The 57,469-nt window shown below is 47.0% G+C and carries 59 protein-coding genes, 1 tRNA gene and 1 riboswitch (2 of these 61 running past the window's edge); of the genes, 49 read left to right on the forward strand and 11 right to left on the reverse strand.

What is annotated here, in order from left to right; all coding sequences use genetic code 11:
• Positions 1-396: the 3' portion of a sugar phosphate isomerase/epimerase family protein gene (locus tag B5F53_RS01695; protein WP_087218803.1), read on the forward strand. Its footprint begins 369 nt before the window's first position; the window shows 396 of its 765 coding nt (coding positions 370-765); the start codon falls outside the window, past its left edge; the stop codon is at positions 394-396.
• A 23-nt stretch (positions 397-419) separates the two neighbouring features.
• Positions 420-1,721: a 4Fe-4S dicluster domain-containing protein gene (locus tag B5F53_RS01700; protein ID WP_087218805.1), complete on the forward strand. Its 1,302-nt coding sequence runs from the start codon at positions 420-422 to the stop codon at positions 1,719-1,721.
• Here B5F53_RS01700 and B5F53_RS01705 read toward each other — a convergent pair.
• Positions 1,711-2,598, reverse strand: coding sequence for an RluA family pseudouridine synthase (locus B5F53_RS01705; protein ID WP_087218808.1), 888 nt, complete (start codon positions 2,596-2,598; stop codon positions 1,711-1,713). The genes B5F53_RS01700 and B5F53_RS01705 overlap by 11 nt on opposite strands.
• A 246-nt stretch (positions 2,599-2,844) precedes the next feature.
• Between B5F53_RS01705 and cbiD the strand changes: the two genes are divergently transcribed.
• The 19 genes from cbiD to B5F53_RS01800 all read left to right on the forward strand — a co-directional run bounded on the left by cbiD (position 2,845) and on the right by B5F53_RS01800 (position 23,143).
• Entirely contained in the window at positions 2,845-4,038 is a 1,194-nt protein-coding gene (cbiD, locus tag B5F53_RS01710; protein ID WP_087219073.1) for a cobalt-precorrin-5B (C(1))-methyltransferase CbiD, read from the forward strand.
• Positions 4,014-4,703, forward strand: a complete 690-nt coding sequence (gene cobI, locus B5F53_RS01715; RefSeq protein ID WP_087218811.1) for a precorrin-2 C(20)-methyltransferase — start codon at positions 4,014-4,016, stop codon at positions 4,701-4,703. Before cbiD ends, cobI begins: the two co-directional genes overlap by 25 nt.
• A 1-nt stretch (position 4,704) precedes the next feature.
• Positions 4,705-5,463 (forward strand): precorrin-4 C(11)-methyltransferase, encoded by a 759-nt coding sequence (cobM, locus tag B5F53_RS01720; protein ID WP_087218814.1) that lies wholly within the window; start codon positions 4,705-4,707, stop codon positions 5,461-5,463.
• Between the two features lies 1 nt (position 5,464).
• On the forward strand, positions 5,465-6,532 hold the full coding sequence (locus B5F53_RS01725) for a cobalt-precorrin 5A hydrolase (protein WP_087218817.1): 1,068 nt from the start codon (positions 5,465-5,467) through the stop codon (positions 6,530-6,532).
• Positions 6,525-7,256 carry a precorrin-3B C(17)-methyltransferase gene (gene cobJ / locus B5F53_RS01730; RefSeq protein ID WP_087218820.1) on the forward strand — a complete coding sequence of 244 codons (732 nt, stop codon included), beginning with the start codon at positions 6,525-6,527 and terminating at the stop codon, positions 7,254-7,256. The genes B5F53_RS01725 and cobJ overlap by 8 nt, the downstream gene beginning before the upstream one ends.
• Complete coding sequence (cobK, locus tag B5F53_RS01735) at positions 7,249-9,240, forward strand: precorrin-6A reductase (protein ID WP_087218823.1); 1,992 nt, start codon at positions 7,249-7,251, stop codon at positions 9,238-9,240. The genes cobJ and cobK overlap by 8 nt, the downstream gene beginning before the upstream one ends.
• On the forward strand, positions 9,237-10,616 hold the full coding sequence (locus tag B5F53_RS01740; RefSeq protein WP_087218826.1) for a cobyrinate a,c-diamide synthase: 1,380 nt from the start codon (positions 9,237-9,239) through the stop codon (positions 10,614-10,616). The genes cobK and B5F53_RS01740 overlap by 4 nt, the downstream gene beginning before the upstream one ends.
• 1 nt (position 10,617) lies before the next feature.
• On the forward strand, positions 10,618-11,601 hold the full coding sequence (cbiB, locus tag B5F53_RS01745) for an adenosylcobinamide-phosphate synthase CbiB (RefSeq protein ID WP_087218829.1): 984 nt from the start codon (positions 10,618-10,620) through the stop codon (positions 11,599-11,601).
• Between the two features lie 14 nt (positions 11,602-11,615).
• Entirely contained in the window at positions 11,616-12,680 is a 1,065-nt protein-coding gene (locus B5F53_RS01750; protein ID WP_087218832.1) for a pyridoxal phosphate-dependent aminotransferase, read from the forward strand.
• Between the two features lie 6 nt (positions 12,681-12,686).
• Positions 12,687-14,195: a cobyric acid synthase gene (locus B5F53_RS01755; protein ID WP_087218835.1), complete on the forward strand. Its 1,509-nt coding sequence runs from the start codon at positions 12,687-12,689 to the stop codon at positions 14,193-14,195.
• 11 nt (positions 14,196-14,206) lie between these two features.
• Complete coding sequence (locus B5F53_RS01760; RefSeq protein ID WP_087218839.1) at positions 14,207-14,848, forward strand: precorrin-8X methylmutase; 642 nt, start codon at positions 14,207-14,209, stop codon at positions 14,846-14,848.
• A gap of 14 nt (positions 14,849-14,862) precedes the next feature.
• Complete coding sequence (locus tag B5F53_RS01765) at positions 14,863-15,687, forward strand: HAD family hydrolase (RefSeq protein WP_087218842.1); 825 nt, start codon at positions 14,863-14,865, stop codon at positions 15,685-15,687.
• 8 nt (positions 15,688-15,695) lie between these two features.
• Positions 15,696-16,382: an HAD family hydrolase gene (locus B5F53_RS01770; RefSeq protein WP_087218845.1), complete on the forward strand. Its 687-nt coding sequence runs from the start codon at positions 15,696-15,698 to the stop codon at positions 16,380-16,382.
• 77 nt (positions 16,383-16,459) lie between these two features.
• Positions 16,460-17,602, forward strand: a complete 1,143-nt coding sequence (locus B5F53_RS01775) for a glucose-1-phosphate adenylyltransferase (protein ID WP_087218848.1) — start codon at positions 16,460-16,462, stop codon at positions 17,600-17,602.
• Between the two features lies 1 nt (position 17,603).
• On the forward strand, positions 17,604-18,719 hold the full coding sequence (glgD, locus tag B5F53_RS01780) for a glucose-1-phosphate adenylyltransferase subunit GlgD (protein ID WP_087218851.1): 1,116 nt from the start codon (positions 17,604-17,606) through the stop codon (positions 18,717-18,719).
• A 126-nt stretch (positions 18,720-18,845) separates the two neighbouring features.
• A complete protein-coding gene (locus tag B5F53_RS01785; RefSeq protein WP_087218854.1) occupies positions 18,846-19,532 on the forward strand; it encodes a response regulator transcription factor in 687 nt (228 codons plus the stop codon).
• Positions 19,533-19,540: 8 nt separating this feature from the next.
• A complete protein-coding gene (locus tag B5F53_RS01790) occupies positions 19,541-20,578 on the forward strand; it encodes a sensor histidine kinase (RefSeq protein WP_087218857.1) in 1,038 nt (345 codons plus the stop codon).
• 73 nt (positions 20,579-20,651) lie between these two features.
• Complete coding sequence (locus B5F53_RS01795) at positions 20,652-21,335, forward strand: ABC transporter ATP-binding protein (RefSeq protein WP_087218860.1); 684 nt, start codon at positions 20,652-20,654, stop codon at positions 21,333-21,335.
• Entirely contained in the window at positions 21,332-23,143 is a 1,812-nt protein-coding gene (locus B5F53_RS01800) for an ABC transporter permease (RefSeq protein WP_087218863.1), read from the forward strand. The genes B5F53_RS01795 and B5F53_RS01800 overlap by 4 nt, the downstream gene beginning before the upstream one ends.
• A 70-nt stretch (positions 23,144-23,213) precedes the next feature.
• Here the strand turns inward: B5F53_RS01800 and B5F53_RS20230 are convergent, their stop codons facing one another.
• The 5 genes from B5F53_RS20230 to B5F53_RS01820 are packed head-to-tail and all read right to left on the reverse strand — an operon-like array spanning position 23,214 to position 26,719.
• Positions 23,214-23,999, reverse strand: coding sequence for a sirohydrochlorin cobaltochelatase (locus B5F53_RS20230; protein ID WP_242970200.1), 786 nt, complete (start codon positions 23,997-23,999; stop codon positions 23,214-23,216).
• A gap of 24 nt (positions 24,000-24,023) precedes the next feature.
• Positions 24,024-24,872, reverse strand: a complete 849-nt coding sequence (locus B5F53_RS20235; protein ID WP_242970201.1) for an energy-coupling factor ABC transporter ATP-binding protein — start codon at positions 24,870-24,872, stop codon at positions 24,024-24,026.
• Positions 24,869-25,645, reverse strand: coding sequence for a cobalt ECF transporter T component CbiQ (cbiQ, locus tag B5F53_RS01810; RefSeq protein WP_087218866.1), 777 nt, complete (start codon positions 25,643-25,645; stop codon positions 24,869-24,871). Before cbiQ ends, B5F53_RS20235 begins: the two co-directional genes overlap by 4 nt.
• 26 nt (positions 25,646-25,671) lie before the next feature.
• Complete coding sequence (locus tag B5F53_RS01815; protein ID WP_087218869.1) at positions 25,672-25,971, reverse strand: energy-coupling factor ABC transporter substrate-binding protein; 300 nt, start codon at positions 25,969-25,971, stop codon at positions 25,672-25,674.
• 1 nt (position 25,972) lies between these two features.
• Positions 25,973-26,719 carry an energy-coupling factor ABC transporter permease gene (locus B5F53_RS01820; protein WP_087218872.1) on the reverse strand — a complete coding sequence of 249 codons (747 nt, stop codon included), beginning with the start codon at positions 26,717-26,719 and terminating at the stop codon, positions 25,973-25,975.
• A 150-nt stretch (positions 26,720-26,869) separates the two neighbouring features.
• A riboswitch (cobalamin riboswitch) is annotated at positions 26,870-27,046 on the reverse strand.
• A 123-nt stretch (positions 27,047-27,169) separates the two neighbouring features.
• On the opposite strand from B5F53_RS01820, the gene hemA reads away from it, so the two are divergent.
• From hemA to B5F53_RS01855, 7 genes are read left to right on the forward strand one after another with little or no spacing between them, the layout of a single operon-like run.
• Positions 27,170-28,399, forward strand: coding sequence for a glutamyl-tRNA reductase (gene hemA / locus B5F53_RS01825; protein ID WP_087218876.1), 1,230 nt, complete (start codon positions 27,170-27,172; stop codon positions 28,397-28,399).
• The gene (locus B5F53_RS01830) at positions 28,389-28,868 is read left to right on the forward strand and encodes a precorrin-2 dehydrogenase/sirohydrochlorin ferrochelatase family protein (protein WP_087218879.1); all 480 of its coding nucleotides are present in this window, start codon (positions 28,389-28,391) and stop codon (positions 28,866-28,868) included. Before hemA ends, B5F53_RS01830 begins: the two co-directional genes overlap by 11 nt.
• Positions 28,861-29,763 carry a hydroxymethylbilane synthase gene (hemC, locus tag B5F53_RS01835; RefSeq protein ID WP_087218882.1) on the forward strand — a complete coding sequence of 301 codons (903 nt, stop codon included), beginning with the start codon at positions 28,861-28,863 and terminating at the stop codon, positions 29,761-29,763. Before B5F53_RS01830 ends, hemC begins: the two co-directional genes overlap by 8 nt.
• A complete protein-coding gene (gene cobA / locus B5F53_RS01840) occupies positions 29,760-31,277 on the forward strand; it encodes a uroporphyrinogen-III C-methyltransferase (protein WP_087218885.1) in 1,518 nt (505 codons plus the stop codon). Before hemC ends, cobA begins: the two co-directional genes overlap by 4 nt.
• Complete coding sequence (gene hemB / locus B5F53_RS01845; RefSeq protein ID WP_087218888.1) at positions 31,268-32,251, forward strand: porphobilinogen synthase; 984 nt, start codon at positions 31,268-31,270, stop codon at positions 32,249-32,251. Before cobA ends, hemB begins: the two co-directional genes overlap by 10 nt.
• Positions 32,251-33,543, forward strand: coding sequence for a glutamate-1-semialdehyde 2,1-aminomutase (gene hemL, locus B5F53_RS01850; RefSeq protein WP_087218891.1), 1,293 nt, complete (start codon positions 32,251-32,253; stop codon positions 33,541-33,543). The genes hemB and hemL overlap by 1 nt, the downstream gene beginning before the upstream one ends.
• A 51-nt stretch (positions 33,544-33,594) precedes the next feature.
• Positions 33,595-34,662: a lactonase family protein gene (locus tag B5F53_RS01855; RefSeq protein ID WP_087218894.1), complete on the forward strand. Its 1,068-nt coding sequence runs from the start codon at positions 33,595-33,597 to the stop codon at positions 34,660-34,662.
• Between the two features lie 105 nt (positions 34,663-34,767).
• Here the strand turns inward: B5F53_RS01855 and B5F53_RS01860 are convergent, their stop codons facing one another.
• The 4 genes from B5F53_RS01860 to aroC all read right to left on the reverse strand — a co-directional run bounded on the left by B5F53_RS01860 (position 34,768) and on the right by aroC (position 38,273).
• On the reverse strand, positions 34,768-35,256 hold the full coding sequence (locus B5F53_RS01860) for a prolyl-tRNA synthetase associated domain-containing protein (RefSeq protein ID WP_087218897.1): 489 nt from the start codon (positions 35,254-35,256) through the stop codon (positions 34,768-34,770).
• A gap of 126 nt (positions 35,257-35,382) precedes the next feature.
• The gene (locus B5F53_RS01865) at positions 35,383-35,739 is read right to left on the reverse strand and encodes a P-II family nitrogen regulator (RefSeq protein ID WP_087218900.1); all 357 of its coding nucleotides are present in this window, start codon (positions 35,737-35,739) and stop codon (positions 35,383-35,385) included.
• A gap of 21 nt (positions 35,740-35,760) precedes the next feature.
• Entirely contained in the window at positions 35,761-36,999 is a 1,239-nt protein-coding gene (locus tag B5F53_RS01870; RefSeq protein WP_087218903.1) for an ammonium transporter, read from the reverse strand.
• A 173-nt stretch (positions 37,000-37,172) separates the two neighbouring features.
• On the reverse strand, positions 37,173-38,273 hold the full coding sequence (aroC, locus tag B5F53_RS01875) for a chorismate synthase (RefSeq protein WP_087218906.1): 1,101 nt from the start codon (positions 38,271-38,273) through the stop codon (positions 37,173-37,175).
• A gap of 179 nt (positions 38,274-38,452) precedes the next feature.
• On the opposite strand from aroC, the gene B5F53_RS01880 reads away from it, so the two are divergent.
• Genes B5F53_RS01880 through B5F53_RS01895 form a run of 4 tightly spaced genes read left to right on the forward strand, consistent with a single transcriptional unit; the run spans position 38,453 to position 43,080 of the window.
• Positions 38,453-39,394 carry a magnesium transporter CorA family protein gene (locus B5F53_RS01880; protein WP_087218909.1) on the forward strand — a complete coding sequence of 314 codons (942 nt, stop codon included), beginning with the start codon at positions 38,453-38,455 and terminating at the stop codon, positions 39,392-39,394.
• A gap of 41 nt (positions 39,395-39,435) precedes the next feature.
• Positions 39,436-40,284, forward strand: coding sequence for a rhomboid family intramembrane serine protease (locus B5F53_RS01885; protein ID WP_087218913.1), 849 nt, complete (start codon positions 39,436-39,438; stop codon positions 40,282-40,284).
• Between the two features lie 39 nt (positions 40,285-40,323).
• Complete coding sequence (pyk, locus tag B5F53_RS01890; protein WP_087218916.1) at positions 40,324-41,769, forward strand: pyruvate kinase; 1,446 nt, start codon at positions 40,324-40,326, stop codon at positions 41,767-41,769.
• A 36-nt stretch (positions 41,770-41,805) separates the two neighbouring features.
• Entirely contained in the window at positions 41,806-43,080 is a 1,275-nt protein-coding gene (locus B5F53_RS01895; protein WP_087218919.1) for a diaminopimelate decarboxylase, read from the forward strand.
• Between the two features lie 75 nt (positions 43,081-43,155).
• Here B5F53_RS01895 and B5F53_RS01900 read toward each other — a convergent pair whose 3' ends face one another.
• The gene (locus B5F53_RS01900; protein WP_087218922.1) at positions 43,156-43,494 is read right to left on the reverse strand and encodes a sporulation initiation factor Spo0A C-terminal domain-containing protein; all 339 of its coding nucleotides are present in this window, start codon (positions 43,492-43,494) and stop codon (positions 43,156-43,158) included.
• A 141-nt stretch (positions 43,495-43,635) separates the two neighbouring features.
• On the opposite strand from B5F53_RS01900, the gene B5F53_RS01905 reads away from it, so the two are divergent.
• The 17 genes from B5F53_RS01905 to tet form a co-directional block, all read left to right on the forward strand.
• Positions 43,636-44,484: a YitT family protein gene (locus B5F53_RS01905; RefSeq protein ID WP_330396121.1), complete on the forward strand. Its 849-nt coding sequence runs from the start codon at positions 43,636-43,638 to the stop codon at positions 44,482-44,484.
• A 53-nt stretch (positions 44,485-44,537) separates the two neighbouring features.
• Positions 44,538-44,619 (forward strand) — tRNA-Leu (locus B5F53_RS01910).
• A gap of 486 nt (positions 44,620-45,105) precedes the next feature.
• Positions 45,106-45,624, forward strand: coding sequence for a DUF5720 family protein (locus B5F53_RS20780; RefSeq protein WP_087218925.1), 519 nt, complete (start codon positions 45,106-45,108; stop codon positions 45,622-45,624).
• 39 nt (positions 45,625-45,663) lie between these two features.
• Positions 45,664-46,545, forward strand: a complete 882-nt coding sequence (locus B5F53_RS01920) for a DUF6017 domain-containing protein (protein ID WP_087218928.1) — start codon at positions 45,664-45,666, stop codon at positions 46,543-46,545.
• A 76-nt stretch (positions 46,546-46,621) separates the two neighbouring features.
• Complete coding sequence (locus B5F53_RS01925; protein ID WP_087218931.1) at positions 46,622-47,602, forward strand: toprim domain-containing protein; 981 nt, start codon at positions 46,622-46,624, stop codon at positions 47,600-47,602.
• A 12-nt stretch (positions 47,603-47,614) separates the two neighbouring features.
• Positions 47,615-47,935, forward strand: coding sequence for a helix-turn-helix domain-containing protein (locus B5F53_RS01930; protein WP_008394662.1), 321 nt, complete (start codon positions 47,615-47,617; stop codon positions 47,933-47,935).
• Positions 47,898-48,674, forward strand: a complete 777-nt coding sequence (locus B5F53_RS01935; protein ID WP_087218934.1) for a DUF6674 family protein — start codon at positions 47,898-47,900, stop codon at positions 48,672-48,674. The genes B5F53_RS01930 and B5F53_RS01935 overlap by 38 nt, the downstream gene beginning before the upstream one ends.
• Entirely contained in the window at positions 48,671-48,919 is a 249-nt protein-coding gene (locus B5F53_RS01940; RefSeq protein ID WP_008394659.1) for a hypothetical protein, read from the forward strand. Before B5F53_RS01935 ends, B5F53_RS01940 begins: the two co-directional genes overlap by 4 nt.
• Positions 48,920-50,992, forward strand: a complete 2,073-nt coding sequence (locus B5F53_RS01945) for an LPD1 domain-containing protein (protein ID WP_087218937.1) — start codon at positions 48,920-48,922, stop codon at positions 50,990-50,992.
• 13 nt (positions 50,993-51,005) lie between these two features.
• Positions 51,006-51,812 (forward strand): hypothetical protein, encoded by an 807-nt coding sequence (locus tag B5F53_RS01950; protein ID WP_087218940.1) that lies wholly within the window; start codon positions 51,006-51,008, stop codon positions 51,810-51,812.
• Positions 51,809-52,234, forward strand: a complete 426-nt coding sequence (locus B5F53_RS01955) for a DUF3846 domain-containing protein (protein WP_087218943.1) — start codon at positions 51,809-51,811, stop codon at positions 52,232-52,234. The genes B5F53_RS01950 and B5F53_RS01955 overlap by 4 nt, the downstream gene beginning before the upstream one ends.
• 14 nt (positions 52,235-52,248) lie before the next feature.
• Positions 52,249-53,055, forward strand: a complete 807-nt coding sequence (locus B5F53_RS01960; protein WP_087218946.1) for a hypothetical protein — start codon at positions 52,249-52,251, stop codon at positions 53,053-53,055.
• Positions 53,056-53,095: 40 nt separating this feature from the next.
• A complete protein-coding gene (locus tag B5F53_RS01965; protein WP_242970202.1) occupies positions 53,096-53,533 on the forward strand; it encodes a PcfB family protein in 438 nt (145 codons plus the stop codon).
• A 28-nt stretch (positions 53,534-53,561) separates the two neighbouring features.
• Positions 53,562-54,038: a conjugal transfer protein TraG gene (locus B5F53_RS01970; RefSeq protein WP_087218949.1), complete on the forward strand. Its 477-nt coding sequence runs from the start codon at positions 53,562-53,564 to the stop codon at positions 54,036-54,038.
• A gap of 496 nt (positions 54,039-54,534) precedes the next feature.
• Positions 54,535-55,749: a VirD4-like conjugal transfer protein, CD1115 family gene (locus B5F53_RS01975; RefSeq protein WP_442856280.1), complete on the forward strand. Its 1,215-nt coding sequence runs from the start codon at positions 54,535-54,537 to the stop codon at positions 55,747-55,749.
• 244 nt (positions 55,750-55,993) lie between these two features.
• Positions 55,994-56,134 carry a Maff2 family mobile element protein gene (locus B5F53_RS01980; protein WP_087218952.1) on the forward strand — a complete coding sequence of 47 codons (141 nt, stop codon included), beginning with the start codon at positions 55,994-55,996 and terminating at the stop codon, positions 56,132-56,134.
• A 375-nt stretch (positions 56,135-56,509) separates the two neighbouring features.
• A protein-coding gene (tet, locus tag B5F53_RS01985) for a TetM/TetW/TetO/TetS family tetracycline resistance ribosomal protection protein (protein WP_070087585.1) crosses the window boundary here: on the forward strand, positions 56,510-57,469 show its beginning. 960 nt of this gene lie beyond the right edge of the window; only the first 960 of its 1,920 coding nucleotides appear in the window; it begins with the start codon at positions 56,510-56,512; the stop codon falls past the right edge of the window.

Consider the following 57,469-nt stretch of genomic DNA (forward strand, 5'->3'; position numbering starts at 1 on the left):
GCTCAGTTCTGGACAGAATTTCTGGATGGAAAAGGGGAATCCATCCAGATCTGTATGGAAAATGTTCTGGACAGAAATTACAGATTGGTAAGGGAAGTCTGTAAAAGGATCAATCATCCGGCTTTTGCTCTGTGTCTGGATATTGGCCATGCCCATGTATACTCTCCTTATCCTGTGGAAGAGTGGATAGTGGAGCTGGGAAAATATACAGGCCATATCCATCTTCATGATAACCGGAAAGATAAGGATTCCCATCTGGCTTTGGGGGAGGGAACCATCCCGGTGGAAAAGGCGTTAAAACTTCTGAAGAAGCACTGCAGCCAGGCTACCTGTACGCTGGAAAACAGAACAAAAGAAGAGGTGCTGCAGTCGTTGGAGAGAATAGGAATAATGTAAGAACAAAAAAGAGGTGAAACATTATGGGACATATTACATCAAGACAGGCTTATAAGAGCCTGGAGGAGAGAATTAACTGGTTTACACAGGGAGCCCCGCCTTCAGAAACTCTTTACAAAATTCTGCAGGTACTGTATACGGAAAAGGAAGCCAAATGGATGGCTCTTCTTCCTGTCCGTCCCTTTACCGCGAAGAAAGCGGCAAAAATCTGGAGAACTACCGAATATAAGGCGGAAAAGGTACTGGAGCATCTCTGTGAGAAGGCTCTTCTGGTAGATTCTTACCACAATGGGGTGCGAAAATTTGTAATGCCGCCGCCAATGGCCGGATTCTTTGAATTTGCCCTTATGAGAACCAGAGGGGATATTGATCAGAAATATTTAAGTGAACTGTATTATCAGTATATGAATGTGGAAGAAGATTTTGTAAAGGATCTGTTCTATGCCACAGAGACCAGACTGGGCCGGGTTTACGTTCAGGAACCGGTACTTAGCAGCGAGAATGCCCTGCACATTCTGGATTATGAACGGGCCAGCTATATTTTAGACGAAGCAGAATACATAGGACTGGGAACCTGTTACTGCCGTCATAAAATGCTTCATGCCGGACATCCCTGCGAGATTAACGCGCCTCTGGACGTGTGTCTGACCCTGGGAAACGTGGCTCGATCTCTGGCACAAAACGGCGGATTTGCCCGCCTGATTGATAAAGCAGAGGCAAGAGACGTACTGGAACGATCCTATGCGGCCAATCTGGTGCAGATCGGAGAAAACGTGCAGAATAATCCCATGTTTATCTGCAACTGCTGCGGATGCTGCTGTGAAGCGCTGCAGGCGGCCAGAAAATTCAGCCCCATGCAGCCAGTGGCCACCACCAACTATCAGCCAAAGGTAAAACAGGAAACCTGTATCGGATGTGGAAAATGTGAGAAAGTCTGCCCCATTCTGGCTATATCCATGGAAGAAGGGGAAAACGGAAAGAAAAAACCGGTAATTGATATGGATATTTGTCTCGGCTGCGGCGTCTGCGCCAATAATTGTCCCACAAAGGCGATAGAGATGGAGAGAAGACCGGTACAGGTCATTACTCCCGTAAACAGTACCCACCGATTTGTTCTGCAGGCCATTGAAAAGGGAACTTTGCAGAACCTGGTATTTGACAATCATGCCTTTGCCAACCACAGAGCCATGGCCGCAGTATTCGGGGTTATTTTAAGCCTGCCGCCTCTGAAGCAGGCTCTGGCCAGCAAGCAGTTTAAATCCATTTATCTGGATAAACTGCTGTCCAGTCAGGTGAATAAAAAGAAAAAACAGATTAAAGAATAAACGCTCTGTAAAAATCTTCAGGAACCGGTGCTGTAAACAGCATCGGTTTTTTGGTGATGGGATGGGGAAAAGATAACTGGTAAGAGTGCAGGGCCTGGCGTTTAATCTTCTGATATTCCGGATAGTAAAGATAATCTCCCAAAAGAGGATAACCCAGGTATTTCATATGCACCCGAATCTGATGCGTACGTCCTGTCTCCAGGTTTAACTGCATAAGGGAATTTCCCTGGGAAACGGCCAGCCGCTGATAATGGGTTACGGCGGATTCTCCCTTTTGAAAATCCACCTGTCTTTCTATAACAGAATCCGGTTTTCTGGCAATGGGGGCAGAAATAACGCCTTTGCGGGGTGCCGTTCCTTTTACAATGGCCAGATAGGTGCGTTTTACCTGGCGCTTCTGAAGCGAGGCAGACAGTAAAGCTGCGCTTAAAGCATTTTTGGCCAGGATCAAAGCTCCGGTGGTATCCCGATCCAATCGGTTCAGACAGCGGTAGACAAAGGTCTCCTCCTGCTGCTGATAATACCAAGCTACCGCATTGGCCAGAGTATTATCCGGATTTCCCATGGAGGGATGGATGGGCATATCCGCCGGCTTATTGACTACCAGTATGTCCTCGTCTTCGTAGAGAATTCCAAAAGGCAGGTTTACAGGAAGAATTTCAGAGTCAGATTCCTTTTCCCTCAGATGAACAGTCAGAAGATCTCCGGCTTTCAGTCGGGTGTTTCCGTAAGCAGGGACTCCGTTATTTAAGATACTGCCGGGAAACTGCTTCATTCCTGTGAGAATATGGCGGGAATATCCCTGTGATTTTAAAAAATTCAATATGGTGGAGGATTCCTCCGCATTTGTTATCTGATAAGTAAATGTCCGTTTCATGCCAGTATCATATCATAAAGTGCATAAAAGAAACAGTGCAGAATTGACTTTTTATAGACAAAATTATATAATAAAAGCGTTGAAGAAGAGCTGAAAAACAAGACATACTGCGACAACTGGGAGTCTGAAATAAGAAAATTACAGGTTTGTTGTCAAACGACAGGAAACCTGTTTTTATGTTATACAGGATTGAAGGAGAAGAGGAGTTGAAGTGGGCCTGCCCACTTTGTTTATGTAGTGGGAAATATGGATTTTAAAACAGGAATTGAAGATTATTACGTAATAAAAAATAATAAGAAACTGCGGTTTGGATTTACCACGGGAACCTGTGCGGCAGCAGCGGCAAAGGCAGCGGTGAGAATGCTTTTATCGGGAGAAAGGGTTATGGAAATTCCTCTTCTGACACCAAAGGGAATTCTCCTTCATCTTCCCGTGGAAGACATCCGGGAGGAGGACAGCGCGGTATCCTGCGCCGTCCGTAAAGACGCCGGGGACGATCCGGATACCACCAACGGAATCCTGATTTATGCCAGAGTGCAGAAGCAAAAGACTGCCGAAATTGTGGTAGACGGAGGCATTGGTGTGGGAAGAGTAACCAGACCGGGACTGGAACAGAAGGTGGGCGATGCGGCCATTAACCAGGTTCCCCTTACCATGATTCAAAAGGCGGCTTCCGAAGAGGCGTCCCGGGCAGATTACGAAGGCGGACTGAAGATTATCATCTCTGTCCCCCGGGGAGAGGAAATTGCGAAAAAAACCTTTAATCCCAGGTTGGGAATCCAGGGCGGCATTTCCATTTTAGGAACCACCGGCATTGTGGAGCCTATGAGCGAGAAAGCGCTGATTGAGAGTATCCGGGTGGAGATGCGCCAGAGAAAGGAGCAGGGAGAAGACTACCTGCTGATGACTCCGGGAAACTATGGGGCGGCTTATCTGAAAGAACAGATGTCCCTGCCCTTTGAGAAGAACATCAAGTGCAGCAATTATATCGGAGAAACCATTGACATGGCAATCGACATGGGGGTGCGGGGGATTCTGTTTATTTCCCATATCGGAAAATTTGTAAAGGTAGCCGCCGGGATTATGAACACCCATTCCCACAGCGCGGATGCAAGGATGGAGGTTTTATGCTCCAATGCCATACGCGCCGGAGGGGATCTGGATGCAGCCCGGAAAATTCTGGCCTGCAATACCACAGATGAAGCTCTGGAGGTCTTAAGGGAGGCCGGGATTTTAAAAGAAACCATGGAAGAAATTTTAACGAGGATTCAGTTTTATCTGGATCACCGTTCTTATGAACAGATTTTGCTGGGAGCGGTTCTGTTTTCCAATGAACAGGGATATTTGGGACAGACCCGAGACGCAAAAAAGCTGATTACATATCTGAAAAAAGAAAAAAAGACAGGAGAAAACGTATGCAGGGAAAATTATACGGAGTAGGAGTAGGACCGGGAGATCCGGAATTATTAACCTTAAAGGCGATGAGACTGATAAAAGAAGCGCCGGTTATCGCAGTGCCGGCAGAGGAGCCGAAAAAAAGCGTGGCCTATCAAATTGTGGTGCAGGCATATCCTCAGTTGGAGGAAAAAAAGCTGCTGGCTGTTTCCATGCCCATGACAAAAGATAAGAAAAAACTGGAAGAAAGCCACAATGCAGGGGCAAAAATAATCAAAGATGTGCTGGATGAGGGGAAGGATGTGGTTTTCCTGACTCTGGGAGACCCAACGGTATATTCCACCTATCTCTATATTCATAAGCGAATCTGCGCTATGGGATATGAGACGGAGATCGTCAGCGGAATTGCTTCTTTCTGTGCGGTTTCTGCCCGGCTAAACCAGGGACTGGTGGAAAAGGCTCAGCCTCTGCATGTGATTCCGGCCTCTTATCAGGTTGAGGAAGCCCTGAAGCTTCCCGGAACCAAAGTGTTAATGAAGGCCGGGAAGAAGATGAAACAGGTAAAAGAACAGATGAAGATTTTAGGCGAAGAGGGTATGATGATTGAAAACTGCGGAATGGAAAACGAGAAGATTTACCGCAGTGTGGAAGAAATTCCGGATGATGCGGGATATTATTCCCTTATTATTGTAAAGGATAAGGAGGATTAACATGGTACATTTTGTGGGAGCAGGACCGGGAGCGCCGGATTTAATAACTCTGAGGGGAAAGACATTTTTAGAGCAGGCAGATGTGATTATTTATGCAGGCTCCCTTGTAAATCCCCAGCTTTTATCCTACGCAAAGGAGGAATGTCAGGTTTATAACAGCGCTCACATGACTTTGGAAGAAGTCATTGCTGTTATGGAACAGGCAGAAGAAGAAGGAAAGACGACCGTGCGTCTTCACACCGGGGATCCCTGTATTTACGGGGCCATCCGGGAGCAGATGGACATTCTGGATGAAAAGAAGATAGCTTACGATTCCTGTCCGGGCGTCAGCTCTTTCTGCGGAGCTGCCTCAGCTCTGGATTTGGAATATACCCTTCCGGAGATTTCCCAGAGCGTTATTATCACCAGAATGGCCGGGAGAACCCCGGTTCCGCCAAAGGAGAGCATTGAATCCTTTGCGGCTCATCAGGCAACCATGGTTGTCTTTTTAAGCACCGGTATGCTGGAAGAATTAAGCCAAAGACTGATTGCAGGGGGGTATAAGGAAGACACCCCGGCGGCCATTGTCTACAAAGCCACCTGGGAGGATGAAAAAACTTTTGTATGTACGGTGGGAACCCTGGCAGAGACAGCCAGGGAAAATCAGATTACAAAGACAGCATTAATGATAATTGGAGACGCGGTAAAGACCAGCCATTACGACCGTTCCAAACTGTACGATCCGGAATTTACCACGGAATTCCGAAAGGGAACAAAATAAGATGAAAATGGCAGTCATAAGCTTCAGCCTGACCGGAGCCGCTGCGGCTGAGAGGCTGATTAAGAGGCTTAGGGAAAACAGAAAAGAAGAGACTCTGGAAGTGGAAACCGCGGTAAAAAGCAGATACTGTACAGAAGGGTTAAAGGAGCCGCTGGACGTCTGGACAAGAAGACAGTTTGAAAAGGCGGATCTCCTGATCTTTGTGGGAGCCTGCGGAATTGCTGTGCGAAGCATTGCCCCTTATGTAAAAAACAAGAAGACGGATCCGGCCGTACTGGTGATTGACGAGTGCGGAAAATTTGTGATTTCTCTGTTGTCCGGCCATCTGGGAGGGGCCAACGAATATGCAAAGGAAGCCGCCCGGGCGCTGGGAGCCGTACCGGTAGTCACTACGGCCACAGATTTGCACGGGGTCTTCGCGGTGGATACTTTTGCCAAAAAGAACGGGTGCAGCATCCATAATATGACAGCGGCTAAAGAAGTCTCCGCCGCTTTGCTGGCAGGAGAAGACGTGGGACTTTACAGTGATTTTCCCATACAGGGCGGGCTTCCTTTGGGCCTAAAGCTCTGCGACAGTCAGGGAAGGGACGGAAAGGGCGAGGTTATTTCTCCTGGAATCTGTATTTCTCTGGAAAAAGAGAAACACCCCTTCTCCCACACGGTAAACCTTATCCCCCGAATCGTAACGGCAGGGGTGGGCTGCCGCAGGGAGTGTCCTTATGAGAAAATCCGGCAGGTTCTTTTCAGGGCGCTGCAAGAGGCCCGGGTCTGTGAGGAAGCGCTGGAGAAGATTGCAAGTATTACGTTGAAAGAAAAGGAGCCGGGAATTCTTGCCCTGGCCGGGGAGCTGTCTGTCCCCTTTGCAGTATATTCTGCCGGAGAACTGATGGAGGCGGAGGGAAACTTTCAGCCGTCCTCCTTTGTCAGGGAGGTTACCGGCGTTGATAATGTGTGTGAGCGCAGCGCAGTAACAGGAAGCGGAGGCGGCACACTGATACAAGAAAAATTAAAGGCTGACGGGGCCACAGCAGCCCTTGCCGTCAGAGATTGGAGTGTACGATTTGAATAAATTATATGTGGTGGGGATTGGCCCCGGAGAATACGAACAGATGACCCACAAAGCCGCCGGGATTTTGCGGGAATGCGATACCATTATCGGCTATACGGTGTATGTGGATTTGGTGAAGGAACATTTTCCGGAAAAAGAGTTTCTTACCACCCCCATGCGAAAAGAAGTGGAGCGTTGTGTGATGGCTTTTGAAGAAGCCATGAAGGGAAAAACCGTGGCCATGATCTGCAGCGGAGACGCAGGCGTTTATGGAATGGCAGGGCTGATGTATGAAATTGGCGCAGATTATCCCCAGGTGGAGCTGGAAATTGTGTCAGGAGTAACTGCCGCCACCGGAGGAGCCGCTGTGCTGGGAGCACCTCTGATACATGATTTCTGCCTGATTAGCTTAAGCGATTTGCTGACGCCCTGGGAGAAAATTGAAGCCCGTCTGCTGGGCGCTTCTCAGGCAGACTTCGTTATCTGTCTGTACAATCCATCCAGTAAGAAGAGAAAGGATTATCTGCAGAAAGCCTGCGATTTAATGATGACTTATAAATCACCGGATACAGTCTGCGGAATTGTTGGAAACATCGGAAGAGAGGGAGAAGTCTCCAAAGTGATGACTTTAAAGGAACTTCGGGATACCCAGGTGGATATGTTTACCACTGTCTTTGTGGGCAATTCCCAGACCAGGAACATCAATGGGAAAATGGTGACGCCGAGAGGATACAGGAATGTTTAAAGCAGTTGTATTTGCAGGGACAACCGAAGGCTATGAGATTGCCCGGTGGCTGAAAGACCGGGGCGGGAACGTCTGCGCCTGTGTTGCCACAGAATACGGGGCCTTATCTCTGGAAGCGGGAGAGGGACTGCAGGTAAAGGCAGGCCGTTTAAAAGAAGAGGAAATGGAAGAGCTGTTTATGCAGCAGGATCCGGCTGTGGTCATTGACGCCACCCATCCTTACGCCGTGGAAGTGACCAGGAATATTCAGGACGCCTGCCGAAATACAGACAGAAACTATCTGCGGCTTTTAAGAGCAGAAAGCCAAAGAGAAGAGCAGGCTGTCTATGTGGAAAACATAAAAGGGGCAGTAGAGTATTTAAAAGAGACAAAAGGGAACATTCTGGTGACCACAGGCAGCAAAGAGCTTTCAGCTTTTACGGAACTGCCGGATTATCAGGAGCGTGTTTTTGCCAGAGTGCTCTCCCTTCCTTCGGTAATTGAAGAATGCGCCAGATTAAAAATACAGGGGAAACACTTAATCGGAATGCAGGGTCCATTCAGCCGCCAGTTAAATGAGGCCATGCTGCGTCAGTATAACTGCACCTATCTGGTAACGAAGGATTCCGGAACTGCCGGAGGCTTTCGGGAGAAATATGAGGCAGCTCTCTCCTGTGGGGCTGTGCCGGTGGTAATCGGCCGTCCACCGAAAGATGAAGGGCTTTCCCTGAAGGAGTGCAAGGCCCTTCTGGCAAAGGAAAAAGAACTGAAAGTATGTCGGGAGATTGCTTTAGTAGGCGTGGGAATGGGATCGGCGGAGACTTTTACCCAGGAAGGTTTAAACCAGTGCAGACGGGCGGAACTGATTATAGGAGCCAGGCGTCTGGCGGAGGCTGCAAAAGCCGCCGGAGGATGCGGGGATGTATACTGGGAATACCAGAGTGAAAAGATTATCGGGTATTTGAAAGATCATCCGGAGTATACCAGGATAGCCATTGCTCTGTCAGGAGACGTGGGGTTCTACAGCGGAGCCAAAAAGCTGCTTCAGGGACTGAAAGAAGCCTTTCCCCAAAGTTCCGTAAAGACCGTCTGCGGAATTTCCTCTCTTGTGTATTTTATGGGGAAAATCGGAAAATCCTGGGAAGACGTATGCATTACCAGCAGTCACGGAAGAGCCTGCAATCTGCCCGGACTGATTCGGGAGAATCAAAAAGTATTTTCCATTTTAGGAACCCGAGACGGAGTAAGGAATCTGGCCCGAAAGCTTACAGACTATGGGATGGAAGACTGCAGGATCTGGGTGGGAGAGCGTTTATCCTATCCCGAGGAAACCATCTTTGAGAAAAAAGCCAAAGAGCTGACAGCGTATGAGGGAGATCCTTTAAGCGTCATTTATGTGGAAAACCCCAAAACCAAAAAGCGGATGGAAACCCATGGGATAGCAGACGAAGCGTTCCTTCGGGGAAAAGCGCCCATGACCAAAGAAGAAATCAGAACCATATCCCTGGCCAAATTAAAGCTTAACAGAGACTCCATCTGCTACGATGTGGGAGCAGGAACCGGATCTGTGGCCATTGAGATGGCTTTAAGGGCCAGTCAGGGAAAAGTTTATGCCATAGAGAAAAAGCCGGAGGCCGCAGAGCTTATCCGGGAAAATAAAAAGAAATTCGCCACAGATAATCTGGAGGTTTCAGAGGGGGAAGCGCCTCAGGCTTTAGAACCTTTAGAAGCGCCCACCCATGCCTTTATCGGAGGCTCCTCCGGAAATCTGAAAGCCATTGTGGAACTGTTATTAAGAAAGAATCCACAGGTGCGGATTGTAATAAACTGCATTACCCTGGAGACGGTTTCGGAAGCCCTGGAGGTATTAAAAACCTTTCCGGTAGAACAGGAAGAAATTATCCAGGCAGTTGTCTCAAGGGCGAAAACAGTGGGACGGTATCATATGATGATGGGGGAAAATCCCATCTATATCATTTCCTGTAAAGGAGTGGAAAAGGGATGAACATACCCAGAATACTGCTGACGGCAGGAGCCAGCGGAAGCGGAAAGACGCTGATTACCTGCGGAATTTTAGAGGCTCTGAAGGAAGAGGGAAAGAAAATCGCCTCTTTCAAATGCGGCCCTGATTATATTGATCCTATGTTTCACAGCCGGGTCATTGGCACCAAATCCAGAAATCTGGATACGTTTTTTACTTCTCCGGAAGTAACCCGGTATCTGTTTGAGGAAAATGCCAGAGACTGTGAGATTGCGGTCATTGAGGGGGTTATGGGATACTACGACGGCCTGGGGGGAACCACCAGCCGGGCAAGCGCCTATGATGTGGCAAAGACAACAAAGACTCCGGCCGTACTGATCGTAAACAGCCGGGGAATGAGCGTATCTCTGGCCGCCTACATAAAGGGATTTCTGGAATATGAAAAAGACAGTCAAATCAAAGGAGTGATCTTTAACCAGATGTCCCCCATGCTGTATGAGCGCATGAAGAAACTGGTGGAGGAACGCCTTCCCGTGAAAGTTTTCGGCTATGTGCCAAAGGTGGAAGACTGTCTCATAGAGAGCCGTCATCTGGGACTGGTTCTGCCCCATGAGGTGGAAGGACTGAAAGAACGATTGGGAAAGCTGGCAGGTATATTAAGAGAAACTCTGGATTTCCCGGGATTACTGAAACTGGCTGCCGGTGCAGAGGAATTAAAAGAGGAAACTCTTCCGGAGGAATATGGGTTTTCTCTGGAGACGCCGGTGCGTCTGGGCCTGGCAAGTGATGAGGCGTTCTGCTTCTTTTATGAAGACAACTTCCGACTGCTGAGGCGGATGGGAGCCCAACTGGTTCCGTTTTCCCCCCTTCATGATAAAGAGCTTCCTCCGGATTTGGACGGGCTGCTGCTCTATGGAGGGTACCCGGAGCTTTACGGGAAAGAGCTGGAAGAAAATGAGACCATGAAGGAAGAAATCAACCGGAGTATCCGCCGGGGAATGCCCTGTCTGGCAGAGTGCGGCGGATTCATGTATCTGCACCGGGAGATGGAAGATATGCAGGGAAACCTTTGCAGGATGGCAGGGATAATCCCCGGAAAAGCGGTGAGAACCCCCCGTCTGACCCGGTTCGGCTATATTATGTTAGAGCAGAATCAGCCTGTGCTGGGAACCCGGATAAAGGCTATACCGGCCCATGAATTCCATTACTTTGATTCGGACTGCTGCGGAGACAGTTTCCACGCGCAGAAGCCAGAAAGCAAAAGAGGTTGGGACTGTATCGTAGGAAACGGGACCATGGCAGCAGGATTTCCCCATATTTACTATTATGGTAATCCTGAATTTCCAAAGGCATTTTTAAAAGCCTGTGAAAAATACCAGAGAGAACGGAGACGAAAATAATATGTTGTATGGAATGATCCCATTGATTGCAGGGTTTTTGCTGGATTTACTTTTGGGAGATCCCAGATGGCTATATCATCCGGTCTGCCTCATAGGAAATCTGATTTCCTTTCTGGAAAAGAGGATACGCGCCTGGTTTCCCAAAACTCCCAAAGGGGAGCGGCTGGGAGGACTCCTGGAAGTATTTCTGGTTTGCATACTGACGGCAGGAATTCCTTTTTTGATTCTTTTCTTTTTGTACCGGTATTTCCCGCCGGCGGGCCTGATTCTGGAAACCTTCTGGTGTTATCAGCTTCTGGCAGTAAAATCCCTGAAGACAGAGAGCATGAAGGTGTATGATAAATTAAAGGAAGGGAATCTGGAAGGCTCCAGAAAGGCCGTCTCCATGATTGTGGGACGGGATACACAGAATCTGGATGAAACCCAGGTGGCTAAGGCGACGGTGGAAACCATTGCAGAAAATACTTCGGACGGTATCGTTGCCCCCATGTTTTATATGGCTCTTGGGGGCGTCTGGCTGATGTTTTTATATAAAGGAATTAACACCATGGACTCCATGCTGGGCTATAAAAATGAGAAGTATATAAACTTCGGAAAATATGCGGCCAGGCTGGACGATATTGCCAACTACATTCCGGCGAGAATTTCTGCCTGGCTGATGATTGCAGCTTCCGGCCTTCTCTCTATGAACCGGAAAAACGCAGTGAAGATTTATCTTCGGGATCGGTATCAGCACGCCAGCCCTAATTCCGCTCATACGGAGGCAGTTGCCGCAGGGGCTCTGGAAATCCAGCTGGCAGGAAACGCCTGGTATTTCGGAAAATTATATGAAAAACCCACCATCGGCGATCCCATCCGGAAGGTGGAAGAGGAAGATATTCCCAGAACCAACCGGCTCCTTTACGGAACCTCCGTTTTGGGCGTAATTGTATTTAGCATTCTGCGTCTGCTGATTTGGACAGCTATGACGGGCAGATTAGGATAAAGGAAGGAAGAAACATGGAAAAACATAAACACGGCGGTGATATTTACCATCACCCGGGATGTCTGGATTTTTCGGCAAACTGTAATCCCCTGGGAACGCCCGGGAGTGTGAAAGAGGCAATTAAAGAAAGCAGTGAGAGAATACATTTTTATCCCCAGGTGGGTTATCAGCCCCTGCGAGAGGCCATTGCAGAATGGGAAGGCGTCCCTTCTTCCTGGGTGATCTGTTCCAACGGGGCGGCAGAATTGATTTTTTCTCTCTGCTTTGCCAAGCGGTTTCAGAATGCGGTGGTAGCAGCGCCTACCTTTGCAGAATATGAGCAGGCTCTGACCGGATGCGGATGCCAGGTAAAACGCCATGCTCTGAATCCGGATACTTTTTGTGTGACGGAGAAAATTTTAGAGGAACTGACCTGGGATGTGGATGCCCTGTTTTTATGCAATCCCAATAATCCCACAGGAATTTTGACGGACAGGGAACTGTTAAGAAAGATTTTACAGATCTGCCGGGAAAAGCATATATTTCTGGTTCTGGATGAGTGTTTTCTGGACTTTGTGAAAGAACCGGAAAAATTCACCATGAAAGGATATTTAAAAAAGTATCCTAACTTACTGATATTAAAAGCCTTTACAAAGCGATATGCCATGGCAGGAGTGCGGCTGGGATATGGACTGACCGTAAACACTCATCTTCTGGAGAAAATCGGGCAGGTTACTCAGCCCTGGAATATTTCCAGTCTGGCAAACGACGCGGGAATCGCAGCTTTAAAAGAAAAGGACTATGTGGAAGAAGGCCGCCGGATGGTGTTTGAACAGGCAGTTTATCTGAAAGAAACTCTGAAAAAACTGGGACTGCGGGTTTATGATTCCCAGGCCAATTATATCTTCTTTTACGGACCCGAAAACTTATGGGAAGAATGTGAAAAAAGAGGGATTCTCATAAGAGACTGCAGCAATTATCCGGGACTTTCCGGAGGATATTTCCGGATAGCAGTAAGAAAACCAGAAGAAAATCAAAAGCTGACAGAAGTACTGACAGAAATTTTAAAAGAAACCCGGGAAGAGGGACAGGGGAGGTAATGGGAAATGGCAAAGGCAATTATGATTCAGGGCACTATGTCAAATGCAGGGAAAAGCCTGCTGGCAGGAGGACTGTGCCGGATTTTTAAACAGGACGGATACAAGGTGGCACCTTTTAAATCCCAGAATATGGCTTTGAATTCTTTTATTACAAAAGAGGGACTGGAAATGGGACGGGCCCAGGTAATGCAGGCAGAGGCGGCAGGGATCGAGCCGTCGGTACTGATGAATCCTATTCTCTTAAAGCCTACCAACGATGTGGGATCCCAGGTGATTGTAAACGGAGAAGTATTAGGTACCATGAGCGCCAGAGACTACTTTGCCTATAAAAAAAATCTGTGGGGAGAAATTTTAAAGGCCTACCATACTCTGGAAGAACAAAACGATATTATTGTCATTGAGGGAGCCGGAAGTCCGGCGGAAATCAATCTGAAAGAAGATGATATTGTAAATATGGGAATGGCCAAAATGGCCAAAGCTCCCGTGCTTCTGGCAGGGGACATTGACCGGGGCGGCGTGTTTGCCCAGCTTTACGGAACGGTGATGCTTCTGGAGGAAGAAGAACGCAGGATGATAAAAGGCCTGATTATTAATAAATTCCGGGGAGATAAAACCATTTTAGACCCCGGCGTGGCCATGTTAGAGGAAAAATGTCAGATTCCGGTAGTGGGAGTAGCCCCTTATCTGGATGTACAGATTGATGATGAGGACAGTCTCTCCGAACACATTTCCAGACAGAAGGAAGCGGCGGAAATCGATTTGGCAGTGATACGCCTTCCGCGGCTCTCCAATTTTACAGATTTTGATCCCTTTGAGAATATTCCGGGAGTTTCTGTGCGGTACATCCGCCATCCAAAAGATTTGGGATCTCCGGATATGATTCTTCTTCCCGGGACCAAAAATACCATGGACGATTTGCTGTGGATGCGTCAGTGCGGACTGGAGGCAGCAATATTAAAAGAAGCGGCCAAAGGAAAAATTATCTTCGGCGTCTGCGGAGGATACCAGATGCTGGGAGAAACTCTCTCCGATCCCTTCCATGTGGAAGCAGGAGGCGAGATCCGCGGAATGGGACTTCTTCCCATGGAAACCGTCTTTACGAAAGAAAAAACCAGGACAAGGGTGGAAGGAAATTTCCGTTCTTTAGGAGGCCCTCTTGAGAAATTAAGCCGGGTTTTGGTGGAGGGATATGAAATCCATATGGGAGAAACCAGAAGGAAAGAAGGCGCTTTTGAAGCCGTGGAGATTACCGACGGGGTAACCGGAGAGCAGAAAATCGACGGCACCTGGAAAGAGAATGTTTACGGCACCTATATCCACGGAGTCTTTGATCGCCAGGAAGTGGTGAAAGCAGTACTGGAAGCTATTGGAGAAAAGAAGGGAATCGACGTATCCGCCATGGCGGCGTCCAATCACAGGGAGTTTAAAGAGAAACAGTACAATCTTCTGGCAGACGGTCTGAGAAAGTACCTGGATATGGAGCAGATTTATAAAATTTTAGAGGCAGGACTGTAAGGAGGCGCAAAATGAAAGTAGAACTGGAAAAAGTAGAGCCAAGAGAAATAGAAACACGCAGTTTTGAAATCATTACTCAGGAAATGGGAGATAAAAAACTGATTCCGGGGACGGAATTAATTGTGAAACGGTGTATTCACACCAGCGCAGATTTTGATTACGCGGACAATCTCTGCTTCTCGGAAAATGTGGTGGAAAAGGCCTTAAACGCCATCCGGGAGGGAGCCTGCATTGTGACTGATACCCAGATGGCAAAGGCGGGAATCAATAAAAAGGTACTGGCCAGATACGGCGGTGAAGTTTACTGTTTCATGTCCGATGAGGATGTGGCAGAGAAGGCAAAGGCCCGGGGAACCACAAGAGCGGTTGCCAGTATGGAGAAAGCGGCCGGCATGAATAAGAAACTGATTTTTGCCATAGGAAACGCGCCTACGGCCTTAATTCATCTTTACGAAATGATAGAAAACGGGATTTTAAAGCCGGAATTGATCATCGGTGTTCCTGTGGGATTTGTCAATGTGGTGCAGTCCAAGGAACTGATTATGGAAACCCAGGTTCCTTATATTGTGGCAAAAGGAAGAAAAGGCGGAAGCAATATTGCCGCCTGTATCTGCAACGCCCTGCTGTATATGCTGGATAACAGACGGGACTAAGGGAGAAAGAAAAGATGAACGTAAAATGTATCGCTCTGGATTTGGACGACACACTTTTAAAAAACACCAAGGAGATTTCTGAAAAGAACAGGGAAGCTTTGGACTATTGTCTGAAACAGGGTGTTCAGGTAGTCATTGCCAGCGGCAGGGCCTTCGGCTCCCTTCCCAAATCAGCTACGGAAATCCCGGGGATTACCTATGCAATTACATCCAATGGGGCAGGTATCTATAACGTAAAGGAGAAAACCTGCCTTATGCGAAACTGTATGGAAAAGGAAGCGGTGAAAAAACTGCTGCAAATCATCCGGGAAGAAATTTCCGTGTATGAAGTATTTGTGGAGGGAATCCCCTATGCGTCCGCAGATTACGTGGAAGATCCGGTAAAATTCGGCGCCTATGCCCACAGCATTGAATACGTGAAAAGAACCAGAAAACCGGTGGAGGATCTGGATGCTTTTGTCCTGAAAAATGTGGATCGAATGGAGAGTATGGATCTGATTGTGCCGGAACTTCAGAAGAAGCAGGAGGTCTGGAAACGGGTGGAAAGGGAAGTGCCGGGAATCTATAGTACCTCTTCTTTGCCCCATTTGATTGAAATTTCTCATGAGAACAGTGGAAAGCACACGGCCCTTCAGTTTTTGTTAAAGAAATGGGGGATTTCGCCCCAGGAGACGGCGGCTTTTGGAAACGGAGACAACGACTGGGAAATGCTGCAGTTGGTAAAATATGGAATTGCAGTGGAAAACGCTTCCGATAAGTGCAAAGAAGCGGCCTGGGCGGTAACAGCATCCAACGAAGAAGACGGGGTGGCTTCGGCTATCTGGAAGTATCTGGCATAGGGAAGAACATGAAAAAAGAAATTTTAAAATCCATAAAAGGGGTCGTCTTTGATATGGACGGCCTGATGTTTGACAGCGAGAGAATTGTAAAGCACTCCTGGAATGTGGCAGGAGGCAAGTTGGGCTACGGAAATCTGGGGGATGAAAATATTTTCCATACCCTGGGCTTTGACCGGGAAAGGAGAAAGCAGTATTTTCTGGAAAAATACGGAGCGGATTTTCCCTTTGAGACCTTTGCCGTACACTACAGGAGGGCTTTTTCTGATTATGTGAAAGAACAGGGGCTTCCGGCCAAAAAGGGACTCCACCGGCTCCTGGAAACTTTAAACAGCCGGGGGATTAAAATGGCGGTGGCCACGTCTTCGGGCAGAAGCTATGCTCTGGATAATATAAGAGGAGAAGGAATTTCCCATTATTTCACCGGAATCGTATCCGGGGATATGGTGACCCGGGGAAAGCCGGATCCGGAGATTTATGAGAAAGCCTGCGCCCTGTTGGAACTGCCTGCTTCCTGCTGTCTGGCCCTGGAAGATGCGGCCCACGGCATTTTATCAGCCCACCGGGCGGGGATGAAAACGGTGTTTGTACCCGATTTAGTGAAAGACAGCAGCCGGATTGACAAATTTTTAGACGGAAAAGCGGAAAATCTGGAAAAAGTTGCTCAATATTTTGAACAACTAGACAATAAAATTTGAATTTTAATGAAAAAATTATGGAAAATGACGGCTAAGGCATATATAATAGAGGTATATCAAAAGAGGAGGGCTCATACATGAAACAGAATAATATGTTAGCCATGATATTAGCCGGCGGCCGAGGCACAAGGCTGCATGAGCTGACCAATAAGGTTGCCAAACCTGCCGTTTCCTATGGGGGAAAATATAAAATCATTGATTTCCCTCTCAGTAACTGCGCAAACAGCGGAATTGACGTAGTAGGTGTTTTAACACAGTACGAATCCATTCTGCTGAACAGTTATGTAGCAGCGGGCAGACGCTGGGGCCTGGATGCGAAAGAAAGCGGTGTATACGTGCTGCCGCCCAGAGAGAAAGCCGATGCCAATCTGGATGTATACAGAGGAACCGCAGATGCGATTTCCCAGAATATTGATTTTATTGATTCATTCTCACCGGAATATCTTTTAATCCTTTCTGGGGATCACATTTACAAGATGAACTACGCCAAGATGCTGGATTACCACAAGGCATGCAAAGCAGATGCGACTATCGCAGTTATTGAAGTGCCGATGAAAGAGGCAAGCCGTTTCGGTATCATGAATACGGATACAGAGACAGGACGTATTGTGGAATTCGAGGAAAAACCGGAGCATCCCAAGAGTAACCTGGCTTCCATGGGAATTTACATTTTCGACTGGAAACTTCTGCGGAAGATGCTGGTTGCAGATATGAAGGATCCGGATTCCAACCACGATTTCGGTAAAGATATTATCCCAGCCCTTTTAAATGACGGAAAGAGCTTATATGCTTTCAAATTCAAAGGATACTGGAAAGACGTGGGAACCATTGATTCTCTGTGGGAAGCCAATATGGATCTGCTGGATGGGAAAAATGAGCTGGATCTTAATGACTCCACCTGGAAAATCTATACAGAGGATACCACCACACTTCCTCAGTACATAGGACCGGATGCGGAGATCGATCAGGCCTTCATTAATCAGGGATGTATTATTGAGGGAACAGTAAAGAATTCGGTATTGTTTACCGGAGCAAAAGTAGGAGCCGGAGCAAAGATTATCGACAGTGTGCTGATGCCTGGTGTAGAAGTGGCAGAAGGCGCTGTAGTACAGAGAGCGCTGGTTGCCGATAATGTGAAAATCGGAAAAGAAGCCGTAGTAGGAAGTGCTGACAGCGAGCACATCGAACTGGTTGCCAAACGAGTAAAGGGGGTTGAATAATATGGCCAAAGCATTCGGAATTGTAAATTTTACCGGAAGACATTTCTGGGTGGAAGGAATGCAGGACTACCGTCCGGTTGGCGCGTTTTCCTTCCTTGGAAGATACCGTGTAATTGATTTCCCGATTTCCAATATGAGCAACAGCGGAATTGACCAGATTCAGGTATATATCCGCAGAAAACCCCGTTCTCTGACGGAACATATCGGAACCGGACGTCATTACAACATTAACTCCAAACGCGGAAGAGTACATCTGTTATTCTCCGAAAACGGAGTGGATCATGATATTTATAATAACGACATTGCAGCCTTCCTGGAAAACATGGAGTGCATTGAAAATGTAAATTGTCCATACGTTGTGATTGCGCCCAGCTATATGATTTATACCCAGGATTTCAGTACTCTGCTTCAGACACATATTGATTCCGAAGCAGATATTACCCTGCTGTATCACTCCACTGATGATGCCAAAGAGCATTTCTTAAACTGCAATACGTTAAACTTGAATAAACAAAAAGGTGTTCTGTCACTGGAAATGAACCGGGGAACGGCTAAGAACCGGAACATTTTCATGGATACCTATGTAATGAAGAAAGAACTGTTTATTGAGTTAGTCAATAAGGCACATAAAACTTCAGCGATGTATAACCTGTCTGACATTGTCAACATGGCCTGCGGTGAATTGGATGTACGTGCAGTATCCCACAGAGGATTCTTCGCTACGGTTACAGACTTCAAGAGCTACTATGATGCAAATCTGTCTCTGATTGATTTTAAAGCAGCACAGAGTCTGTTTGACGCTGAATGGCCCATTTACACCCGCACCAACGATTCCTGCCCGACCCAGTATTTTGAAGGGGCGAGCGTGAAGAATTCTGTTGTATCAAACGGATGTCTGATTGAAGGAACCGTAGAAAATTCTGTAATCGGCCGCGGCTGTGTCATTAAGAAAGGGGCTGTGATTAAGAACAGCGTAATCCTTCACGACGTGGTAGTGGAAGAAGACGTTCATCTGGAGAATCTGGTGGCAGATAAACACGCCCGCATTACCCATGTGAAAGAGGTAATTGCAGAACCGGGCCAGCCGGAATACATCAGAAGAAACGGCGTATTATAAAATTTAAAGCGCCTGTAAAAACAGAAGAAGGCTGAGGGGGCACAGGAAAATCCTGTGCCTCCTTTTTCTTTACCGTTTTGTTCTCTTCCTGTTATAATGAGAGCACAAAGAGAGGTGACAGAACTAATGAAGCGGATATTTTTTGTGGAAGATGATTTAAGTTTAATCAATGGTTTATCTTTTGCTGTCAGGAAACAGGGATATGAAATTCAGACTGCCCGTACCTTTCAGGAGGCTTTAGAGATATGGAAAGAGGGAGTCTATGATTTGGTGATTCTGGATGTAACCCTTCCGGATGGCTCCGGGTACGGGCTGTGCCGGAAGATCCGGGAAACCTCCCGGATCCCTGTTATGTTTCTTACGGCAGCAGATGAGGAGACCGATATTATTATGGGACTTGATATAGGAGGGGATGATTACATTACAAAGCCGTTTAAGCTGGCTGTATTTTTGGCAAGGGTAAATGCGCTTCTTCGCAGAAGTGACAACTTTAACCAGACAGATACCCGGATGACTTCCGGCGGCATTACGTTGGATCTTTTAAAAGGAGAGGTCTGGAAGAAGGAGAAAAAAATAGAACTGACAGCCAATGAATACAAGCTGCTGCGGTTATTTATGGAAAATTCCAATATTGTCCTTTCGCCAGAGCAGATATTAAGTAAGATGTGGGACTGCGACGAAAATTATATTAACAGCAATGCCCTGACCGTCTATATCCGCAGATTACGCACGAAAATTGAGGATAATCCTGCTAATCCACAGAACATTGTAACTGTCCGGCGTATGGGGTACAAGTGGAATCCTGTGGATTGAGGTGTGCTATGAACGTATTGACAAACAGAAAAATAAAGTGGCTTTTTTACCGCCTGCTGGTGGTTACCATAATCTTTACGGTAATTTCAGCGGCTCTTGCCAGACTTAAACCTCCCGGGGTGGTGTTTTGGGTGTTTCTATCTTCCGCAAGTATGGGCGTTTCGGTACTTTTGGTGATATATTTGTACTTTCGGGAGCAGAATAAAAGCATGGAAGAAGCTATTGAGCAAATCAGGGACTATATTTCCGGAAATAGAAACGTCCGGATTGAATGTGACGATGAGGGGGAATTATACCGCCTGTTCCATGAGGTTAATTCTCTGGTTTCCATCATAAACGCCCATGCTGAAAACGAGGGACGCTCAAAAAAATTTATGAAAGATACACTCTCTGATATTTCCCACCAGCTTAAAACACCGCTGGCCGCGCTGAATGTCTATAACGGACTTATGCAGGATGAAACAGCGGATATTTCTACATTGAGGGAATTTACGGAGCTTTCTGAACAGGAACTTGACCGGATGGAAACCCTTGTCCAGAACCTGTTGAAAATTGCTAAGCTGGATGCCGGGACAATCCTAATTGATAAGGCAATTGAGAATGTATCAGAAATCATGGGCTGTATTGAACAGCATTTTACCTATCAGGCCGGGCAGGAAGAAAAAAAATTAATCTTTTCCGGCAAAGACACGATTACATTATTCTGTGATCGGAATTGGCTGACAGAAGCAATCAGCAACATTGTAAAAAATGCTTTCAACCATACAAAGAAGGGGGCAGCAATCCGTGTTGAGTGGCGCGCTTTTGCCTCTGTTGTCCAAATCATCGTTCAGGATAATGGGAGCGGTATACACCCAGAGGATTTACCACATATTTTTAAGCGGTTTTATCGCAGCCGATTTTCTAAAGATACACAGGGAATTGGATTAGGACTTCCTTTGGCAAAAGCCATTATTGAGGCGCACAATGGGACAATCGAAGTGGACAGCATACTGGGTGCCGGCACTACCTTTACCATCAATTTTTTAATTCCTACAAAATTGTAGGCTGTGTGTCATCTCATAGTAGGGTCCGTATGCTACTCTTTCCATATTAAAGCAGAAAGAGGTGTTGTATCGAATGGATTTATTGGAAGTCAAAAATATTTCTAAAACCTATGGGGACGGCGAAGTGGCCGTACACGCTTTGAAAAGCGCCACATTCTCTGTCCCTAAAGGTGAATTTGTTGCTATCGTCGGAGAGTCCGGCTCTGGGAAGAGTACGCTTTTGAACATGGTTGGGGCGCTGGATACGCCTACCTCCGGCAAGGTGTTTATTGACGGTAAGGACATCTTCTCCATGAAAGAACGCAATCTGACGATTTTTCGTCGCCGAAATATCGGATTTATTTTTCAGAGTTTTAACCTGATACCGGAATTGACTGTCGAGCAGAATATGGTTTTCCCTGTATTGCTTGACTATCAGAAACCCAATAAAAAATACCTGGAAGAACTGCTTACGGTTCTTAATCTGAAAGAACGCCGAAACCATCTTCCCAGCCAGCTTTCCGGCGGCCAGCAGCAGCGTGTGGCAATCGGGCGCGCACTGATTACCCGTCCGGCGCTGATTCTTGCCGATGAGCCCACAGGAAATCTTGATACGCAAAATACAAGCGAAGTCATTACATTGCTGAAAGAGGCGTCCAGAAAATACGAACAGACGATTGTAATGATTACCCACAGCAGAAGTATTGCACAGACAGCCGACCGAATTTTGCAGGTATCTGACGGGGTGCTGACCGATTTTGGGAGGTGCCGCGAATGAAAAGTTATCTTAGCTTAATTCCCATTTCCGCTAAAGTACACCGGCGGCAAAACCGTATGACGCTTCTCTGCATTATTTTTGCTGTATTTATGGTAACAGCAGTGTTCAGCATGGCCGAAATGGGAATTAGAATGGAACAGGCCAGACTGGAAAGCAAACACGGTGAATTGTCCATTCAGGATATTATTGGAAGTACAATAGGGCAATCGCTCCTTAGTACAGCGGTTGTTTTGTTCCTGCTGATACTAACTGCAGGAGTCCTGATGATTTCCAGCAGTATTAACAGCAGCGTGGCTCAGAGAATAAAATTTTTTGGGATGATGCGCTGTATCGGCATGAGCAGACAGCAGATTATCCGTTTTGTGCGACTGGAAGCTCTGAACTGGTGTAAAACAGCAGTTCCTATCGGTCTTGCTCTGGGGATTGTGGTTACATGGGTACTATGTGCAGTTTTACGTTTCTTTGTGGGAGAAGAATTTTCTGACATTCCGCTATTGGGTATCAGTTTCATTGGTATTATCAGCGGTATTCTTGTCGGGATTGTCACCGTGTTAATCGCTGCGGGTTCTCCGGCAAAACGCGCCTCAAGAGTATCTCCCATTACTGCGGTGTCAGGAAATACGGACAGTGATAAAACAATCCGCCATTGTGCAGACATACGATTTGTAAAAATAGAGACAGCTCTGGGCATCAATCACGCTGTTTCTGCAAAGAAAAATCTAATCCTGATGACTGGCTCTTTCGCACTTAGTATCATTTTGTTTTTGGGCTTTTCTGTTATGATTGACTTTGTGAATTACCTTATGCCCCAATCAGCCAGTACCTCTGATCTTGATATTTCAAGTAACGACAGCACAGGTTCTATTCCCGAAGGTTTAGTTGAAACACTTCGCGGGATGGATGGAATAAAAGAGGTTTACGGGCGTCGGAGTTCCTTTGATGTCCCCGCAGGATTGGATGGCGATACGACGCTTTCAAGCACTTCCGACCTTATCTCCTATGATGATTTTGATTTAGAGTGCCTCAAAAAAGACGGCGCCTTGAAAAGAGGCAGCGACCTATCAAAAATTTACGGAAATAGCAGTTATGTCCTGGCTGCCTCCGATCAAAATAGCTCCTGGAAAATCGGGGACACCATTCTGGTAGGAGATGAAACTCTTGAAATTGCCGGTTTGCTAAAATATGACCCGTTCAGTGACAACGGCCTGACAAACGGAAAGATTACCCTCATTATGTCCGGCGAAACCTTCGTTCGTTTAACGGGGATCACGGACTACTCACTTGTTATGGTACAGACCACAAAAGAGGCAACAGATGAAAACGTCAGTGCCATCCAAAATGCCGTAGGTGATAGTTATGGTTTCGAAGACAAACGGGATCAGCGCACCTTTGGCACCTATCTGGCCTTTGTATTTTGTGTCTATGGCTTTTTAGCGATTATCACTTTGGTTGCTGTGCTGAATATCATAAACAGCATTTCTATGAGCGTATCCGCAAGAATGAAACAATATGGAGCGATGCGGGCCGTAGGAATGGATGAACATCAGATCACAAAAATGATCGCAGCCGAAACAATCACCTATGTTTTCTGGGGATGTGCCGCCGGTTGTATTGTGGGACTGCCGTTAAGCAAACTACTGTATGACTTTCTTATTACAGAACATTTTCCCTATGCGGTTTGGAAATTACCCATTTCTTCCTTAGTGGTCATACTTTTGTTTGTTGTATTTGCGGCTGCGGCAGCCATCTATCCTCCGGCCAAAAGAATACGAAATATCTCTGTAACCGAGACAATCAACGAATTGTGAGACTGGTAGTGAAAAGATATAGATACATTGGCGGCAGCAATCGTCACAGATACTGCCGCCGTACCCTTTGCTATAAAGCATTGTGAATATGCTGAATAAACATTTCGCGGATTCCGGGATATTCCCCCAATCCTTTCAGAACGGGACAGACGTCATATCCTTCCTGCCGGAACTGCCACATCCAGGAATCCGGATCCTCTCCGGCCATATCGTTTCTTGCGTGATCACCGGCAACAATCATAAAGGGCGCCAGGATTACTTTTTCCGGCTCGTATTGTTTCACCATTTTCATCAGGGATTCCATGGAAGGATAGGCTTCTACGGTACCCAGAAAGATATTGGGACAGCCTTTATCTTTAAAAGTATAATCCAGAGCGGCATAAATGGAGTTGGCATAGTGAGTGGTCCCGTGTCCCATGAGAACCAGGGCGTCCTTTTCTCCCAAATCAGAAAACTCATTGATGACGGCATCGATAACATCGTTGTTGTCCTGTTCTGTAGTCAGTAAAGGAGAGCCGAACTTAATGGAATGAAACTGTTCTGCAAAGGCCAAAGCGTCCTCCTTCATCAAATCATTTTCAATTCCGTTAATCACATGGGTCGGCTGTACGATTACATCGGTAATGCCATCTGCAGCCATCTGCTGAAAGGCTTCTCTGACTGTGGGAATGATAATTCCGTCTCTTTTTTTCAGTTTGGCAATGATCATCTTGCTGGTCCAGGCCCGGTAAATTCTGTAATCAGGAAAAGCAGAAGCAATATCGGATTCGATGGCCTCAATGGTAGATTTCCTGGTCTCTTCGTAACTGGTACCGAAGCTTACCACAAGAATTGCCTTTGTCGTTTTCTGATTCATGGTTAAAATCCTCCTAGTGAATAGTTATAATTTAATATCTTCGATATACTTTTCTAAAGTTTTCAGATTCTTCGGAAGGGGCAGAGAGGAACTTAAAATGCCTTTTTTTGTCAGGCGCCGGAATAATTCCAGCACGGCAGGGGGTTCCAGATTGGTCTTTTTAAGTACATCGTGACTGCTGAAAACCTCTTTGGGGGTTCCGTGCATTAAGACTTTACCTTCGTGGAACAGCATAATTTCATCGGCCCATTCATAAGCATAGTTCACATCATGGGTAGCCATTAAAACGGTAATTCCCTGCTCCGTCATCTGATCCACAATGTGATTGACCATGGCAGTATGTTTCGGATCCAGGGCGGCAGCCGGCTCGTCTAAAATAATGACTTCCGGATGCATAACGAGAATATCTGCAATGGAAACCTGTTTTTTTTGTCCTCCGCTTAAGGCGTGGGTGGGTTTATGACGGAAAGGTGTGATTTCCAGATAATCAATCACCTGCTCCACCTCTTTTTTCGCCTGTTCTTCAGAAACGCCCAGGTTCAGGATGCCGAAAGAGATTTCCTGGTAAACGCTGGCGGAAAAAAGCTGGTTATCGGGATCCTGAAAGACAATTCCCACCTTGCTTCTCAGTTCCAGAAGGCCTTTTTTATCATAGGAGACGGGTTTTCCGTTATAATATAAAGTGCCTTTTGCAGGTTTGTGAATTCCGTTGCAGCACAGGAAAAATGTGGATTTTCCGGAACCGTTTGCCCCCATAAAGGCTACCTTGCTTCCTCTTTTAATTTCCAGGGACAACCCATTTAAAGAATGGGTCTTGTCGTCATCATAGGAAAAGTATAAATCGTCTGCTTTTAATATAATATCATGATTCATGAAAAAAATCTCCTCCATACAGCAAAAATCAACAGCAGAATATCAAACAGAGCAATACCGATAATAACCGGCTTTTTGGGAGGCTGTGTTTCACTTAATACATGGAGCGTCCCGTCATAACAGCGGGATTCCATTGCGTCATAGAGCTTATTGGAACGGCTGACTGCCCGGATCATCAGTACAGAACCCAGAGCTGCGAAAGACTTCAGGGACGTTTTGTAATCTTTGTTTCCCAGGCGGGAGTCCTGGGAGGTGGAGATTGCAGAAGCAATGGTAAGCAAAAGAAAAATAAACCGGTAAATTAAAAGCATCAGTTCAATAAGCAGTTTGGGACAGTGCAGCTTTCTGAGTACTTCCAGAATATCCGTCATAGGGGTTGTAAAGGAAAGAAAATACAGGCAGGAGACTGCCGAAAGGGCTGTGGCGATTAACTGCAGAGCGTAGAAAAGAGCCTCTTTGCTGGCAGTCAGATACCAGTCCCCTATAGAAACGGCGAATAAATCCAGAGGCGCGTCTTTGACGTTGAATACAATAGCCAGAGTACTTAAGATAAGAAAGGTCAAAGGAAGCATCAGAAAATGCAGATAACGGGAAACAGGGATCCCACCCTTAAAAACGGTGAGAATCCCTGTTGTAAGCAGCACAATCCCTGCGACTGCAATTGAACGACTCATCACACAGATTATCAGTGTGATAATTGCAAACGCGAATTTTTCACCGGCGTTTTCATATCTAAGCTTGGAATGATAGCACAGCTTATCAATGGTAATCATAATATACTCCTTTCGCCGGTTTTTCTTTAGTTATCTTTGGTCCATTTCTTTCTTTCCACGAAACGTCCCATAACAAAGGCGATGATGCCTACGCCGATACCGGTCTGTATGCAGAAGAGTAGGCTTTCTACTTCTCCCGGAAGTTCTCCGCCTAAAGCCTGTTCGAAAATAGGAGTTGCCCATGGCTCGTATCCGGAGTCCACTTCTTCCACAACCTGGCTTCCGGCATCGTCAGAACCGCCGAATTCCGCATCTTTTAATGCAAATAATGGAATAAACGCCATCAAAACAATGACAAGAATTAATACAATAACAGATTTTTTCATATTATTTTGCCTCCTTTAAAAAACCGATGGAACGCAGTTCTGGTTTTGCGTAAGTTTCCAGTCCCATTACAATCAGAACTGTGATAATTCCCTCGATGATTGCCAGAGGCACCTGGGTGGGAGCAAATACGAGAAGGAATTTCCCCATTGCCGCGCCAATGGTAGTATCCGCATGATGTGCCATAGCCATCTGGACTGCAGTTACACAGTATGTAAATAAATCGCCTAAAGTAGCGGCCAGGAAAACAGCCACTTTTTTGTTTATATTGGCTTTTTTGCAGATTACCCAGATTCCATAGGAGACAAAGGGTCCGGCAATTGCCATGGAAAAGGTATTGGCGCCAATGGTGGTCAGTCCGCCGTGGGCCAGAAGAATTGCCTGGAAAACCAGAACAATCAGTCCCAGGATGGAAACGGCGCTTGGTCCGAATAAAATAGCTCCCAGACCGGTTCCGGTCATATGGGAACAGCTTCCGGTTACGGAAGGGATTTTTAAAGATGAAATTACAAATACAAAGGCGCCGGACATAGCCAACAGGGTAATCAGATTCCGGTGTTCTTTTAATTTCTTATTAATGGACATAAAACCGGCTGCTAAAAACGGAAGACATAAGATCCCCCATCCGATACAGTAGCCTCCCGGAAGATAGCCTTCCATGATGTGCATCGCTCCTACATTGGAAGCAAGTCCGAAAGTAAGAGCCATTGCGCTTGTGAGTGCAATGATGTTTCTTTGTTTTTTACTCAATGTTTCTTCCTCCTTCTGATAGATGATAATAAAATAAAAAATAAAAACCTGTCAGGAATCTGGCAGGCTATCAGAAGAACAAGAAGGACAGCAGCAACTGCTATGAGCCAACCTGTTCTTACACAGAGCCATCGTTCGTAACTCCTGTGTAAATCGCTTACATGACAGGCAGGTCTTCTGACTTGGGCCTTAACATCTTACTTCGCCTTCCCGTTTCCAGTGACATATGAAATAAGACTCATCCGTTACAGCGGCGTGACCGTGTGAGACTTTCACTCAACTTCCCTATTCTTCTGCAAAAGCAGACACCTGTATGTACTCAATTTCTACTCCTATTGTAACATAGGAATTTATTTTGTCAATTTAAAAATAAGGTCAGTTGCGTCCGTTAAAATTCTATGCTAAGATAAAAATCAGAAAGAAATGACAAAAGATGTGGAGTGTAGAACGATGAGTATTTCCATGATAGGAATCGATCACAACCGCGCCCCGGTGGACATCCGGGCGTTGTTTGCGTTTACCAGAAAAAACGCCGGAGAGGCAATGGAAGAAATTCAGAAAGAAGATGGGATTCTGGGATGTATTTTGTTGTCAACCTGTAACAGAATGGAACTCTGGGTAAGTGTGCCGGAGGACTGGGAGGGATGTTTATATGAACAACTGTGCCGTTTAAAGGGAATCCGGGAAGAAAAATACAGAACTTATTTCACAGAGCGAAGCGGCAAAGAGGCAGTGGAACATCTTTTTTATCTGACCAGCGGATTAAAATCCCAGATTCTGGGAGAAGATCAGATTTTAACACAGGTAAAGGACGCCCTGTCACTGGCACGGGAACATTTTACCACAGACGGTGTTCTGGAAGTTTTGTTTCGGATGGCGGTAACAGCAGGGAAAAAGATTAAGACCGAAGTTCCTTTTTCCCATGGAAATCCTTCAGTGATTCATCAGGCCATTGAGTTTCTCAGGGAGAGAGGAATTGCAATGGAAAACAAAGTCTGCATGGTAATCGGAAACGGAGAAATGGGAAAGATTGCGGCTCAGACTTTACGAGAAGCAGGGGCGGATGTGACGGTAACGGTGCGTCAGTACCGAAGCGGCGTAGTGAATATTCCTCTGGGATGCAAGCGGATCAACTATGGAGAGCGAATGGAATATCTGCCGCAGTGTGATCTGGTAGTCAGCGCCACTGCAAGCCCTAACTATACTCTGAAAGAAGAGCTTTTTCAGGAACAGACCCTGAATAAGCCGGTTGTGATGATTGATTTGGCAGTTCCAAGAGACATTGATCCGAAACTTGCGGACAATGAGTGGATTACCCTTTATGACATGGACAGTTTTAAAGTGGAGAATCATTCTGCTTATATGGCGGAAAATCTGGAGCAGGCCGGGGCGATTGTACAAAAGCAGATGGATGAGTTTTATGACTGGTATAATGGGAGGACGGTGATTCCGAGAATTCAGGAGATTAAAGAAGAAGCCGTTCAGGATCTGAATCTGCGGATCGGAAAGATTCTGCGAAATACTCCTATGGAAGAAGGCGACAGGGAGAAATTACAGGAGGCCATCAGTGTTTCTGCGGGAAAGGTAGTCAACAAAATGATTTTCGGTTTACGGGATTCTCTGTCTCAGGATGCCTTTCTGGAATGTGTGGCGGGATTGGAGAAGCTTTATGAAAACTAAAAAATATTTTCCCATGTTTGTAAATCTGGAAGATAAACAGATTGTAGTGGCAGGAGGCGGGAATATCGCCACACGGAGAGTCCGGACCCTGCTGAATTTTACCAGAAATATCCGGGTAGTAGCGCCGGAAGTAACCGCAGAATTAAGTGAACTGGCGAAGGTGGGACATATTATCTGGATTCAGAGAGAAGTAAAAAGAATCGACTTTCAGGATGCCTATATGGTGATTGCCGCCACCAGCGACGGGAGAATCAATGATGATATTTACCGGATTTGTAAAGAAGAAGGAATTTATGTAAATATAGCCAGTGATCGGGAGAAATGCGACTTCCATTTTCCCGGTATTGTCCGCTTTGAGGAAATTACTATAGGAATTAATGCAAGCGGTGTCAATCATAAAAAGGCGAAAGAAGTCAGAGAGAAAATAGAGAAAGTATTAGCAGACAGCAAAGAGGAGAAGGATGAGTAGGACAGATTCTGGAAAAAAAGTGATTATCGGAAGCCGGGAGAGCCGGCTGGCGGTGATTCAAAGTGAAATGGTAAAGAAGTTTTTAGAAGAGAATCATCCGGACTATACGGTGGAGATTCTGACCATGAAAACAACAGGAGATAAAATTTTAGACAGAACCCTGGATAAAATCGGAGGGAAGGGACTGTTTGTAAAGGAACTGGATCGGGCTTTGGCAGACAGAAGAAGTGACATTTCGGTACACAGCCTGAAGGATATGCCCATGGAGCTTCCTCCGGAACTGCCGATTCTGGCTTATTCCAAAAGAGAAGATCCCAGAGACGTACTGGTACTTCCAAAAGGGAAGGAAGAGCCGGATCCGGAGAAACCGCTGGGCTGTTCCAGCTTAAGGAGAATCCTGCAGCTTCAGGAAATTTATCCGGAAATGGAGTTTAAAAGTATCCGGGGCAACGTTCTGACCCGGCTGAAGAAACTGGACGACGGGGAATATGGCGGACTGATTCTGGCTGCAGCAGGATTGAAACGGCTGGGGCTGGAGGATAGAATCAGCCGTTATTTTACGCCGGAAGAAGTGATTCCGGCAGCGGGTCAGGGAATCTTAGCTGTGCAGGGAAGAAGAGGAGAGGATTATTCCTGTCTGGATACTTATGGTGATGAAGATGCTTTTTATGCAGCTTTAGCAGAGCGGGCCTTTGTACGGTATCTGGACGGGGGCTGCTCTTCACCGGTAGCGGCGCATGCCACAGTAAAAGAAGAGCAGATACAGATTCGGGGACTGTATTATAATCCGGAGACGAAGGCTTACGGAAGAGGCACTTTGGAAGGGAAGAAAGAAGACGCTTCCTGTTTAGGAGAACAACTGGCACAGAGGCTGAAGGAGGAGATTGACGGATGAGTGATGGAAAAGTATGGCTGGTAGGAGCCGGACCGGGAGATGCGGGACTTTTCACCTTAAAGGGGAAAGAGGTGCTGAACCAGGCAGATGTGGTTGTTTATGACAGTCTGGTAGGCCAGGGAATTATGACTATGATTCCTTCCAGAGCAAAGAAAATTAACGTTGGAAAACGTGCCAGCAATCATACCATGCCCCAGGAGCAGATTAATGAAGTTTTATTGAGAGAGGCAAAAAAGGGGCAGAAAGTCGTGCGCCTGAAAGGGGGAGATCCCTTTTTATTCGGCAGAGGCGGCGAGGAGCTGGAGCTTTTAGAAGAGGAGCAGATTCCCTACGAAATTGTTCCGGGAGTCACTTCTCCCATTTCCGTTCCGGCCTATAACGGGATTCCGGTAACTCACCGGGATTATTGTTCTTCCGTTCACATTATTACGGGACATAAGAAAGCGGGAGCCGAATACGACATTGATTTTGAGGCTCTTGTAAGGACAAAGGGAACCCTGGTATTTCTGATGGGAGTAACGGCTCTTTCTGATATTTGCCAGGGACTGCTTAAAGCAGGAATGGACAGGGAAATGCCGGCAGCGATTCTGCAGAAAGGAACTACCGCCCGGCAAAAGAGAATTGTAGCCACTGTTTCCACTCTTGCAGAGGAAGTAAGGCGGCAGGGAATCGAAACACCGGCCATTATCGTAGTGGGAAAGGTCTGTGCCCTTGCAGATAAGTTTTCCTGGTATGAAAAGCTTCCCCTGGCCGGATGGAAGGTGCTTCTTACAAGACCGAAAGATCTGATTTCCTCCATGGCCGGTAAACTGCGGAGAATGGGAGCAGAGGTTCTGGAACTTCCTGCAATCCGCACAGAACCCATTGAGGAAAATCCGGAGCTTGAAAAAGCGATGGAAGTTCTTTCCGAATATCAGTGGCTCGTATTTACAAGTCCCACGGGAGTCAAAGTATTTTTTCAGCAGATGAAAAAATATGGAAAAGATATAAGAAGTCTGGGCCAGGCGAAGGTTGCGGCAATTGGCGAGGGAACCAGAAAGAAGCTGGAGGAGAGAGGGATCTTTGTGGATCTGATGCCGGAAGTATATGACGGCGCTTCTCTTGGAAAAGCCCTGGCAGAAGTCTGTGACGGTTCTGAGAAGATTCTGATTCCAAGAGCGAGACTGGGAACCAGAGAATTGCTGATCCCACTGGAAGAGAAAGGAATTCACACAGACGATATTCCTACTTATGACACGCTGTATGAATCCAGCGAGTTTATAGACGAAAAGAAAGAATTTGAAACAGGCAGGGTAGACTGTGCCGTATTTACCAGCGCTTCCACGGTAAAAGGCTTCGTGGAAAGCACCAGAGGACTGGATTATTCCAGGGTAAAAGCCGCCTGCATCGGAAAGCAGACCAGGGCGGCGGCCGACGCTTACGGTATGGAAACGTACATGGCCGATAAGGCAACGATGGACAGTCTGGCAGAGTTAGTAATTAAAATGAAAGAAGGCATGGAATCATGGAAATGACAAAACGTCCCAGAAGACTGAGAAGCAGCGAGACTTTACGGAAAATGGTAAGAGAAACCAGAATGGATAAATCGTCTCTGATTTATCCCATGTTTGTAATGGACGGGGAGAACCGGGTTCAGGAGATCCCTTCCATGGAAGGTCAGTACCGCTATACAACCGATCGTATGGGAGAGGAACTGGAACGGCTTGCAGATGCAGGAGTAGACAAGGTAATGCTTTTTGGCATTCCGGAGAAAAAAGACGAACTGGGAAGTCAGGCCTATGCAGAAGACGGAATCGTGCAGCGGGCTTTGCGGGAAGGGAAAAAGCAGTTCCCGGACATGTATTTTCTGACGGACGTCTGTATGTGCGAATATACTTCCCACGGGCACTGCGGAGTCCTTTGCGGACAGGATGTGGACAATGACGAAACTCTGAAACTTTTGGCAAAAACAGCGCTGTCCCATGTACAGGCAGGGGCAGATATGGTGGCGCCTTCGGATATGATGGACGGAAGAGTAAAGGCGATCCGGGAATGTCTGGATGCCCATGGATTTATCAATACCCCCATTATGTCCTATGCAGTGAAATACGCCTCCGGCTTTTACGGCCCGTTCCGGGATGCAGCCGGTTCTGCCCCTTCTTTCGGGGACAGAAAAAGTTATCAGATGGACTATCATAACAGGAAAGAGGGACTGAAAGAAGCCCTGACCGATGTGGAGGAAGGGGCAGATATTATTATGGTAAAGCCGGCCCTTTCTTATCTGGATGTTCTTTCAGAGGTATCCAAAGCCGTTCAGGTTCCTGTGGCTGCCTATAGTGTCAGCGGGGAATATGCCATGGTAAAGGCAGGAGCAAAAATGGGCTGGATAGAAGAAGAGAAAATCATCTGCGAGATGGCAGTCAGTACGTATCGGGCGGGAGCAGGAATCTATCTGACTTACTTTGCCAAAGAACTGGCAAAATTTATGGATGAGGGGAGAATCGGATAATGGGTACACGATCAGAAGAATTATTTCAACGTGCAGTAAAAAGAATCCCCGGAGGGGTGAACAGTCCGGTACGGGCTTACGGATCGGTGGAGGAAACGCCCCGCTTTATACAGGGGGCTGCCGGCAGTTATATTTTTGATGCAGACGGCAGAAAGTATATCGATTATATTTGTTCCTGGGGTCCGATGATTCTGGGTCATAATGATGAACGAATCAAGGACAGCGTAATCAGAGCCTGTGAAAACGGACTCAGTTACGGTTGTGCTACAGAAATTGAAGTGGAAATGGCAGAATTCATCTGTGAGAGAGTTCCCCATATAGAGATGATACGTATGGTAAATTCCGGAACAGAGGCGGTCATGAGCGCAGTCAGAGCCGCCAGAGGATTCACAGGAAAAGATAAGATTATCAAGTTTGCCGGCTGTTACCACGGCCACAGCGATGCCATGCTGGTAAGCGCCGGTTCCGGCGTTATGACAAGCGGAGTTTCCGACAGTGCAGGAGTACCCAGGGGCTGTACCCAGGATACCCTTCAGGCAGTTTACAACGACCTGGAGAGCGTGAAAAACTTAATGGAAGCTTATGACGGCCAGGTGGCGGCAATTATTGTGGAGCCGGTAGGCGCCAATATGGGTGTGGTTCCTCCCAGATTCGGCTTTCTGGAAGGCCTGAGAAAATTATGCGACGATCACCGGGCAGTTCTGATTTTTGATGAGGTAATTACCGGATTCCGTCTGGGATTTACCGGGGCGGCCGGATATTACCGGGTACGGCCGGATTTGGTTACTTACGGAAAAATTATCGGAGCCGGTCTTCCGGTGGGCGCGTACGGCGGCAGACGGGAGATTATGGAAATGGTGGCTCCGGTAGGTAAGGTTTATCAGGCCGGAACGTTAAGCGGAAACCCGATTGCCATGGCGGCAGGTCTGACACAGCTTAAAATTTTATATGAGCATCCGGAAATTTATGACCATTTGGTGCAGTCCGGAGAACGCCTGTATGGAGGAATAGAGAAACTGATTATAAGATATGAGCTGCCTTTAAGAATCAATCATGTGGAATCCCTGGGCTGTCTCTTCTTTACAGAAGAAAAGGTGGAAGATTACGAAAGTGCAAAGAAAGCGGATACGGGGGCATTCTCCCGATACTTTACCTATATGCTGAATCATGGGGTACATCTGGCTCCGTCTCAGTTTGAGGCCATGTTCCTGTCAGATGCCCATACCAGTGAGGATATTGACACCACACTGGAACTGGCGGAAAAATTTTTCAGACAGAGGGAATCCTTGTGATAGAAAAAAAACTGTGATATAATAAATCAAGTTTATTTTGGAGGTTATCCTATGAATAAGAAAAAATATGTGGCATATGTGGGAACCTATACCCATGGATCCAGCAAGGGAATTCATGTGTATGATGTAGATGTGGAAGAAGGCACACTGACAGAAAAACAGGAAGTAGAGGTGAGCAATGCGTCTCATATTACTGTCTCCAAAAATGGAAAATATCTGTATTCCATAGAAGACGAGGGGGTAGCTGTTTTTGCCAGGGACGGCGAGGGCTGTCTGACCAGGATTAACAGTGTGAACATTGATGGAATGAGAGGCTGTTTTTTATCCACGGATGTGGATGGAAAATATCTCTATGTGGCCGGGTATCACGACGGAAAAGTAACGGTGGTTCATACGCACCGGGACGGCCGCCTGGGAAGTCTGATGGACGGCGTTTTTCATAAAGGTCTCGGCAGCGTGGCGGAACGCAATTTCCGGCCTCATGTAAACTGTGTGCGTCCTACTCCGGATAACAAATATCTGTGCGCGGTAGACAACGGGATTGATCAGGTAAAGATTTACCGGATTAACCGGAGAAGGAACAAGCTGGAATTGGTGGATATTGTAAGATGCGAGCGGGAATCGGGTCCCCGTCTGATCCGGTTCAGCGAAGACGGAAAATATGCATATATTATCTTCGAACTGAGCAATCAGATTCGTGTTTACCGTTACAGTGACAATGGAAAGACGCCGGAATTTGAGTATCTTCAGTCTGTAAGTACCTTATCCAAAGACGGAGAGAAAGATAAAGTCCATGATGCAGCCAGCGCTCTGGCTCTGGCTCCGGACGGAAAACATTTATTCTGTTCCACAGCCGGGGACGATACGGTGGCAATGTTTGAAATTGACCCGGATACAGGGCTGCTTACCAAGAAACTGGTGCTTCCAATCAGCGGCTCTTACCCAAAGGATATTGCAATTTTTCCGGATAATAAACATCTGGCAGTGGCAAATCATGAGAGCAACACCATTACCACGTTTACAATTGACTATGAAAAGAATCTGCTCATAATGAAAGGAAAACCTCTTTCTGTAGAAACACCCAACTGTATTAATTTCTGGACAGTTCCGGAAGAGTAGCACAGGTCTGTAAATAATTCTGTAATCAGGAAGCGCCGGTTCCGGTATATGTCGGTTCCGGCGCTTTTGTATCTTAATCTTCAAATCCAGACGCATAGATTTCTTTTAAATTTCCACCAGATGAAGTGTGTTCTCATGCTCTTTTATTATCTTCATCAAATCTTCCGTTTTCAGCCAGACAGTTGCGGTATTCTCGTTTGGGTGGATACCGATCAGTCCTGGCTTATCCAAAAATGCCCTGTCAAGGAAAGCCTGAACTCTGTGTTCTTTGTCATTCAAAATTCCGAGAGGCGTTACGGCGCCGGGAATAAGTCCCATAATAGACTTTAGATCGTCTGCCGACGCAAAAGACAGAGTGCGCGTGTTGTTTGCCCGCTTAAAATCTTTCAGATTTACTTTTTTATCCCCTTTAACCGTTATTAAATAGTAATTCCGCTTCTTGTCATCACGTACAAAAAGATTTTTTGCCTCCGCTTCCGGATAGGGCAAATCAACAGCTGACATTTCCTCCATATTAAATACCGCCTCATGTTCGGTAATTTCGTACCCTATATTGAGCGAATTCAGATAATCGTAGACTTCTGATTTGTTCATTTCTTATTTCCTGCCTTTCCTGTTTTTTAGTACATAATTCATTATATCAAAAAAATGCTGAAGTCTCACGACCTCAGCGTTTTTTATAGGAATTTCTATATTCCCCGTTTCAGTTAAAGAGGATGGTTAGTCATTTGCCTGAATGGCATCGTATCCTGTTTCTTTTGTACGGATTTTATATGCGGTTTTAATTTCATAGCTGAAAATTTTACCATCCCCGTTTTCCCCTGTATAAGCCGCTTTCTGAATGGCTTCGATGGTTTTTTTCTCCCATTCTTCAGAAGATACAATAATTTCGAATTTGATTTTGGGATGGATTTGCAGATCAATCTGCATACCGCGTACCACCTCTTCATAGCCTCTCTGTATTCCGCAGCCCATAACCTGAGAAACAGTTAACCCATTTACCCCGATTTCGTCCAGAGCTGCTTTTACATCTTCAAACTTTTCTTCCCGAATAATGGCTTCTATTTTAATCATCATAGTCGTTTTCCTCCCTGCAGATTAATCCAGTCCGTTAAAGCTGGGGTAAGCATTTTCCCCGTGCTGGGTAATATCCAGTCCGATCTGTTCCTCTTTCTGAGTTACCCGGATTGGAGTAATGAGTCTGACCAGAGCGATACAGATAAGTGTCCCCACTACCGCCACTGCGATCGTCACCAGAATTCCGATAATCTGAGCCAGGAACAAATGGTAATCTCCAAAAATCAGGCCATCCCAGCGGGCGGTATGGTTAATTGAATTCAGGCCGAAGATTCCGGTGGCAATACCGCCCCAGATTCCGCCCAGGCCGTGGCATCCGAAGGCATCCAGAGAATCATCAATTTTAAGTTTCTTTTTAATCAGAGTCATGCCAAAATAACAAATCGGACTTACCAGAGCTCCAATGATAAAAGAAGACCAGACTGGAACGAAACCGGCGCCCGGAGTAATGGCCACAAGTCCGATGACAAGCCCGGTAGAAGCGCCTACTAAAGTCGGTTTTTTATCTTTGATAACATCCAGAAGCATCCAGGACAGCATAGCAGATGCGGAGGCGATGGCAGAAGTCATAAAAGCATGGGCAGCCAATCCGTCGGCAGCCAGAGCGCTTCCGGCATTGAAACCGAACCAGCCGAACCAGAGCATAGAGGCACCTAAAACCACAAAGGGGATATTGTGCACCCGGTAGACCACCTGAGAATAGCCGCGGCGCTGACCCAGAATAACTGAGAAAACCAGAGCGCTGACTCCGGAGCTGATGTGCACTACATTTCCTCCGGCAAAGTCTACGGAGCCAATGGAAGCCAGGAAGCCTCCTTCTCCCCATACCATATGAGCCATTGGATAATACACCAGGACGGACCAGAAAAGGATAAAGAAAAACAATGCCTTAAACCTTATCCGTCCCACCAATGATCCGGTCAGCAGGGCCGGAGTAATTACTGCAAACATCATCTGGAATGCACAGAAGACCAGATGGGGGATGGAGTCGGCATAGGGGCCGGTTTCCATAGAAACTCCGTTTAATCCAAACCAGCGGAAATCCCCGATAATTCCGCCGTGATTGCCTCCAAAAGATAACGAATATCCGAATAAAGCCCACATCACAATTGCAAGACCCATTATGGATACACAGGCCATAATGGTATTTACCACATTTTTTCTTCTCACAAGTCCGCCGTAGAAAAATGCCAGGCCGGGCGTCATAAAGAATACAAGCGCGGCCGAGATAATCATAAAAGCAGTATCTCCCCGATTCATAATCTATCACTTACCTTTCAAATTTTTTCTTTTCCGCGCGCAGTTTATCCGTAAACAAAAAAGGCGTCTGAAATGATTTCATTTCAAACGCCTTCGTTTAACAGAGACTAGGTTACCATATTTCTTTTTCTATTGCAAGAAAAAAATGAAAAATTTAAAAATTACCTTAAAATCTATTTTTGAGGATGGTAAAAGGAGAGGATAGAATCCATACGGGCGGACATATTCTCCAGCATTAAATCCAGAATTGTCAGGGCACACATAGATTCCACCACAACCACAGCCCGTGGAACGATAACAGGATCGTGACGTCCGGTTACTTTCAGTGAAATATTCTCTTTCTGATTGTTGATGGTATCCTGGGGCTGACTGATGGAAGAAGTTGGCTTCACTGTGGCGCGCACAAGGATTTCTGAACCGTCGCTCATTCCCCCTAAAATTCCTCCTGCATGATTGCTGCTTTTATGTACCACGTTGTTCCGGACATAAAAATTGTCGTTATTGACAGAACCGGTGGATAAAGCTGTCTGAACGCCGTCGCCGATCTCTACTGCCTTTACGGCGCCGATGGACATCACGGCCTTTGCAAGATTTGCGTCCAGTTTATCAAAAACGGTTTCCCCGATTCCTGCGGGAACCCCCTGGATTTTACATTCAATCACACCGCCGGCAGAATCCTGGTTCTTCATGCACTGCTCCAGATAATCGGAAGCTTTCTGGGCTGCCGTGGGATCCGGCATGTAAAGAGGATTCTGGCTGATTGCTTCTTTCCGGAAGGTTTCAATGGATACGGGGCCGATGGAACGGGTATACGTGCAGAAAGAGATTCCCATTTCTTCTAAAATCTTGTGGGCAATTGCCCCTGCGGCTACCCGTCCGATAGTTTCTCTTCCGGAGGAACGCCCCCCGCCCCGGTAATCACGGAATCCATATTTGGCGTCAAGGGTGTAATCGGCATGACCGGGACGGTAGCTGACTGCAATATTGCCATAATCTCTGGAACGCTGATCCTGATTGGGAACCAGCAGGGAGATAGGAGTGCCTGTGGTTTTTCCCTCAAAAATACCGGAGAGGATTTCCACACAGTCTCCCTCTTTCCTGGCGGTAGTATAGCGGCTTTGGCCGGGTTTACGCCGATCCAGGAATTTCTGTATATCTTCACCGGAAAGGGAAAGGCCGGCGGGACAGCCGTCCACCACAGCTCCGATTGCTTTTCCATGGGACTCTCCCCAGGTAGTTACACGAAAAATTTTTCCAAATGTTGAACCACTCATAGCAGTCTCCTTTCTTACTGAAAACACTTAAGCAACATTATAATCAATGATACTTTATTTGTAAATGGAAAAGAAAGCGACTGCCGGATTTGAATTGACAAACAGGTACTTTAAATTTATAATGAAACATGATTTATCGGCACTTTATGCCAAATAAGCAAAGAAAGGAAGTGTAAATCGTGGTTAGAATTTTCCGAACATTTGACGGGGCGATACAGCAGGTAGATGAGCCGCAGGATGGATGTTGGATTGCGCTTACAAACCCTACGGCAACAGAAATCTATGAACTTTCTGAAAAATTTCAGATTGAAGTAGACGATTTACGTGCTCCTTTGGATGAGGAAGAGCGTTCGCGTATTGAGGTGGAAGATAACTATACATTGATTCTTGTGGATGTGCCTATTATTGAAGAACGGAATGATAAAGACTGGTACGGTACGATTCCTCTCGGCATTTTAGTGACCGACAAGATGATTATTACGGTGTGTCTGGAGGATACGCAGGTTCTGACCAGATTTATGGAGGGAAGGGTCCGCAATTTTTATACTTATATGAAGACCCGGTTTATTTTACAGATTCTTTACCGGAACGCCAGTATGTATTTGCGTTATCTGCGTATAATTGATAAAAAGAGCGAACAGGTAGAGGAAAAATTACATTTGTCCACAAGAAATCAGGAACTGATTGAACTTCTGGAACTGGAAAAATCTCTGGTTTATTTTACTACCTCTCTTCGTTCCAACGAGGTGGTACTGGAGAAATTGCTGAAGGTGGAAAGCATTAAACATTATCCTGAGGATACGGATCTGCTGGAAGATGTTATAACGGAAAATAAGCAGGCCATAGAGATGGCCAATATTTACAGCGGGATTTTGAGCGGTATGATGGATGCTTTTGCTTCTGTTATTTCCAATAACCTGAATATTGTCATGAAGGTACTGGCGGTCATCACCATTGTTATGTCGATTCCTACCATTATTTTCAGCGCTTATGGTATGAATGTGAATGCGGCGGGAATGCCCTTTGCAGGAAGTCCCTGGGGATTTCTGATTGTGATTTTAATCTCCCTGGCGGTCAGCCTGATTGTGGCCCTGATTCTGGCAAAAAAGAAATTTTTCTAAGGAGACTCTGAGAATTTTGTACAGCAAAGAAAAGGAGTAGTATGAGATATATTGATAAACTGGAACGAAAATATGGCAGATTCGGGATTTCCAATTTGACGGCGATTATCATCGGCTGCTATGTGGTGGGGTATTTACTTGAAGTAATGCAGCCGCAGCTGGTGCCTTATCTTTCCCTGGAACCGGGGCTTATTCTGCGCGGTCAGGTGTGGAGACTGGTGACCTGGCTGCTGATTCCGCCGGATTCTCTGGATCTTTTTACCATTATTATGCTGTTTTTTTACTATTCGCTGGGAACCACGCTGGAGCGTACCTGGGGAAGATTCCGTTATACGTTATATATTGTGTCGGGATTAATATTTACTGTGATAGGTGCATTTCTGCTCTATCTGATAACGGGGGACGCTCTTACAGGAGCGTACAGATACATTTTTACTACCTATTATATCAGTTTGTCCATCTTTCTGGCATTTGCCCTTTCCTATCCGGAAATGCGGGTAATGCTGTATTTTGTACTTCCTATTAAAATTAAATGGATGGCTTATGTTTATGTGGCGATTATTGGGTATAATATTTTTACCTATGTTCGAAACGGCATATGGATGATGGCTGTTCCCATCATTGCATCGCTTTTAAACTTTATTATTTTCTTTATTGGTACCAGAAATCTGAATCATATAAGTCCAAAGGAGGTCAAAAGAAAAGCAAAATTTCAGAAAGCCATGGCGCAAAGCCGTGCAGAGTATTCAGAGGGAGCCAAGCATAAATGCGCCATCTGCGGACGAACGGAAAAAGACGATCCGAATCTGGAATTCCGTTTCTGTTCCAAATGCAACGGCAATTATGAATACTGTCAGGATCATTTATTTACACACGAGCATGTAAAATGAAACCAATTACCACAGTTCACGAGAGGGTAGGAGAAGAATATGATGAAAAAAAGAACGAAAATTATCTGTACACTGGGGCCGGCAAGCAACAAAAAAACAGTTCTCAAAGCGTTAATGCGAAACGGAATGGACATTGCACGTTTCAATTTCTCTCACGGCAGCCATCAGGAGCATCTTGAGAGGGTGCATATGATTAAGAATCTGAGGGAAGAGCTGAATCTTCCGGTAGCCATGCTGTTGGATACGAAGGGACCGGAAATCCGGACCGGAGTATTAAAAGACGGCAAGAAAATTACTTTAGAGACAGGACAGAAATTTACGTTATGTGTAGATCCTGATTATGTGGGGGATCAGGAAAAAGTTGGTTTAAGCTATGACGGTTTATATAAAGATGTAAAGCCGGGAAGTAAAATTCTGATTGACGACGGACTGATTGGTCTGGAAGTTGAGGCAGTGAAAAACCAGGAAATTCTTTGCCGTGTTTTAAACGGCGGGGTACTGGGAGAGAGAAAGGGCGTCAATGTTCCCAATGTAAAGACAAGACTGCCGGGAATGACAGAGAAAGACAGAGAGGACATTCTATTTGGAATCCAGCAGGATTTTGATTATATAGCGGCTTCTTTTGTAAGAAATGCAAAGGTTATCCATGATATACGAAAACTGCTGGATGAAAACGGCGGCCAGGACATCGGAATTATTGCAAAAATCGAGAACTCCGAAGGCGTGGAAAACATTGATGATATTATTAAGGCGGCTGACGGCATCATGGTTGCCAGAGGAGACCTGGGTGTGGAAATACCGGAAAGTCAGGTTCCCCATATTCAGAAACAGATTATAGAAAAATGTAATCGGAACTATGTGCCGGTTATCACAGCAACCCAGATGTTGGATTCTATGATGAGAAATCCCCGTCCCACAAGGGCAGAAGTTGCCGATGTGGCAAATGCCATTTACGACGGCACAGATGCAATCATGCTTTCCGGAGAAACAGCAGCCGGTAAGTATCCTATCGAATCTGTGAAAATGATGGTGGAAATTGCAGAGACAACAGAGCCTTATCTGGATTATTCCCGTTTTTCAGAGCACCGGAAAATGTACAGAAGGAAATCCGTATCCAGCGCCATCGGAATTGCTGCAGTCCGCTCTGCGAAAGATCTGGGGGCACAGGCGATTGTTACCCCTACCATTACGGGTCATACTGCCCGGCTGATTTCCAGTTTCCGTCCGGAAGTGCCTATCTATGCGGTGACACCTAACGAATCCGTACAGCATAAACTGCAGCTGCACTGGGGGGTCTGTCCTCTGAAGGGATATGAAAAAGATACCACACAGCACATTATCTCTAATTCTATGAGCGTTGTAAGAAGAAAACGTCTGGTGAAAAAAGGAGATCTGGTTGTATTTACCGCAGGAGATCCGGCTACCAATACCAGAACCGGAGAGGGAGCTGTGACAAATATGCTTCATATTGTAGAGGCGAAATAAAGAAATTGACAGAACATAAGAGGAGAAAATATTATTATGAAGAAAAAACCATTTGTAAGTCTGGAGAAACTGCAGGAGATTGTGAAAGAATATCCTACGCCGTTTCATCTGTATGATGAAAAAGGAATCCGGGAAAATGCCAGAGCACTGAAAGAGGCGTTTTCCTGGAATCCGGGATTTAAAGAGTTCTTTGCAGTAAAGGCGACGCCCAATCCCTTTCTTATTGATATTTTAAGAGAGTACGGCTGCGGATGCGACTGTTCGTCTCAGACAGAACTGATGATGGCTAAGGCAGTGGGATGTAAAGAGGGAGATATTATGTTTTCCTCCAACGATACTCCGGAGGAAGAATTCCGTTATGCTCATGAGATAGGGGGCATTATTAATCTGGATGATATTACCCATATTGAATGTGTGGAGAAAGCCATTGGGAAAATTCCGGAAACCATTAGCTGCCGTTATAACCCGGGCGGCCTGTTTAAAATCAGCAATGACATTATGGATAATCCGGGAGATGCAAAGTATGGAATGACCACCGAGCAGTTGTTCGATGCGTTCCGGATTTTAAAGGAAAAAGGCGCTAAGAAATTCGGGCTTCATGCATTTTTAGCCAGCAATACGGTTACCAACGAATATTATCCGATGCTTGCAAAGGTTCTTTTTCAGGTTGCAGTGGAGTTAAAAGAAAAAGTGGGAGTATCCGTAAGCTTCATTAATTTATCAGGAGGAATCGGAATTCCTTACCGTCCGGATCAGGAGCCCAATGATATTTATGCCATTGGAGAAGGCGTCCGGAAAGTCTACGAGGAAGTCCTGGTTCCTGCGGATATGAAGGATGTTGCCATCTATACGGAACTGGGCCGCTTCATGCTGGGACCCTACGGCTGTCTGGTAACAAAGGCGATTCATGAAAAGCATACGCATAAGGAATATATCGGCTGCGACGCCTGCGCTGTAAACTTAATGCGTCCGGCTATGTATGGAGCTTATCATCATATTACCGTTATGGGAAAAGAAGAGGAAGCCTGCGATCACTTGTATGATATTACAGGTTCTCTCTGCGAAAATAACGATAAGTTCGCCATTGATCGTCAGCTTCCAAAGATTGACAAAGGCGATCTGCTTGTGATCCACGACACAGGAGCCCACGGATTTTCCATGGGATACAACTACAACGGAAAATTAAAATCTGCAGAGATTTTATTAAAGGAAGACGGAAATTTTGAGCTGATCCGCAGAGCGGAAACGCCGGAAGATTACTTCGCAACCTTTGATTGTTTTCCGATTTATAAAAAACTTCTGGAAGAATAATACTGGCCGGGGGAAGAATGCAGGGGCAGCTTTGGCTGCCCCGCATTTGTAAGAAAAACTTCTGCCGGCCTCTGGTCATTCCTGAGAAGACAGACGGCGCTTTAAATAAAAAGATAAAATGGAAAGAAATTCCCCGTTGGTTGGTTTGCGTGTCAAATCGTACCCCGCCAACTGATTTAATAGTTCCCGGTTTCCCTCATTCCAGCAGGCATTTACTGCGGTGCGGATTGAACGTTCAACACTGGATTCCGTAGAGTGGAAATTTTTCGCTACGTCAGGATACAGCCATTTGGTTATATAGAGAAGATACTCCGGGTTGCGGGTTACCAGTTTTAACGCGCATACCAGATAAGGGTAGCCCCGGTAAATGGCATGAATTCCCAATTTCTGTAAAAGTTCTTCAGCAGAATCCATAAATGAACCATCTCCTTTATTTCTATTGCAGCCTAATTATACCGCAGAGAAGTAAAAAGTCCAGAAATACGACAGAAGAAGACAGACTTAGACATTGTTAGATACCCGGTAATTTCTGACTCTGAAAAGAAGGTGAGACGTGTGAAAGGTTTTGTGAAAGGGTTTTTTATGGATACAGCAGGAGCGGTGTGCTATGCGGCAGGAATTTATTCTTTTGCCAGAATGGCCAATTTTGCTCCGGGCGGTTTATCCGGTCTTGCAATTATTATTAATTATCTCTGGTCCCTCCCAATTGGAATCATTACATTAATTTTAAATATTCCCTTTGTGATTTTCAGCTATAAACTGGTGGGAAAAACATTTCTGCTAAAAACAGCCCGTACAATGATTATCTGTACCTTATTCTTGGACGTGATTTTTCCTCATATTCCTGTTTACAATGGAAGTCCCCTTCTGGCGGCGCTATACTCCGGCGTACTCATCGGAGTAGGGCTGGCCGTATTTTACATGAATGGTTCCTCTTCCGGCGGAACCGATTTTCTGATTATGTCAGTGAAAGCCCTCCATCCCCATCTGTCCATCGGTGTGGTAACCATGACCATTGATTTAATCATCATCCTTTTAGGCGGCGGCGTATTCCGTAATATTGATTCTGTGCTGTATGGTCTGATTGCGGCCTTTGCTACTTCCGTGACAGTGGATAAAATTATGTACGGAATCGGATCCGGGAAACTGGTGTTAATTATCACGGAGCGGGGCCAGGAAACGGCGGAAAAAATCGGAGAAACCTGTGAGAGAGGTTCCACGTTAATAAAGGCCCGGGGAACGTATACGAAAAAGGAAAAACAGGTGCTGCTCTGCGCATGTACCCGGGCGGAAGCCCATAAAATCCGTTCGGCTGTTCACACAGTGGATGAAAAAGCATTTGTTATGATTGCAGAGACCAGCGAGGTCTTTGGAGAGGGATTTGCTGCTCTGGAGGAAAGATAAAAAGTGCTTGCATAGAAATTCAAAGTATGATAATATAAACAGCGGATTGAAAAGCCGATGTGGCGGAATTGGCAGACGCACTTGACTCAAAATCAAGCGGGTAACACCGTGCCGGTTCGAGTCCGGCCATCGGCAGTGAAAAAGTGCCTTATTTACGGGCACTTTTTTCTTTTGTGTTGTATTTCGTGTTGCATAGTTCCGAGAAATGGGCATTTGCAATTTCATTCATTTCTTTTTCTTTGCTTTCCATCACATGCCTATAGACTGTTTTCAACACCCCGTCATTCCCCCAGCCGCCTCGCTGCATGATATAGCTGTCCGGGATTCCCAGCGCATGTTGAATAGAAGCGGAATAGTGCCCTTACGGTATAATAAAGACAAACGGAAAAACCCAGTGTTTTCAAGGGTTTCAGCGTTTGTCGTTGCCTATTCAATTCCTTTTCCAACCTTGATAGCCAACGAAAAATCTGTCGAATGATGGGAGGTGTCACTTAAAAGACAAAATTGAATACTGCTGCAGCGGTGCGGTGTTTTACCGGACCGCTGTTTATCAGGGCGTTTCATCTGATCTGATGGGCGCCCTTTTTTTGCGCCCATTTTCAGAAATAGGAGGAAATTTACATGGAACTGAATGAAGCAGAAAAAAGGCAGTTGTTTCAGGTTGACGGCGACTGCCAGGCCAAAGTGCTGGATGAACTGTATATGACAGCCCGTTTTACCCGTAATCCGGAGCAGCGCGATATGGTGCGGGGACTCATGGCAAAGCTGCGGGTTCTGTCAAATGAACAGTGCATGGATCTGGTGAAGGACATCCAGAAGAACTATCATCTGCCTTACCCCCGCACTATGGGTGAGCGGATCGCACTGGCTCGGCAGCAATCCGGGGCCGAAAAGTTGAAAGGGCATGACATTATGGCCCTGGAGCGGTTTGACCCGGAGGTACGCCACATGGTTGTCTTTGATGTGCTTTCTTTTGAATCCCCTGTCGGAGATAAAGGCGATAAGATGCGCCTGTTCCTCACAGACGAGGGGTATCGGAAAGCAATGGAGAATCAGGAACGTGGCTTTATTAAAATTCAAAACCATGCCAAAGTACACAATGGCTATCTGAACTACGACCATAAGGACAGAGATTTGTAGCTGTCACTTATAACAAAACATCAGGAAGGAGGATGTCAAATGGCAGTGTTCAGAGTTGAAAAGACAAAAGATTTTACGGTCATGTCCAATCACCATCTTCGGAATGTATCGCTGTCTTTGAAGGCAAAGGGGCTGCTGTCGCTGATGTTGTCCTTGCCTGATAATTGGGACTATACGACGAAAGGGCTGGCCCATATCTGCAAAGATGGAGTGGATTCGATCAGCAGCGCGATCAAAGAGTTGGAAAAGCAGGGGTATCTTACCCGGCGCCGGCTCCGTGACTATCATGGCCGGCTGGGTGATATTGAGTACGTTATCCATGAGAAGCCAGTGCTTCCCGAAGGGCATGATACTGTTTTGCCACCTAAACGGGAAAATCCAAGACAGGTAAATCCAAGACAGGTAAAACCTGTTTTGGGAAAACCTGAACAGGAAAAACCCGCCCAATTAAATATACAAGAATCAATTACTGAAAAATCAATTACGGATAGATCAAATACCCATCAATCAATCTATCCGGCTTCTGGAAGGACGCCAGGTGATAACGCGGAGATGGATCGGGATAGGATTGATCGGATAGATACCTACCGGGAGATCATCAAAGAAAATATTGAATTTGAGGCTCTTGTCCATCGGTACGGGTATGAGCGTGTGGACGAACTGGTTGAACTGATGCTGCAAACCGTCCTCTCCCAACGGCCATATATCCGCATTGCCGGGGATGACTACCCCCGTGAGGTAGTAAAAAGCCGCTTCCTGAAAGTGAACTTCTCCCATGTGGAGTATGTGTTCGACTGCCTGGATAACAACACGACCAAGGTGCGGAATATCAAGTCTTACCTGCTGGCGGCTCTCTATAACGCCCCAACGACCATGGACAGCTATTACCGGGCCGAAGTCAATCACGATCTTTACGGATAGAGGGGGCGGCTTTGGTGACAGAAAATATCGCAGAAAGGAGGCCGAGCGCCATGAAAAACCATGAAACGCCGAAATTATGCCGAGCTTGACCCAGGAACAGATCACCCAGGCAAGGGAAACGGATCTGTTAGATTATCTGCTTTCCCACGAAAGCGGCGTGCTGAAACAGGAAGGCGCCAATTACCGCCATAATGAGCATGACAGCCTGGTTTATGTGGCAAGCAAGAATTACTGGTATTGGAACAGCCGCGGACGAAAGATCAACGCCGTGGATTACCTCATGGAAATCCGAGGGTACAGCTTTGTGGATGCTGTGGAACATCTGATAGGCAGTGGAACCCCTGTCGTTTCCCATTATACAGCTCCCAGCAGACGGGAACAGCGGAAACCAGTGGAGAAAAAGCCCTTCCATCTCCCCAGAGAAAAACGCTGCGCCACCTTTGCTGTTTCTTACCTTCAACGCCGGGGAGTCCATTCGGACATCATCAGGCGGTGTATGCAGTTGGGCCTTTTCTATGAGTCCCGCTATAACAACGAGGCGGTTTGTGTTTTTGTTGGCCGGGATGATACCGGCACGGGCCGGTTTGCCTGTGTCCGCGGCATAGCGGGTGACTTGAAAAAAGACATCAGCGGCAGTGATAAGCGGTTTAGCTTCTGCTACCCGCCGGATCAGCCAGGCAGCCGCCACCTGGCGGTTTTTGAAGCTCCGATTGACGCCCTTTCCCACGCAACGCTCCAAAAGCTGGAGGGATGGCAATGGAATGGCTACCGCCTTTCCCTGGGTGGGACCTCCCATGTGGCCCTGGTCGCTTTTCTGGAGTGCCACCCGGAGATCACCCGTGTTGCCCTCTATCTGGACAATGACCTTGCCGGTCGGGTCAACGCCCGGAAAATCAAGTCGCTGCTGAAATCAGACCAGCGGTTTTCTAAAATCCGGGTGTCTGTCAACCCTCCCCGCGGCGTGAAAGACTACAATGAGAAATTACAGCACACGCTTCAAACGATCCGTGAAGAAAAACACGCAAGCCGCCAGAAACAGGCGGCTGTTTCAATTTAGGAGGAAAACACGATGAATAACGAAAAGTCTGCGATTCAGGTAATCGCCGGGGCTGCCCGCTGCCCGGAATACAGCCCGTCCATGGTTAAGGCTTTGATGAAAAAACTGGAAACCAATGAAAAAGCCTTCGCCCTGCTGATGAATGTCACCCCTTCCACGGTGCGCCTTTGGACAACGGGCGCTGCCCATCCCTGCGGCATGGCCCGGAGGCTGATGCAGATTTATGAATCCGGGCCGGAAATCGTAAGTAAGATTGCCGGGGAAAGCTGCCCGGAGAAAGGAGGACGCCGGACGAGTGAAACGAAGGAACAAACAGCTTCTTGCAGAAAATGAATATGTAAAAGAACTGCTGGCCGTTCTGAAAGAGAATCCTTCCCCAAGCGGCAGGGATTTTGCTGAAATGGTTGCCCATGTAGGCGAGCTGGAAAACCGGCTGGCCGAGGCCGTAGAGGAATTGAGAACCATGCGCCAGGAGCTTTTGCAGGTGCAGAACCGCTCCCTGAAAGCTGTTCTGCAAAGAAGCTGTAAAGCGTTGGAACAGAACATTTCTAATATGAGCCGGAAATTGTCAGAACTAAAGAAGCTCATAATTGGAGGGTGTAAAGAAGCCCTTGCTGCCTTTAAGAAACATGGTACGGCTGCCCTGGATGGTCTTTCCCGCTTTTTTCACATCAAGCCGCTGCTGGAGGGGATCAAAAAGGCGGCAGACGCCAGCATCCGTATTGACGATAACGCTGTCTCCAAAATCCAGAATTTTGCTGCGGAGTATCACCAGGCGGGCAGGCATTTGAAGAATATGGGCCGGACACTGATAGGAAAAGAACCGGTGCAGGAGCCTAAAGTCCCCGGCAGACTGTCTAAAGCGATTGCCGCTCCGTACAAAGTCAACCGGGCCTGTATGACCGCCGCAAAGCGAAATATTGAAAAGGCTATCGGCAGCCTGGACCGTTTACAGGAATCCTCAGAGCGCAGGCCATCCGTTTTGAAGGCCATGCAGGAAAATAGTGAAAAGGTACAGCCTGCGGCAAAAAAGGAGGCGCCGGTTAAGGCGGCGGACCGGGTGGAATTATGATGATGCGTACAAAAACAGATCTATTAGATACAATCGCAAGACGGTTAGGGGTGTCCCTTCCAGACCTGCGGGACTGGTGCCCGCTGTTATCTTTGCAGGCGCTTCTTGAAGTAGATAACCGTGCCTTTCCCGTAGAGGAATGGAACCGGGCGCTGGCTTACCTTTTAGGCAGACCTTGCGCCTTTTCTTATGTCTTTGAGGCAAAAGCATATACGAAAACCGTGATAAGGAGGTGGTGGTTTTAGTTGGCGAAGGAAATTGTGCATGAAGATTTTGGTGAAAAGATCGGCGGCGCTAAAAAGGACCTTTGGGCCGCCCGCGGCCTGTATGTGGATGACCTGCTGGGGATGAATGAGCGCGAGGCCGAAAAATATGTGAAAAAGGATAATGTCTGGAAAAAGCCGGATTATGCCGCCTTAATCAGATCCGGCGTCCCGGTGGATATTCTGTACTTTCGGAAAGTGGTGCGTGACAGCTTGAACGCCTCCCCGCGGTATCTGCGTTCTGATGATACGCCGGAAAAGCGCCTGGCGCGGCAGAAAGAATATATCGCAACCGTCCGGCAGGTACAGGAAGCCGTTGAAAAGGTTCAGACAGTGCAGGATGCCATGGATGTATTCGACACCCTTATTATCGACGGCGGTTACTGTGAACGTATTTCTTACGGGATTGGCGGCGGTTACATCCGGGCTACCCAAAAGGGCCGGGATAATCCGGTCATTACCGATAAGCTGGTAAATGCCTTGTACTTCCGCGGGGAACGGGACTTTGAAAGAAGAATCGTCCAGGGGGCCGTAAAGAAGCAGTTTGGCGTTCCTACTGAACAAAAGATTCCCCGCGGCTATGAGATCCGGTTCAATGACGGCAAAAGGACCTACTCAAAGAATAATGACTGGCTTCCTGATACCTACTATGTCACAAAAGGCTATGCGATTCTGAAAACGAACTTTGCCACCCGTGAGGAAGCCTTGAAATGGGTACAGGAGCTTGCCAGGCAGCGCGGAGGCAGCGGAAAACAGCGGTTTGTCCCGCAGCAGCTTTCCCGCGTCCGGCGTACTGGCCCGGATTACCGCGGAAAGCGTGATGTGATCGGGCAGGATTATCTTGACGCCTTTGCTTTCCGGGGCGGCGAGTTTGGAAACTGGATGACGCAGAATGACCGGCGCGCTTCTCTGAATATGGGGTTTGACGCTCTTAAAGACCTGGCGGCTGTCCTGCAGATCAGTGAAAAGGATATTTCCTATCAGGGAACGCTCTCGATTGCCTTTGGCGCCCGCGGCAGCGGAAATGCCGCCGCCCACTATGAACCGCTGCGGAAGGTCATCAATCTTACCAAAATGCACGGGGCCGGTTCGCTGGCCCATGAGTGGTGGCATGGCCTGGATGATTACCTGGGCGTGAAAATGGGAGCAAAGGGATTCCTTTCTGAACATTCCCACCTGTATGAGCCATTCAAAAAGCTGATTGAAACCATGAAATATAAGCCGGAAACACCGGAGCAGGCTGCGGCACGGACAGAGGCGCAGGTGGAACGTACCCGGAAAAATGCGGCAAGCTGGCTGGATTCGGCGGTACTCGCCCCGCTTAAACGAGTGGCAAATGACGAGATGCACATGGAGGCTTATGCGGTCCTCCGGGAAGAATTTCTTTCAGGCGTTCCCGGTTCTGTGGAACAGCTAAGCGCTTTTAAAAAATCTGTGACCGGACGCGTTATTCCAAAAAGCGAACGTGACCGGCTGGAAATTTTTGAGCGTATGCTGTCCGGGATGCAGGATCAGGAACCCCCGCAGATTGGCCGTGTGGAAACGGATTTTTATAAAAACTCGGTCCGTATGGGCAAAGAGTGTGAAAAAGACGGCGGCTATTGGGAAAGCAATACAGAGATGACAGCCAGGGCTTTCGCCTGCTATATCAAAGATAAGCTGTCTCCTGAAATTTCGGATTACCTGGCAGGCCACGCGGACAGCGCCGCTGCTTTTGTCACCGGCAAGGATGGGAAAATAGAAATTTTGAAAGCCTTCCCGGAGGGTGAGGAACGAAAAGCCATCAATGCGGTTTTTGATGAAGTTTTCGCAGATCTAAAGCGGCAGCATTTTCTCACCCATTCCGACCATCCGCAGACATTAGAGGAAACTCGGCCAGTGGTAACGCCCCCGCCCTCCCGCATGGATTCCATGCCGGTTATCACGGATGCAGAACAGCTTTCCCTCTTTGGCGGGGAGAAGCCTTCCCTCTTAGGGCAGCTTGCCGCTGCTAAGGGACAGGGCAAAACACCAGCAGTGCCAAAACAAAATAAAGCCCATGAGCCGGAACTTTGATGGAGGTGAAAATTTGGAAGAAAACAAGGATTACCATGTTTATCGTTATGGGGATGACTTAAAACCCGGATATGAATTAAAAGTGGAACATAGTGTTTCCTGCGAAAATGTAGATATTTCTGCTCTGATTGCCATGGGCACGGAAAGTTTGGAAGCCATGCGCCAGGGAAGCATTGACGGGGAGCAAAAAGCCTATGAGATCGTTTTGGCTGCGGCAAAGCAATGGGAACAGCAGGCGGCGGCGACACAGACCATCAACCGGGCGCTGGAATATCTTCGGACCCCGGAGGTTGCCCATACATCGAACCAGTGGCAATCAAAGGATAACAGGCGAAATAGTGAGGTAATCAGCAACCGCGTTTACAAGATGACCTGCAGTGTTTGGGAAGATACAAAATATGACCGGGAAACGAAACAGAGCATACCGGTTGCCTGGTATGTCACCTGGGATGTCTATGTAAATTCCCCTAAGAAGGGGTATGGAGAAAAAATTGCCGGGCAGAGTCAGAAACGCTATACCGATAAAAATGCTGCTATGAAGTATCTGGAAGGCCGGAAGAAAGCCTATTCTCATTTGTTCACGGAGATTTCCCCTCCGGTCCCAGAGCAATACAAACAGCATTTTACCGTACATGGCGCCCTTTTGCCCGGATATACCGTGGAAGGACAGGAACCGGAAAAGACTGTAACTGCGCCGGGGCGTGATTCGGGCAAGGCAGGACGGGCTTCGGTGCTGGAAAAACTCTCAGACGCAAAGAGGCAGGAAAAAGCAGCGCCGCTAAAAGCGCCGGATAAGAAAAAGGAGGATATACATAGATGAAAATTTTAATGGTGCAGCCTGGGAAAATCCCCCATGAAACAGATATTGAGCCGGGGCTGAGGTCTTTGCAGGCTGCGGTGGACGGCTCTATCCAGGCGGTTTATCCGTATGAGGACCCTGTGGCCCTGATCTGCAATGAGGAAGGGAAATTCCTGGGGCTGCCTTTGAACCGTGCGCTTCGGGATGATACCGGAGAGATTTACGACATCATTGCCGGTAATTTTCTTATCACCGGGCTTGGGGAAGAAAGTTTTTCAGATCTTCCCCCTGACCTGCTGGAAAAATATAAGGAGCAATTTCTGGCACCGGAATCGTTTGCGCGGATCGGCGGTAAGATCCTTGCCGTCAAGCAGCCGGTCCCCTTGCCGGAAGATAAAGAGAGGACACAGAAGCCGCCCCATAAATCCGGGCCGGAGCTTTAGGAAGGAGGCCAAAGATGCTGACAGCGACACGCGGCCCGTATGTGCTGGTGATCCAGCCGGACGATGACCCGTTCAATCCCCGTGAGGATGATAATTTCGGGAAAATGGTCTGCTTCCACCGGCGCTATCACCTGGGCGACCATCACAATTACATAGATAAAGATGACTTTCTCCGGGACCTTTACCTGAAAACAGTGGGTGACGATGAACGGGGCGCCCATCGTTATGAGCGGGCGCTGGACCTAATGAATTACAAGATCAAAGCCCCTTTTGGTTCTCCGGCCTATGAGCGTGAGGTGGATGAACGGCTGATGAAGGTGATCTCACAGAAATTCCTTATGCTGCCGCTGTATCTTTACGACCACAGCGGCATTACCATGAATACCACTGGCTTTTCCTGCCCCTGGGACAGCGGGCAGGTCGGATGGATCTACGCCTCCAAGGAAGATGCCCTCCGGGAGTTTGGCGGCAAGACCTTCACTTCCGCTACCCGGAAGAAGGCGGAGGACCGTATGCGCGGCGAGGTGGAATATTACGATTCCTACCTTCGCGGCGAGGCGTATGGTTTTGAACTGTATAAAGACGGCGAGCTGGAGGATAGCTGCTGGGGCTTTATCGGCAGTAACGAGGAAGCCTTAAAAGGCATTGAGGATTACCTGCCTGACGCGTGCAGCGGCATGACCGGTGAGCTGGTGGAAAGGGATTCCCCTCGATCCATGCTGAAAATGTTTCTCGACCATGCCCGTGTGCAGGTGGCGCAGGCGGCCAAAGACTTTGAAAAGGCGCCCCGGCAGCAAACCCTCCAAACGGAGGTCCGGTGATTTCTACTTATTATATATATCATGCGAAAGGAGGATGTGATTGCAGGAAGAACTTGAACGGAAATCCATATCCGTAACGGTCCAGGCCGCAAAACTGACGGGCCGTGTGATGCGGGCCGCTGTTGCCGCCGCCCTGCGGAAGATTGAAAAAGAGCGCACTACCCCAAAAGTCGGCCGTAACAGTCTGCGCCGCCTTACGGCGCAGACGCCGGACGCCCATAAGATCGAGGTTGAGGACCGGATTCGCTCTTTTGAGCGGTACGCAAAGAAATATAAAGTCCGCTACCATGTGGAGAAAGACATCACCGTTTCCCCGCCTAAGTGGACCGTGTATTTTAAGGCAAGCCAGGCTGACGCGATTGAAACCGCCTTCAAGAAATATACGCAAAAGACGGTAAAACGCGAAAACAGGCCGTCCCTTCTCTCCCAGCTATCGAAATTCAAAGAGATTGCGAGAAAGCTGGCCCGCACCCTGTAAAAAACAAGGAGCATGGAGGGCCGGAACGATGAAGATGACGGATATTCTGAAAAAGTATGTGCTTCCGAACCTTCCTTATCTTATATTCCTTTGGTTCTTTGCCAAGGTTGGCGAAGCGGTGCGGCTGGCCCCCGGTGTTGACGCTTCTACAAAGCTGCTGGGGCTGGCGGATGGCTTTACCTTGGCCTTTCAGACTTCTATGCCCGGCGCAGCGGTTGACTGGCTGGTTGGGCTGATCGGCGCTGCGCTGGTCCGTCTGGTGGTCTATGTGAAAGGGAAAAATGCCAAAAAGTACAGGAAGGATGTGGAATACGGGAGCGCCCGCTGGGGCACAAAGGCGGATATTGCCCCCTTTATGGACCCTAAGCCGGAAAACAACATCATCCTGACCCAGACGGAAGGGCTGATGATGTCCGGCAGGCCAAAAAATCCGGCTTTTGCCCGGAATAAAAATGTCCTTGTCGTTGGAGGAAGCGGCAGTGGTGGACTGACAGGCAATGCTTGAAATGCGCGAATGGGCGTTGCTTTCGCCGCCTCGACCAATACCGGCTGCAGGTCGAGGGTATCAGCGCGGAAGAAACCTGGAAGGGTGTCGCGCCCTAATCAGAGTGGAAGGCTTGCCCGTAAAAAGGAAGCCACACGCAACGCATAGAGCCTGAACCTGTTTCGGCAGAATATAACGGCTCCACGAGTCCGCGCCGCCTGCCGGTCTTTGCTGGGTGAAAAGGTATGCTATGCCGGGCATGGACGCCATGCCGATGGAAATGGGCGAAAGCCCCGGAGGGATAGATAAAAAGCTATCCGGTAATCACGAACAGAAAACCCGCTTCTTCATTAAGCCGAACCTGATGCAGCTCCATTCTTCCTATGTAGTGACAGATCCGAAGGGTACTGTCCTGGTGGAGTGCGGAAAGCTGCTCTCCCGCGGTTCTCCCAGGCTGGGCAAGGACGGAAAGCCCTTACGCAATAAGAAAGGCAAGATCATCTATGAGTCTTATCAGATCAAGGTATTCAATACCATTAACTTTAAGAAAAGTATGCACTATAATCCCTTCGCGTATCTACATTCGGAGAAGGATATATTAAAGCTGGTAACAGTGTTGATCGCCAATACCAAAGGGGAAGGAAAATCCGGGGACGATTTTTGGGTGAAGGCCGAAACGCTGCTCTACACGGCTTTAATCGGCTACATCTATTATGAGGCTCCCAAGAACGAGCAGAACTTCTCCACTTTGGTAGAAATGATAAATGCCATGGAAGTCCGGGAGGATGATGAATCGTTCAAAAACGCGGTTGACCTTCTCTTTGACGCTTTGGAACAGAAAGACCCGGACCACTTCGCCCTCCGGCAATATAAAAAATATAAGCTGGCGGCGGGCAAGACAGCGAAGTCGATTTTGATTAGCTGCGGAGCCAGGCTTGCGCCTTTTGATATTGCGGAAGTCCGGGAGATCACCATGTATGACGAGCTGGAGCTGGATTTGGTCGGGGACCGGAAAACAGCGCTGTTCTTTATTATTTCCGATACGGACGCCACATTCAACTTTCTGGTGAGCATGGCTTATACGCAGCTTTTCAACCTGCTTTGTGAAAGAGCGGATGATAAGTATGGAGGCCGGCTGCCGGTGCATGTGCGCTGCCTGATCGACGAGGCGGCTAACATTGGGCAGATTCCGAACCTCGAAAAACTCATGGCAACGATCAGGTCCAGAGAGATTTCGGCCTGCCTGGTGCTGCAGGCGCAGAGCCAGTTGAAAGCACTGTATAAAGATAACATGGACACCATTATCGGCAACTGTGATTCCAGCTTATTCCTGGGAGGAAAGGAAGAAACCACCCTAAAAAGCTGGAGCGCCCTGCTGGGGAAAGAAACCATTGATATGTATAACACCAGCGTCACGAAGGGCACGCAGGAATCCCACGGCCAGAACTTCCAAAAGCTGGGCAAAGATCTGATGTCCATGGACGAGCTGGCTGTGATGGACGGCGGGAAGTGTCTGCTGCAGGTGCGCGGCGTCCGGCCCTTCCTGTCCAGAAAGTACGATATTACAAAACACCCCAATTATAAGTACCTTTCGGATTTTAACCCGAAAAATACGTTTGATATAGAAAAATACCTGTCTACCCGCTTGCGGGTGAAGCCGGACGATTTGTTCCTCAACTATGAGATCAGCCCGTCCGAGCTGGCGGAAGAATCCGCAGACGATACCGAATAGGCCCGCCGATCTGCAAGTTTCCCATTCTTTTCGGCGGGCCTTGTTTTTTTATGCCCATTTTAAGGAGGTGCCTATTGGTAAGGAGCCGTGATTCTCCTGAATTTACTCACAGTCCGCAGGATATACGCCTGCGTTCGCCGCCCGCTGTTTGTTCTCTTTTCAAGCAGCGGGCGGCTTTTTTCGTTTCAGGCCAAAAACGGCCACAACATTATTTTTCATTTGATAAGGAGGTAATTACCCTAATATGAGTTTTTTCACTTCTGCTATTGATACCCTGCAGATCTTGGTTGTCGCGCTGGGCGCCGGTTTGGGCGCGTGGGGCGTCATCAATCTTCTGGAAGGATATGGAAATGACAATCCCGGCGCCAATGCTCATGTGTCATAAAGAAACACACAAGAGATTGATAGACAGCAGCCTACTATTCCGTAAATTTTGTTTCAGGACTTTCTTTTTCAATGCCGATATGCTATAATATTTCTATTCCAAGTAAGGAGTTAAAAATATGCGGCAAGGTATTCTTAATTAACTATAATCAAATAGTGGGAACAAAGAATTGTAACCGTCCCTTGCAAGGGGCTTAGTTTTTTGTACCCTTTTTAAGAATACTTTTGCCTTATATATTTGACATATCAAAAGAGCGACCGCTGCTTGCAGTGCGTTGTATGTATGTGTATGTCTATTCGCTATATCCCCAGCGGTAAAAGTATTTTGCTGCTGGGGATTTTTATGCCCTTTGGGGGCTGAATGGAGGACAAACACATGAAAATAATCAATATCGGCATTCTTGCTCATGTAGACGCAGGAAAAACGACTTTGACAGAAAGCCTGCTCTATACCAGCGGAGCCGTTCCGGAATTAGGGAGTGTAGATAAGGGAACAACGCGGACAGACACCATGCTGTTGGAACGCCAGCGTGGGATTACCATTCAAACGGCCGTCACTTCTTTCGGCTGGAAGAATTATAAGATCAATATTGTCGATACCCCCGGCCATATGGACTTTTTGGCGGAAGTATATCGCTCACTTGCTGTTCTTGACGGAGCAATTTTAGTAGTTTCCGCAAAGGACGGCGTGCAGGCACAAACACGGGTACTGTTCCATGCGCTCCAGAAAATGAAAATCCCAACGATTATTTTTGTAAATAAGATAGACCAGGAGGGCATTGACTTACAGAGCGTTTATCAAAATATCAGAGAAAAACTTTCTGATGATGTCATGGTTATGCAAGATGTTTCGCTCACTCCGGAAGTGTCTCTGACAGACATTGAGGATATAGAAAAATGGGATTCTATTATTGCTGGAAATGATGAACTTTTGGAAAAATATATTGCGGGGGAACCTTTGAAAATACAAGATTTACAGAGGGAGAAATGCAGAAGAATGCAAAACGGTTCCCTGTTTCCTATTTATCATGGGAGTGCAAAGAACAATATCGGAACTGAAAAGCTGATTGAAGTGATTGCAGAAACATTTACTTCTGGTGCGGACAACGATCAATCCGAGCTATGCGGAAGCGTTTTTAAAATCGAGTACACAGACCAGAAAAAGCGGCTCGTTTATTTGCGGTTATACAGCGGGACACTTCATTTACGGGATACGATTCTCCTGCCCCAAAATCAAAAACTAAAAATCACAGAAATGAGGATTCCGTCAAACGGAGAGATTATACCGGCGGACACAGCCTGTTGCGGAGAAATTGTTATTTTGACCAATGACACT

The organism is Blautia sp. An249 (genome assembly GCF_002159835.1).
In the GTDB taxonomy this organism is placed as follows: Bacteria; Bacillota; Clostridia; order Lachnospirales; family Lachnospiraceae; genus Blautia_A; species Blautia_A avistercoris.

What these genes read in the sequence shown, in the direction of transcription:
- B5F53_RS01970 (WP_087218949.1), top strand. Translation starts at nt 53,562, where the DNA reads ATGAAGATGACGGATATTCTGAAAAAGTATGTGCTTCCGAACCTTCCT.
- cbiQ (WP_087218866.1), bottom strand. Translation starts at nt 25,645, where the DNA reads ATGATTACCATTGATAAGCTGTGCTATCATTCCAAGCTTAGATATGAA.
- hemL (WP_087218891.1), top strand. Translation starts at nt 32,251, where the DNA reads ATGGGTACACGATCAGAAGAATTATTTCAACGTGCAGTAAAAAGAATC.
- cobI (WP_087218811.1), top strand. Translation starts at nt 4,014, where the DNA reads ATGCAGGGAAAATTATACGGAGTAGGAGTAGGACCGGGAGATCCGGAA.
- B5F53_RS01960 (WP_087218946.1), top strand. Translation starts at nt 52,249, where the DNA reads ATGCTGACAGCGACACGCGGCCCGTATGTGCTGGTGATCCAGCCGGAC.
- B5F53_RS01760 (WP_087218839.1), top strand. Translation starts at nt 14,207, where the DNA reads ATGAAAGTAGAACTGGAAAAAGTAGAGCCAAGAGAAATAGAAACACGC.
- B5F53_RS01790 (WP_087218857.1), top strand. Translation starts at nt 19,541, where the DNA reads ATGAACGTATTGACAAACAGAAAAATAAAGTGGCTTTTTTACCGCCTG.
- B5F53_RS01865 (WP_087218900.1), bottom strand. Translation starts at nt 35,739, where the DNA reads ATGATGATTAAAATAGAAGCCATTATTCGGGAAGAAAAGTTTGAAGAT.
- B5F53_RS01705 (WP_087218808.1), bottom strand. Translation starts at nt 2,598, where the DNA reads ATGAAACGGACATTTACTTATCAGATAACAAATGCGGAGGAATCCTCC.
- B5F53_RS01980 (WP_087218952.1), top strand. Translation starts at nt 55,994, where the DNA reads ATGAGTTTTTTCACTTCTGCTATTGATACCCTGCAGATCTTGGTTGTC.
- hemC (WP_087218882.1), top strand. Translation starts at nt 28,861, where the DNA reads ATGAGTAGGACAGATTCTGGAAAAAAAGTGATTATCGGAAGCCGGGAG.
- cbiB (WP_087218829.1), top strand. Translation starts at nt 10,618, where the DNA reads ATGTTGTATGGAATGATCCCATTGATTGCAGGGTTTTTGCTGGATTTA.
- B5F53_RS01800 (WP_087218863.1), top strand. Translation starts at nt 21,332, where the DNA reads ATGAAAAGTTATCTTAGCTTAATTCCCATTTCCGCTAAAGTACACCGG.
- cobK (WP_087218823.1), top strand. Translation starts at nt 7,249, where the DNA reads ATGTTTAAAGCAGTTGTATTTGCAGGGACAACCGAAGGCTATGAGATT.
- hemB (WP_087218888.1), top strand. Translation starts at nt 31,268, where the DNA reads ATGGAAATGACAAAACGTCCCAGAAGACTGAGAAGCAGCGAGACTTTA.
- B5F53_RS01755 (WP_087218835.1), top strand. Translation starts at nt 12,687, where the DNA reads ATGGCAAAGGCAATTATGATTCAGGGCACTATGTCAAATGCAGGGAAA.
- B5F53_RS01895 (WP_087218919.1), top strand. Translation starts at nt 41,806, where the DNA reads ATGAAGAAAAAACCATTTGTAAGTCTGGAGAAACTGCAGGAGATTGTG.
- B5F53_RS20780 (WP_087218925.1), top strand. Translation starts at nt 45,106, where the DNA reads ATGGAACTGAATGAAGCAGAAAAAAGGCAGTTGTTTCAGGTTGACGGC.
- cbiD (WP_087219073.1), top strand. Translation starts at nt 2,845, where the DNA reads ATGGATTTTAAAACAGGAATTGAAGATTATTACGTAATAAAAAATAAT.
- B5F53_RS01940 (WP_008394659.1), top strand. Translation starts at nt 48,671, where the DNA reads ATGATGATGCGTACAAAAACAGATCTATTAGATACAATCGCAAGACGG.
- B5F53_RS01770 (WP_087218845.1), top strand. Translation starts at nt 15,696, where the DNA reads ATGAAAAAAGAAATTTTAAAATCCATAAAAGGGGTCGTCTTTGATATG.
- B5F53_RS20230 (WP_242970200.1), bottom strand. Translation starts at nt 23,999, where the DNA reads ATGAATCAGAAAACGACAAAGGCAATTCTTGTGGTAAGCTTCGGTACC.
- B5F53_RS01885 (WP_087218913.1), top strand. Translation starts at nt 39,436, where the DNA reads ATGAGATATATTGATAAACTGGAACGAAAATATGGCAGATTCGGGATT.
- B5F53_RS01855 (WP_087218894.1), top strand. Translation starts at nt 33,595, where the DNA reads ATGAATAAGAAAAAATATGTGGCATATGTGGGAACCTATACCCATGGA.
- hemA (WP_087218876.1), top strand. Translation starts at nt 27,170, where the DNA reads ATGAGTATTTCCATGATAGGAATCGATCACAACCGCGCCCCGGTGGAC.
- B5F53_RS01775 (WP_087218848.1), top strand. Translation starts at nt 16,460, where the DNA reads ATGAAACAGAATAATATGTTAGCCATGATATTAGCCGGCGGCCGAGGC.
- B5F53_RS01870 (WP_087218903.1), bottom strand. Translation starts at nt 36,999, where the DNA reads ATGAATCGGGGAGATACTGCTTTTATGATTATCTCGGCCGCGCTTGTA.
- B5F53_RS20235 (WP_242970201.1), bottom strand. Translation starts at nt 24,872, where the DNA reads ATGAATCATGATATTATATTAAAAGCAGACGATTTATACTTTTCCTAT.
- B5F53_RS01815 (WP_087218869.1), bottom strand. Translation starts at nt 25,971, where the DNA reads ATGAAAAAATCTGTTATTGTATTAATTCTTGTCATTGTTTTGATGGCG.
- B5F53_RS01930 (WP_008394662.1), top strand. Translation starts at nt 47,615, where the DNA reads ATGAATAACGAAAAGTCTGCGATTCAGGTAATCGCCGGGGCTGCCCGC.
- B5F53_RS01955 (WP_087218943.1), top strand. Translation starts at nt 51,809, where the DNA reads ATGAAAATTTTAATGGTGCAGCCTGGGAAAATCCCCCATGAAACAGAT.
- B5F53_RS01785 (WP_087218854.1), top strand. Translation starts at nt 18,846, where the DNA reads ATGAAGCGGATATTTTTTGTGGAAGATGATTTAAGTTTAATCAATGGT.
- B5F53_RS01925 (WP_087218931.1), top strand. Translation starts at nt 46,622, where the DNA reads ATGCCGAGCTTGACCCAGGAACAGATCACCCAGGCAAGGGAAACGGAT.
- aroC (WP_087218906.1), bottom strand. Translation starts at nt 38,273, where the DNA reads ATGAGTGGTTCAACATTTGGAAAAATTTTTCGTGTAACTACCTGGGGA.
- B5F53_RS01860 (WP_087218897.1), bottom strand. Translation starts at nt 35,256, where the DNA reads ATGAACAAATCAGAAGTCTACGATTATCTGAATTCGCTCAATATAGGG.
- B5F53_RS01795 (WP_087218860.1), top strand. Translation starts at nt 20,652, where the DNA reads ATGGATTTATTGGAAGTCAAAAATATTTCTAAAACCTATGGGGACGGC.
- B5F53_RS01750 (WP_087218832.1), top strand. Translation starts at nt 11,616, where the DNA reads ATGGAAAAACATAAACACGGCGGTGATATTTACCATCACCCGGGATGT.
- B5F53_RS01920 (WP_087218928.1), top strand. Translation starts at nt 45,664, where the DNA reads ATGGCAGTGTTCAGAGTTGAAAAGACAAAAGATTTTACGGTCATGTCC.
- pyk (WP_087218916.1), top strand. Translation starts at nt 40,324, where the DNA reads ATGATGAAAAAAAGAACGAAAATTATCTGTACACTGGGGCCGGCAAGC.
- B5F53_RS01765 (WP_087218842.1), top strand. Translation starts at nt 14,863, where the DNA reads ATGAACGTAAAATGTATCGCTCTGGATTTGGACGACACACTTTTAAAA.
- cobA (WP_087218885.1), top strand. Translation starts at nt 29,760, where the DNA reads ATGAGTGATGGAAAAGTATGGCTGGTAGGAGCCGGACCGGGAGATGCG.
- glgD (WP_087218851.1), top strand. Translation starts at nt 17,604, where the DNA reads ATGGCCAAAGCATTCGGAATTGTAAATTTTACCGGAAGACATTTCTGG.
- B5F53_RS01725 (WP_087218817.1), top strand. Translation starts at nt 5,465, where the DNA reads ATGAAAATGGCAGTCATAAGCTTCAGCCTGACCGGAGCCGCTGCGGCT.
- B5F53_RS01900 (WP_087218922.1), bottom strand. Translation starts at nt 43,494, where the DNA reads ATGGATTCTGCTGAAGAACTTTTACAGAAATTGGGAATTCATGCCATT.
- B5F53_RS01700 (WP_087218805.1), top strand. Translation starts at nt 420, where the DNA reads ATGGGACATATTACATCAAGACAGGCTTATAAGAGCCTGGAGGAGAGA.
- cobM (WP_087218814.1), top strand. Translation starts at nt 4,705, where the DNA reads ATGGTACATTTTGTGGGAGCAGGACCGGGAGCGCCGGATTTAATAACT.
- B5F53_RS01740 (WP_087218826.1), top strand. Translation starts at nt 9,237, where the DNA reads ATGAACATACCCAGAATACTGCTGACGGCAGGAGCCAGCGGAAGCGGA.
- B5F53_RS01830 (WP_087218879.1), top strand. Translation starts at nt 28,389, where the DNA reads ATGAAAACTAAAAAATATTTTCCCATGTTTGTAAATCTGGAAGATAAA.